The organism is Janibacter corallicola NBRC 107790 (assembly GCF_001570965.1).
Taxonomy (GTDB): domain Bacteria; phylum Actinomycetota; class Actinomycetes; order Actinomycetales; family Dermatophilaceae; genus Janibacter; species Janibacter corallicola.
Genome location: NZ_BCSR01000007.1, coordinates 56,009 through 112,002, shown reverse-complemented (window position 1 = coordinate 112,002; position 55,994 = coordinate 56,009). Strand labels below are relative to the sequence as shown.

53 protein-coding genes, 1 tRNA gene and 2 riboswitches (2 of these 56 running past the window's edge) are annotated in these 55,994 nt (G+C 73.3%); of the genes, 16 read left to right on the top strand and 38 right to left on the bottom strand.

The genetic code is table 11. The annotated features are described in order from the left end of the window. Together JCO01S_RS05060 and JCO01S_RS05055 are read right to left on the bottom strand one after the other, a co-directional pair. Positions 1–574 carry part of the coding region annotated (locus tag JCO01S_RS05060; protein ID WP_157074486.1) for a class I tRNA ligase family protein on the bottom strand (this coding region is incomplete at its 3' end). Its footprint begins 558 nt before the window's first position, so 574 of the 1,132 annotated nt are shown. A gap of 61 nt (positions 575–635) precedes the next feature. After that, positions 636–1,622, bottom strand: a complete 987-nt coding sequence (locus JCO01S_RS05055; RefSeq protein ID WP_068251648.1) for a glycosyltransferase family protein — start codon at positions 1,620–1,622, stop codon at positions 636–638. A gap of 121 nt (positions 1,623–1,743) precedes the next feature. Between JCO01S_RS05055 and JCO01S_RS05050 the strand changes: the two genes are divergently transcribed. Beyond that, positions 1,744–2,667, top strand: a complete 924-nt coding sequence (locus JCO01S_RS05050; protein WP_068251644.1) for an amidohydrolase family protein — start codon at positions 1,744–1,746, stop codon at positions 2,665–2,667. On the opposite strand, the gene JCO01S_RS05045 is transcribed toward JCO01S_RS05050, so the two are convergent. Further along, positions 2,649–3,116 (bottom strand): hypothetical protein, encoded by a 468-nt coding sequence (locus JCO01S_RS05045; RefSeq protein ID WP_068251639.1) that lies wholly within the window; start codon positions 3,114–3,116, stop codon positions 2,649–2,651. The two genes, JCO01S_RS05050 and JCO01S_RS05045, sit on opposite strands and share 19 nt — an antisense overlap. 1 nt (position 3,117) lies before the next feature. Then, positions 3,118–3,456, bottom strand: coding sequence for a cupin domain-containing protein (locus tag JCO01S_RS05040; RefSeq protein ID WP_068251636.1), 339 nt, complete (start codon positions 3,454–3,456; stop codon positions 3,118–3,120). Between the two features lie 102 nt (positions 3,457–3,558). On the opposite strand from JCO01S_RS05040, the gene JCO01S_RS05035 reads away from it, so the two are divergent. Then, positions 3,559–4,371 (top strand): class I SAM-dependent methyltransferase, encoded by an 813-nt coding sequence (locus tag JCO01S_RS05035; protein ID WP_068251633.1) that lies wholly within the window; start codon positions 3,559–3,561, stop codon positions 4,369–4,371. On the opposite strand, the gene JCO01S_RS05030 is transcribed toward JCO01S_RS05035, so the two are convergent. From JCO01S_RS05030 to JCO01S_RS04995, 8 genes are all read right to left on the bottom strand, one after another. Continuing rightward, positions 4,353–4,874, bottom strand: coding sequence for a DUF488 domain-containing protein (locus tag JCO01S_RS05030; protein ID WP_068251630.1), 522 nt, complete (start codon positions 4,872–4,874; stop codon positions 4,353–4,355). The two genes, JCO01S_RS05035 and JCO01S_RS05030, sit on opposite strands and share 19 nt — an antisense overlap. Before the next feature lie 16 nt (positions 4,875–4,890). Further along, entirely contained in the window at positions 4,891–5,484 is a 594-nt protein-coding gene (locus JCO01S_RS05025; protein ID WP_169796896.1) for an NADPH-dependent FMN reductase, read from the bottom strand. Between the two features lie 175 nt (positions 5,485–5,659). Then, positions 5,660–5,732 (bottom strand) — tRNA-Ala (locus JCO01S_RS05020). A gap of 34 nt (positions 5,733–5,766) precedes the next feature. After that, a complete protein-coding gene (locus tag JCO01S_RS05015; RefSeq protein ID WP_068251627.1) occupies positions 5,767–6,450 on the bottom strand; it encodes a histidine phosphatase family protein in 684 nt (227 codons plus the stop codon). Then, complete coding sequence (rsfS, locus tag JCO01S_RS05010; protein ID WP_068251710.1) at positions 6,447–6,830, bottom strand: ribosome silencing factor; 384 nt, start codon at positions 6,828–6,830, stop codon at positions 6,447–6,449. The genes JCO01S_RS05015 and rsfS overlap by 4 nt, the downstream gene beginning before the upstream one ends. 11 nt (positions 6,831–6,841) lie before the next feature. Further along, positions 6,842–7,417 (bottom strand): nicotinate-nucleotide adenylyltransferase, encoded by a 576-nt coding sequence (gene nadD, locus JCO01S_RS05005; protein WP_281189174.1) that lies wholly within the window; start codon positions 7,415–7,417, stop codon positions 6,842–6,844. Between the two features lie 14 nt (positions 7,418–7,431). After that, positions 7,432–7,635 carry a hypothetical protein gene (locus tag JCO01S_RS05000; protein ID WP_068251624.1) on the bottom strand — a complete coding sequence of 68 codons (204 nt, stop codon included), beginning with the start codon at positions 7,633–7,635 and terminating at the stop codon, positions 7,432–7,434. A 432-nt stretch (positions 7,636–8,067) separates the two neighbouring features. Then, the gene (locus tag JCO01S_RS04995) at positions 8,068–9,330 is read right to left on the bottom strand and encodes a glutamate-5-semialdehyde dehydrogenase (RefSeq protein ID WP_068251621.1); all 1,263 of its coding nucleotides are present in this window, start codon (positions 9,328–9,330) and stop codon (positions 8,068–8,070) included. A 77-nt stretch (positions 9,331–9,407) separates the two neighbouring features. Between JCO01S_RS04995 and pdxY the strand changes: the two genes are divergently transcribed. Beyond that, the gene (gene pdxY / locus JCO01S_RS04990; protein WP_068251618.1) at positions 9,408–10,262 is read left to right on the top strand and encodes a pyridoxal kinase PdxY; all 855 of its coding nucleotides are present in this window, start codon (positions 9,408–9,410) and stop codon (positions 10,260–10,262) included. Positions 10,263–10,278: 16 nt separating this feature from the next. On the opposite strand, the gene proB is transcribed toward pdxY, so the two are convergent. The 17 genes from proB to JCO01S_RS04910 form a co-directional block, all read right to left on the bottom strand. After that, on the bottom strand, positions 10,279–11,403 hold the full coding sequence (proB, locus tag JCO01S_RS04985; protein ID WP_218002223.1) for a glutamate 5-kinase: 1,125 nt from the start codon (positions 11,401–11,403) through the stop codon (positions 10,279–10,281). Beyond that, positions 11,400–12,908 carry a GTPase ObgE gene (gene obgE / locus JCO01S_RS04980; protein ID WP_068251615.1) on the bottom strand — a complete coding sequence of 503 codons (1,509 nt, stop codon included), beginning with the start codon at positions 12,906–12,908 and terminating at the stop codon, positions 11,400–11,402. Before obgE ends, proB begins: the two co-directional genes overlap by 4 nt. Positions 12,909–13,003: 95 nt before the next feature. Further along, entirely contained in the window at positions 13,004–13,267 is a 264-nt protein-coding gene (gene rpmA, locus JCO01S_RS04975) for a 50S ribosomal protein L27 (protein ID WP_068251611.1), read from the bottom strand. A gap of 33 nt (positions 13,268–13,300) precedes the next feature. Continuing rightward, the gene (rplU, locus tag JCO01S_RS04970; RefSeq protein WP_068251608.1) at positions 13,301–13,609 is read right to left on the bottom strand and encodes a 50S ribosomal protein L21; all 309 of its coding nucleotides are present in this window, start codon (positions 13,607–13,609) and stop codon (positions 13,301–13,303) included. 171 nt (positions 13,610–13,780) lie between these two features. Beyond that, on the bottom strand, positions 13,781–16,429 hold the full coding sequence (locus JCO01S_RS04965; RefSeq protein ID WP_084342635.1) for an Rne/Rng family ribonuclease: 2,649 nt from the start codon (positions 16,427–16,429) through the stop codon (positions 13,781–13,783). A gap of 294 nt (positions 16,430–16,723) precedes the next feature. Continuing rightward, complete coding sequence (locus tag JCO01S_RS04960) at positions 16,724–19,594, bottom strand: FAD-binding and (Fe-S)-binding domain-containing protein (protein ID WP_068251606.1); 2,871 nt, start codon at positions 19,592–19,594, stop codon at positions 16,724–16,726. A gap of 31 nt (positions 19,595–19,625) precedes the next feature. Beyond that, positions 19,626–19,793, bottom strand: coding sequence for a hypothetical protein (locus JCO01S_RS15635; protein ID WP_157074485.1), 168 nt, complete (start codon positions 19,791–19,793; stop codon positions 19,626–19,628). 2 nt (positions 19,794–19,795) lie between these two features. Continuing rightward, a complete protein-coding gene (locus JCO01S_RS04955) occupies positions 19,796–21,649 on the bottom strand; it encodes an AMP-dependent synthetase/ligase (RefSeq protein WP_068251700.1) in 1,854 nt (617 codons plus the stop codon). 66 nt (positions 21,650–21,715) lie between these two features. Continuing rightward, positions 21,716–22,675, bottom strand: coding sequence for a bifunctional riboflavin kinase/FAD synthetase (locus JCO01S_RS04950; protein WP_439645690.1), 960 nt, complete (start codon positions 22,673–22,675; stop codon positions 21,716–21,718). Positions 22,676–22,686: 11 nt separating this feature from the next. Beyond that, positions 22,687–23,601, bottom strand: coding sequence for a tRNA pseudouridine(55) synthase TruB (truB, locus tag JCO01S_RS04945; RefSeq protein ID WP_068251603.1), 915 nt, complete (start codon positions 23,599–23,601; stop codon positions 22,687–22,689). Further along, the gene (gene rbfA / locus JCO01S_RS04940; RefSeq protein WP_068251600.1) at positions 23,598–24,059 is read right to left on the bottom strand and encodes a 30S ribosome-binding factor RbfA; all 462 of its coding nucleotides are present in this window, start codon (positions 24,057–24,059) and stop codon (positions 23,598–23,600) included. The genes truB and rbfA overlap by 4 nt, the downstream gene beginning before the upstream one ends. Before the next feature lie 91 nt (positions 24,060–24,150). After that, positions 24,151–24,501 carry a DUF4190 domain-containing protein gene (locus JCO01S_RS04935; protein WP_068251597.1) on the bottom strand — a complete coding sequence of 117 codons (351 nt, stop codon included), beginning with the start codon at positions 24,499–24,501 and terminating at the stop codon, positions 24,151–24,153. 88 nt (positions 24,502–24,589) lie between these two features. Continuing rightward, complete coding sequence (locus JCO01S_RS15630; protein ID WP_157074484.1) at positions 24,590–25,027, bottom strand: hypothetical protein; 438 nt, start codon at positions 25,025–25,027, stop codon at positions 24,590–24,592. A 118-nt stretch (positions 25,028–25,145) separates the two neighbouring features. Next, a complete protein-coding gene (gene infB, locus JCO01S_RS04925; RefSeq protein ID WP_068251591.1) occupies positions 25,146–27,914 on the bottom strand; it encodes a translation initiation factor IF-2 in 2,769 nt (922 codons plus the stop codon). A 130-nt stretch (positions 27,915–28,044) separates the two neighbouring features. Then, entirely contained in the window at positions 28,045–28,257 is a 213-nt protein-coding gene (locus JCO01S_RS04920) for a YlxR family protein (RefSeq protein WP_369407278.1), read from the bottom strand. 125 nt (positions 28,258–28,382) lie between these two features. Further along, complete coding sequence (nusA, locus tag JCO01S_RS04915; RefSeq protein ID WP_068251587.1) at positions 28,383–29,486, bottom strand: transcription termination factor NusA; 1,104 nt, start codon at positions 29,484–29,486, stop codon at positions 28,383–28,385. 3 nt (positions 29,487–29,489) lie between these two features. Then, positions 29,490–30,014, bottom strand: a complete 525-nt coding sequence (locus JCO01S_RS04910; RefSeq protein ID WP_068251585.1) for an LSm family protein — start codon at positions 30,012–30,014, stop codon at positions 29,490–29,492. An 84-nt stretch (positions 30,015–30,098) separates the two neighbouring features. Here JCO01S_RS04910 and JCO01S_RS04905 point away from each other — a divergent pair, with 84 nt between their 5' ends. The 3 genes from JCO01S_RS04905 to JCO01S_RS04895 are packed head-to-tail and all read left to right on the top strand — an operon-like array spanning position 30,099 to position 33,854. Further along, positions 30,099–30,926 carry a DUF4439 domain-containing protein gene (locus JCO01S_RS04905; protein ID WP_068251582.1) on the top strand — a complete coding sequence of 276 codons (828 nt, stop codon included), beginning with the start codon at positions 30,099–30,101 and terminating at the stop codon, positions 30,924–30,926. Further along, positions 30,923–31,825: an aminoglycoside phosphotransferase family protein gene (locus JCO01S_RS04900; protein WP_068251579.1), complete on the top strand. Its 903-nt coding sequence runs from the start codon at positions 30,923–30,925 to the stop codon at positions 31,823–31,825. The genes JCO01S_RS04905 and JCO01S_RS04900 overlap by 4 nt, the downstream gene beginning before the upstream one ends. Before the next feature lie 28 nt (positions 31,826–31,853). Continuing rightward, positions 31,854–33,854, top strand: a complete 2,001-nt coding sequence (locus JCO01S_RS04895; protein WP_068251575.1) for a thioredoxin domain-containing protein — start codon at positions 31,854–31,856, stop codon at positions 33,852–33,854. On the opposite strand, the gene JCO01S_RS04890 is transcribed toward JCO01S_RS04895, so the two are convergent. Together JCO01S_RS04890 and JCO01S_RS04885 are read right to left on the bottom strand one after the other, a co-directional pair. After that, complete coding sequence (locus JCO01S_RS04890; RefSeq protein ID WP_068251573.1) at positions 33,838–34,503, bottom strand: response regulator; 666 nt, start codon at positions 34,501–34,503, stop codon at positions 33,838–33,840. The genes JCO01S_RS04895 and JCO01S_RS04890 overlap by 17 nt on opposite strands. Continuing rightward, on the bottom strand, positions 34,500–35,705 hold the full coding sequence (locus tag JCO01S_RS04885; RefSeq protein WP_157074483.1) for a sensor histidine kinase: 1,206 nt from the start codon (positions 35,703–35,705) through the stop codon (positions 34,500–34,502). The genes JCO01S_RS04890 and JCO01S_RS04885 overlap by 4 nt, the downstream gene beginning before the upstream one ends. Positions 35,706–35,870: 165 nt before the next feature. On the opposite strand from JCO01S_RS04885, the gene JCO01S_RS04880 reads away from it, so the two are divergent. Beyond that, positions 35,871–36,518, top strand: a complete 648-nt coding sequence (locus JCO01S_RS04880) for a hypothetical protein (RefSeq protein WP_068251567.1) — start codon at positions 35,871–35,873, stop codon at positions 36,516–36,518. After that, the gene (locus JCO01S_RS04875) at positions 36,515–37,738 is read left to right on the top strand and encodes an alpha/beta-hydrolase family protein (protein WP_068251565.1); all 1,224 of its coding nucleotides are present in this window, start codon (positions 36,515–36,517) and stop codon (positions 37,736–37,738) included. The genes JCO01S_RS04880 and JCO01S_RS04875 overlap by 4 nt, the downstream gene beginning before the upstream one ends. Before the next feature lies 1 nt (position 37,739). On the opposite strand, the gene JCO01S_RS04870 is transcribed toward JCO01S_RS04875, so the two are convergent. Further along, entirely contained in the window at positions 37,740–38,339 is a 600-nt protein-coding gene (locus JCO01S_RS04870; protein WP_068251562.1) for a histidine phosphatase family protein, read from the bottom strand. A gap of 39 nt (positions 38,340–38,378) precedes the next feature. Here JCO01S_RS04870 and JCO01S_RS04865 point away from each other — a divergent pair, with 39 nt between their 5' ends. Continuing rightward, positions 38,379–39,836 (top strand): cobyric acid synthase, encoded by a 1,458-nt coding sequence (locus tag JCO01S_RS04865; protein ID WP_068251559.1) that lies wholly within the window; start codon positions 38,379–38,381, stop codon positions 39,834–39,836. After that, positions 39,833–40,636, top strand: coding sequence for a precorrin-6A synthase (deacetylating) (gene cobF, locus JCO01S_RS04860; protein WP_068251556.1), 804 nt, complete (start codon positions 39,833–39,835; stop codon positions 40,634–40,636). Before JCO01S_RS04865 ends, cobF begins: the two co-directional genes overlap by 4 nt. A 20-nt stretch (positions 40,637–40,656) precedes the next feature. Here cobF and JCO01S_RS04855 read toward each other — a convergent pair whose 3' ends face one another. The 3 genes from JCO01S_RS04855 to cobN are packed head-to-tail and all read right to left on the bottom strand — an operon-like array spanning position 40,657 to position 46,596. Next, positions 40,657–41,166 carry an alpha/beta fold hydrolase gene (locus JCO01S_RS04855; RefSeq protein ID WP_068251551.1) on the bottom strand — a complete coding sequence of 170 codons (510 nt, stop codon included), beginning with the start codon at positions 41,164–41,166 and terminating at the stop codon, positions 40,657–40,659. Between the two features lie 19 nt (positions 41,167–41,185). Beyond that, positions 41,186–42,943: a 5,6-dimethylbenzimidazole synthase gene (gene bluB / locus JCO01S_RS04850; RefSeq protein WP_068251548.1), complete on the bottom strand. Its 1,758-nt coding sequence runs from the start codon at positions 42,941–42,943 to the stop codon at positions 41,186–41,188. Then, on the bottom strand, positions 42,940–46,596 hold the full coding sequence (gene cobN, locus JCO01S_RS04845) for a cobaltochelatase subunit CobN (RefSeq protein ID WP_068251545.1): 3,657 nt from the start codon (positions 46,594–46,596) through the stop codon (positions 42,940–42,942). Before cobN ends, bluB begins: the two co-directional genes overlap by 4 nt. Before the next feature lie 84 nt (positions 46,597–46,680). Next, positions 46,681–46,746: riboswitch (cobalamin riboswitch) on the bottom strand. Positions 46,747–46,794: 48 nt separating this feature from the next. On the opposite strand from cobN, the gene JCO01S_RS04840 reads away from it, so the two are divergent. From JCO01S_RS04840 to JCO01S_RS04830, 3 genes are read left to right on the top strand one after another with little or no spacing between them, the layout of a single operon-like run. Continuing rightward, positions 46,795–47,934 (top strand): ferredoxin-like domain-containing protein, encoded by a 1,140-nt coding sequence (locus JCO01S_RS04840; protein WP_068251542.1) that lies wholly within the window; start codon positions 46,795–46,797, stop codon positions 47,932–47,934. Further along, the gene (locus JCO01S_RS04835) at positions 47,931–48,599 is read left to right on the top strand and encodes a precorrin-8X methylmutase (RefSeq protein WP_068251539.1); all 669 of its coding nucleotides are present in this window, start codon (positions 47,931–47,933) and stop codon (positions 48,597–48,599) included. Before JCO01S_RS04840 ends, JCO01S_RS04835 begins: the two co-directional genes overlap by 4 nt. Beyond that, the gene (locus JCO01S_RS04830; RefSeq protein WP_068251536.1) at positions 48,596–50,155 is read left to right on the top strand and encodes a precorrin-2 C(20)-methyltransferase; all 1,560 of its coding nucleotides are present in this window, start codon (positions 48,596–48,598) and stop codon (positions 50,153–50,155) included. Before JCO01S_RS04835 ends, JCO01S_RS04830 begins: the two co-directional genes overlap by 4 nt. Before the next feature lie 21 nt (positions 50,156–50,176). On the opposite strand, the gene JCO01S_RS04825 is transcribed toward JCO01S_RS04830, so the two are convergent. Next, positions 50,177–50,734, bottom strand: a complete 558-nt coding sequence (locus JCO01S_RS04825) for a thioesterase family protein (protein ID WP_068251533.1) — start codon at positions 50,732–50,734, stop codon at positions 50,177–50,179. A gap of 89 nt (positions 50,735–50,823) precedes the next feature. Between JCO01S_RS04825 and JCO01S_RS04820 the strand changes: the two genes are divergently transcribed. Beyond that, positions 50,824–51,447: a dihydrofolate reductase family protein gene (locus tag JCO01S_RS04820; RefSeq protein WP_068251529.1), complete on the top strand. Its 624-nt coding sequence runs from the start codon at positions 50,824–50,826 to the stop codon at positions 51,445–51,447. Here the strand turns inward: JCO01S_RS04820 and cobM are convergent. Together cobM and cbiE are read right to left on the bottom strand one after the other, a co-directional pair. Then, on the bottom strand, positions 51,426–52,199 hold the full coding sequence (gene cobM, locus JCO01S_RS04815) for a precorrin-4 C(11)-methyltransferase (RefSeq protein WP_068251525.1): 774 nt from the start codon (positions 52,197–52,199) through the stop codon (positions 51,426–51,428). The genes JCO01S_RS04820 and cobM overlap by 22 nt on opposite strands. Then, positions 52,196–53,431 carry a precorrin-6y C5,15-methyltransferase (decarboxylating) subunit CbiE gene (gene cbiE, locus JCO01S_RS04810; protein ID WP_218002222.1) on the bottom strand — a complete coding sequence of 412 codons (1,236 nt, stop codon included), beginning with the start codon at positions 53,429–53,431 and terminating at the stop codon, positions 52,196–52,198. The genes cobM and cbiE overlap by 4 nt, the downstream gene beginning before the upstream one ends. Before the next feature lie 45 nt (positions 53,432–53,476). Continuing rightward, positions 53,477–53,565, top strand: a riboswitch (adenosylcobalamin (AdoCbl) riboswitch). A 64-nt stretch (positions 53,566–53,629) separates the two neighbouring features. Between cbiE and JCO01S_RS04805 the strand changes: the two genes are divergently transcribed. Together JCO01S_RS04805 and cobO are read left to right on the top strand one after the other, a co-directional pair. Further along, positions 53,630–55,747 (top strand): VWA domain-containing protein, encoded by a 2,118-nt coding sequence (locus JCO01S_RS04805; RefSeq protein ID WP_068251519.1) that lies wholly within the window; start codon positions 53,630–53,632, stop codon positions 55,745–55,747. Then, positions 55,747–55,994: the beginning of a cob(I)yrinic acid a,c-diamide adenosyltransferase gene (gene cobO, locus JCO01S_RS04800; protein WP_068251516.1), read on the top strand. Its footprint extends 367 nt past the window's final position; 248 of the gene's 615 nt are visible here — the first part of the coding sequence; its start codon is at positions 55,747–55,749; its stop codon lies beyond the right edge, outside the window. The genes JCO01S_RS04805 and cobO overlap by 1 nt, the downstream gene beginning before the upstream one ends.

Below are 55,994 nucleotides of genomic sequence, written 5' to 3'. Positions count from 1 at the left end.
CGAACTCCTCCACCAGCTCCCCGATCGGCCGCGCCCGACCGGTGCCGCCGTCGGGCCGGGTGGCCTCCGGGTCGTACCAGGCTTCGCGGATCTGGGTGAAGATCCACTGCGTCCACTTGTAGTAGTCGGGGTCGATCGTCGCGAAGGAGCGCCGGTCGTCGTGACCGAGGCCGAGGCGGCGCAGCTGGCGCCGCATGACGACCATGTTGTCCTCGGTCGTCTTGCGGGGGTGCTGCCCGGTCTGCACGGCGAACTGCTCCGCCGGCAGACCGAAGGCGTCGTAGCCCAGGCAGTGGAGCACGTTGCGGCCCTGCATCCGCTGGAAGCGGGCGTAGACGTCGGTGGCGATGTAACCGAGCGGGTGGCCGACGTGCAGCCCCGCGCCGGAGGGGTAGGGGAACATGTCGAGCACGAGCAGGTGACCGTCGTAGTCGGACTCCACGCGCTCCGGCTCGGCCCACGGGCCGGCGGGGTTCGGGGCGCGGAAGGTCCCCTCGGCCTCCCACCGGTCCTGCCAGTCGATCTCGATGCGACCGGCCATCTCGGCGGTGTAGCGGTACGGCGTCTCGCTCATCTGTGCTGGTTCTCCCGGGGGTCGGTGGTCCGACCTGAAGACTACTTCCCGCACCGGCCGGTCAGGAGACGGGATCGCTCTCGCGCTGCCGCGGGCGGAAGAAGTTCGGGTCGACCTCGAGGAGCTCGGGCAACTGCTCCTCCAGGCGCCGCAGCCGGCGCCGGGGGAAGGAGCGGGGCACGTAGTCATGGGTCGGGGCGTGCTCGAGCACGCCCAGGTCCAGCAGGGCGGGGACGTCGTCCTCGATCCGCCGCCGGTAGATCTCGGCCAAGCAGCGGCGCCGGCCCTCGTCGTCGAGGTGGTCGTTGGCCAGCACGCCGCGGACGGCGGCGCGGACGAGCTCCTTCTCCCCGCGGAACTTCGTCGCCGGACCGGCGCCGAGGTGCGCCTCCCACTTGCGCACGAACTCCTGGAGGGTGACCGACTCGTGGTGCACGATGTGCAACCACTCCGCACGGAAGTCCTCCATCGTCTCCTCCGCCCCGAAGCGGCGGGCGTGGTGGATGTGCAGGCCGAGGTCGCGCGAAGGGCGGATCCCCACCTTGCCGAGGACGTGACCGTGGAACCACCGGCGGTTGCTCGCGCTGTCCACGAGGTCGAGCACCTTCAGCAGCGCCAGCTCGTCCGGCTCGAGGAGGTGCTTGACGTAGTCCGCGTACTCGGGGTGGGAGGTGCTCACCGACTCCTTGGGGACCAGCCGGACCACCTCCACCTCCGGCCCGAGGGCCAGCAGGCGCTCCTTGTCGATGTCGAGCAACTCGTCCCCGTCGATGTGGAAGAGCCACTCCGCCTCGGGCACCTCGGCCAGCAGGTGGTTGATCCGGTTGGCGTTGATGGTCTGCCGGGTGTTCAGGCTCCTGGAAGGCTCGGGGTCGGTGTCCGCGTCGACGGCCGTGACGTGCGGGTGGCGGTCCAGGTGGGAGAGCACCTCGCGGTCGCCCCCTTCGACGAAGACGAAGAGGTGGTCCGCCCCGGCTGCGAGGTTGCCCTCGACAAAGTCCCGGACGTTGGCGAGCGAGTCCTTGACGGTACTGACGGTGCAAATCATGACGCTACGCCCCCTGTGGCCAAACCTGACTCGTGTCCGTGACAGGGACCGAACCTCCGTAGCATACCGCCACGTCGGCCCGAGGCAGGAGTCCTCGCCGACCGCGGCCTAGGGTGGCACCATGCACACCCCCATTCTGCCCCCGGACGAGGCCGCCCGGGTCCGGGAGCGCTGGGAGCGACTGGGCCTGCCCGGGATCATCGACGTGCACGTGCACTTCATGCCCCAGCGGGTGATGGACAAGGTGTGGGCCTACTTCGACGCCGCGGGCCCGAAGCTCGGACGCTCGTGGCCGATCGCCTACCGGATGAGCGAGCACGAACGGCTCAGCCGGCTCCGCGAGATGGGGGTCCTGTTCTTCCCGTCCCTGAACTACCCCCACAAGCCGGAGATGGCCGAGTGGCTCAACCAGTGGTCGGCGAAGTTCGCCGACGAGACACCGGAGGTCCTCCGCTCGGCGACCTTCCACCCCGAGCCGGGGGCCGGGGCCTACGTCCGCGCCGCGATCGAGGACGGGGCCAGGATCGTCAAGGCGCACGTCCAGGTGGGCGACTACGACCCGAACGACCCGCTGCTGGACGAGGTCTGGGCACAGCTCGCGGTGGCCGGGACGCCGGTGGTCCTGCACGCGGGCCACGGTCCGGCGCCGGGTACCCACACCGGCCCGGAGGGGGTGCGCCGCCTGCTGCAGCGATTCCCCGAGCTCACCCTGGTCATCGCCCACCTGGGGATGCCGGACTACGGGGCCTTCCTCGACCTGTGCGCCGAGTACCCGAATGTCCACCTCGACACGACGATGGCCTTCACGGGCTTCACCGAGGAGTCCTGGCCCTTCCCCGAGGAGCGAAGGGAGGACCTGCGCGCCCTGGGCGAGAAGATCCTCTTCGGGAGCGACTTCCCGAACATCCCCTACTCCTACCTCGAGGCCGTGGACGCGGTCCTCGACCTCGGGCTGGGGGCCGACTGGGAGCGGGGCGTGCTGCACGACAACGCCGCCCGGCTGTTCGGCGTTCGGGCGAACCCGACTCAGCCGCTCCTGAGGTGAGTGAGGAGCATCCCGACGGGGATGCTCACGAGCAGCACGAGCAGGAGCAGCCGGTAGCCGACCGTGACCGCCCGGGAGCCGGCGCCGAGGCGCAGGTCGGTGCGCAGCGCCAGGGCGAGCCCGAGCAGCAGCACCACCGAGCCGAGGTCGACGACCGGCGGTTGCCGCACGAGGACGCCGAGGAGGACGGCCAGGCTGCCCAGGTCCCAGGCGGCCAGCTGCAGCCAGCCGTCGCGATCCGGGGCCCGGGCACCGGCGCGGCGCCGGCCCATGACGTACTGGGCGGCGCCGGTGACGAGGACGAGGTAGGCGGCCGCCCAGCTGCCCTTCTCCCACCCGAAGGGTCCGGTCACGGCCGCGACGAGGCCGCCGAGGACGATGCTCGTGGCGCCGAGCGCCAGGTGGGCCGTGGCGGGAGCGGTCGGCGACGCTGAGCTGGTCGGGGCCACCTCAGCCGTTGCTGCCGGTGCCGACGGTGAGCAGGATGACCGAGTCCTCGAGGGCCTGCAGGTCGTGACGCTTCGGGGGGATGATCAGCAGCTCGCCGGCGCCGCCCTCCCAGGTCTCCTCCCCGGCGTTCATCCTCACCCGGCCCGAGATCACCTGCAGGGTGGCCTCCCCCGGGCTCTCGTGCGCGGCGAGCCCCTGCTCGCCCACCAGTGCCATGAGCGTCTGGCGCATCACGAAGTCGCGACCCCCGTGCACGGTCACCGCGCTGCGCCCGGCGGCCCCCTCGCGTGCCTTCGCCAGCTGCTCCTCGGCGAGCGTGGTCAATGACGTCGACTCCATGACAACTCCTTCACTCGGATCGTGGTGAGGCCACCCTATGCTTTCCGGTCTTTTTTTACTAAATTGTCTGTGTTAATTGTTCACGCCCCGGAGGAGCGCGCCATGACCACCCGCACCATCCCCTTCGCCGAGCGCGCCGACGATGCCGTCCACGGCCACTGGCTGCTGGCCCGCCTGGGCAAGCGGGTGCTGCGTCCCGGCGGCCTCGAGCTGAGCCGCACGCTCCTCGCGGCGGCCCGCATCGGTGGCACGGACGTGATCGAGCTGGCGCCGGGTCTGGGTCGTACCGCCGCGGAGATCCTCGAGCTCTGGCCGCGCTCCTACCGAGGGGTCGACTCCGACCCCGTCGCCGCCCGGGCCACCGAGGAGGTCGTCGCCCCGCTCGGCACGGTGACCACCGCCGACGCCTCGCAGACCGGACTGCCGGACGCGGACGCGGATGTCGTCATCGGGGAGGCGATGCTCACGATGCAGGGCGAGGGCGCCAAGGCGGCCATCGTCACCGAGGCGGTGCGGCTGCTCCGCCCGGGTGGTCGCTACGCGATCCACGAGCTGGCACTGGCCCCGGACTCGGTCCCCGACCGGGTCAAGACGGACATCCGCAAGGAGCTCGCCCGCTCGATCAGGGTCAACGCCCGCCCGCTGACGTCCGCGGAGTGGCAGGAGCTGCTCACCGCCCACGGGCTCGTCGTCGACCGCGTGGAGACCGCGCCGATGGCCCTGCTGGACCCGAGGCGGATCGTCGCCGACGAGGGGTGGCTCGGGGCGCTGCGCTTCGGCGGCAACCTGCTGCTCCACCGCGATGCCCGCGCCCGGGTCAAGCGGATGCGCGCCACCTTCACACGGCACCGGGAGCACCTGCGCGGCATCGCGATCGTGGCCCACAAGCCGCAGGATCAGCCCTCCGCCGGGTAGCTCACCTCCACGCCGTCGACCACGGCGAAGGAGGTCATCCGGTGCGGCTTCGTCGAGCCCTCACCGATGATGTCGAGGACCTCCACCCCGTGGGCGAGCAACGCGTCGCCGACGAGCGAGCGGTGGCAGCGCCACGGGACGGCCTCGGCGCACATGATCACCGGGGTCTCTCCCTTCGCGATGTCGAGGAGCCGATCCAGGCCGCGGTGGAACTCCTCGGTGCCCATGTGGTCCGCGTAGCCCTGGAAGGAGGCATTGCGCCAGGCGGTGTTGATCGAGTCCTTGCGGCGGGAGCGCCGGCCACCCAGCTCGGCGAGGTAGGTGTAGCCGAGCCCCGCGCCCGTGAGCGAGGACTCCAGCGCGTCGTGCCAGTACTGCGGGTTGTGCCGGGACTTCGGGATCGTGCGGATGTCCACCACCCGGGTGATGTCGTGCTCGCGCAGCAGGTCGATGAAGTCATCGACCGGGCGGGTCGAGTGACCGATGGTGTGGACGGTGGGCATCCGGATCACGCTCCCCTCAGGAGGCCACCCTCGCACGCGCGGCCTCGAGCTTCCCCTGGAGCTCCTCCAGGCCACGCACGAGCTCGGCACGGTGCCGGTCGACGACCTCGGACGGGGCGTGCAGCTGCCACCCCTCGTCCCGGTCCTCCCGGGCGATCGTGATGGCCACGGCCTCCTCGGTGACGTCGGCGCGCAGCACCCGGAAGACGGTGCGCAGCTGCTCCGCCGCCAGGCCCCCACCGTGCATGCCGTAGGTGACGAGCAGGACGGGCTTGCCGTTCCACTCCGCGTAGACCGTGTCGAGGGCGTTCTTCAGCGGAGCGGGGTAGCCGCCGTTGTACTGGCTGGAGACGATGACGACCGCGTCCAGCCCCGCCACGACCTCGGCCCATGCACGGGTGGCCTCGCGCTGGTAGTCACCGTCGGCCGGCGGACGTGGCTCGTCGAGCCACGGCAGGGCGACCTCCTTGAGGTCGAGGAGCCGGACGTCCGCCTGCGAGGCATCGTCGACGAGTGCGGCGACCCGGTCGGCGATGCCTCGCCCGACCCTCCCCGAGCGGGTGGTCCCGACGATGACGCCGATGGTCGGCACGGCCTGGTCCTCGATCACGTACACACCTCGGGATTCGTCCCCGACGACGTTCCGCCGCCGAACGGCCCCTCCGGCCGCGAGCAGCACAACGGGTCGACCGGTTCGGGTATTCCGGAACAGCTCCGGCGCTCTGGACAGGCCCCCTCGACAGCGAGAAGGCCGACCCGTGAGGGGTCGGCCTTCTCGTGTCCGGTGGAGCTGAGGGGACTCGAACCCCTGACCCCCTCCATGCCATGGAGGTGCGCTACCAACTGCGCCACAGCCCCGAGTTGTGCTTCCCCCGAAGGGGACTGGGAGAGTTTAACCCGACGTCCCCGTGGTTCTCCAAATCGGGCCCTCGCCCGCCTGCTGCGGCGGCGCGGAGGCATTCCACCGCTCGATGCGCCAACCCTCACGCCCCTCCTCCAGGAGCGCCCAGTGGCAGTTGCCGAAGCCGCCGAGCACCCGCCAGGCGAGCGACTGACCGAGCCCGACGAGCTCGGCGACGAGGCTTCGGCCGGTGACGCCGTGCGTGGCGATGACGACGCACTCCCCCGGCTCCATGGCGGCCGTGAGCTCCGCCAGTGCGCGCCGGGTGCGCTCCGCGACGTCGGCCAGGGACTCCCCGTGCCCGCCCCGGCGGAAGTCCTCGCCGGTGAGCAGCCGCTCGGCGTCCTCGGGGTACTGGGCGTGCACCTGCTCGGCCGTGAGGCCCTGCCAGCCGCCGGCGTGGATCTCCCGCCAGCGCGGGTCGGTGGCGACCTCGATCCCACCGGCCGCGGCGGCGACCTCCTCGGCGGTGTCACGCGCCCGGGCGAGGTCGGAGGAGACGATCCGCGAGGGTCGCAGGTCGGCGATGGCCGCAGCGGCGGCGCGTGCCTGCTCCCGGCCCAGCTCGGAGAGGTCGTGGTCCAGCTGGCCCTGCCAGATCCCCTTCGCGTTGGAGACGGTCTGGCCGTGCCGGAGGACGACGAGGCGGCGGGGTTCCCCCTTCGCCCCGGTCACCGGTCGGCGTCGGCGGTGCCGGTCACGCCGAGGTCGAGGTGGGGGCAGTCGCGCCAGAGCCGCTCGAGGTCGTAGAAGTCGCGCTCCTCGTCGTGCTGGGCGTGCAGCACGATGTCGCCGAAGTCGATGAGCACCCAGCGCCCGGGACCGTCGCCCTCCTTGCGCAGCGGCTTGATGCCCAGCTGCTCGAGCACGGCCTCCTGGACCGCGTCGACGATCGACTGGACCTGGCGTTCGTTGTCCGCCGAGACGATGAGGAAGACGTCGGTCAGCGGCATGTGGTCGGAAAGGTCCAGGCCGGTGATGGTGCTGGCCGACTTCTCCTCCGCCGCGCGGGCGGCGACCTTGGCCAGGTCGATGGCCTCTTGGGTGGCTACCACGATGTCTTGGTTCACTCTCCGTCGTCGGTGTAGAGGGCGTACTTGTTGATGTACTGCACGACCCCGTCGGGCACGAGGTACCAGACCGGCTCGCCCGCGGCGACCCGGGCCCGGCAGTCCGAGGAGGAGATCGCCATGGCGGGGACCTCCTGCAGCGTCACCTTGTCCCGCGGCAGCCCGGTCTCGCTGAGCGTGTAGCCGGGGCGGGTGACGCCGATGAAGTGGGCGAGCTCCCACAGCTCCTCGACGTCCTTCCAGGACAGGATCTGGGCGAGGGCGTCCGCGCCGGTGATGAAGAACAGCTCGTCCTCTGGTCGCAGCCCGCGCAGGTCACGCAGGGTGTCCGCGGTGTACGTGGGCCCCTCGCGGTCCACGTCGACCCGGCTGACGGTGAACCGGGGGTTGGAGGCGGTGGCGACCACCGTCATGAGGTACCGGTGCTCGGAGGCGCTGACGCGCTTGTGCGCCTTCTGCCAGGGCTGGCCGGTGGGCACGAAGACGACCTCGTCGAGACCGAAGCGCGACTGCGCCTCGCTCGCGGCCACGAGGTGCCCGTGGTGGATGGGGTCGAAGGTCCCACCCATCACGCCGACCCGCTTGCTCAGTGGTGGTCCCCGGTCTCGTCGTGGTCCTCGCCGTGGGCGACGGTGTTGTGCTTGCCCGGAACCTTGGTGGCGGCCTGGCGGAAGGAGAAGAGGGCGCACAGCATGACCGTGAAGATCAGCAGCGCGACGATCCCGTAGACGAAGGGCGGGACCGGCAGCTCGACGTGGTGCGTGGCCTCGGCGACAAAGGTGCTCAGCATGGGCCCATCGTACCGACACCGGCACGTGGCCGGGGCACCCCTGCCGAGTTGTCCACCGGCTGCTTCCACAGGCCTGTGGGCGGGAACGAGATCAGCGCTCTCGCGCTGTGGACGAGGCTGTGGGTTGTGTCCGCTCGCCGATCCTTACCCGTTCCGGTTGCCGTGGGGCGCCGACCCGGCGTAGAACAGTGCCCACACCGCGAGCCAAGGGGATAACGACGTCGATCGCCCCGACCGGGTATCACCCCCGGGAGGGGCACGGCGACCTGTGCGGCGTCGGCGCCTCGTGGCTCGTGTGTCACCGTCATGGCGCCTCCCCGCGCCATGCCGCTGCCGTCGCCGCAGGCCCGAAGGGCGTGGCACGTCGACACAACGGATGAGGGCCCCTCCCGTGAAGGAAGGGGCCCTCATCACGTCGGCCGACGAGTCCTGTCAGCGGATCTGGCCGTCGCCCTCCACGACCCACTTCGTGCTCGTCAGCTCCGGGAGGGCCATCGGGCCGCGGGCGTGCAGCTTCTGGGTGGAGATGCCGATTTCGGCGCCGAAGCCGAACTCGCCGCCGTCGGTGAAGCGGGTCGAGGCGTTGACGAGCACCGCGGCCGCGTCCACCTCCGCGGTCCAGCGGCGGGCGGCGGCGCGGTCCTCGGTGACGATGGCCTCGGTGTGCCCGGAGCCGTGCCGGCGCACGTGCTCGATCGCCGCGTCGAGGTCCGGGACGACGGCCACCGACATCTCCATGTCGAGGTACTCGGTGTCGTGGTCCTCCGGCGTCGCCGGCTCGACGGGCACGCCCTCCGGTGCGAGGCGCACGCTCTCCTCGTCCCCGTGCAGGGTGACGCCGGCCCCGGCCAGCTCGGAGAGCAGGCCGGGCAGCAGCTCCTCGGCGGCGCCGGCGTGCACGAGCAGCGACTCGGCGGCGTTGCAGACGCTCGGCCGGTGGGTCTTGGCGTTGAGGGTGATCGCGCGGGCCTTCGCCGGGTCGGCGGCGGAGTCGAGATAGACGTGGCAGTTGCCCACGCCGGTCTCGATGACCGGAACGGTGGACTCCGTGACGACCGCCCGGATCAGCCCCGCTCCCCCGCGCGGGATGAGCAGGTCGACCTGCCCGCGGGCCCCCATGAGGGCCTTGACGGCGTCGTGGTCGCCCTCGAGCAGCTGCACCGCGTCCTCGGGCAGCCCCTGCGCGGCCAGTCCGGTGCGCAGCGCCGCGACGAGGGCCCGGTTGCTCGAGGCCGCGGCCGAGCCGCCCCGCAGGATCATCGCGTTGCCGGACTTCAGGCCCAGCCCGGCCGCGTCGACGGTGACGTTGGGGCGGGCCTCGTAGATCATCCCGACGACGCCCATGGGGACCCGGACCTGCCGGATCTGCAGGCCGTTGGCCAGGGTCGAGCCGCGCACGACCTCACCGACCGGGTCGGGCAGCCCGGCGAGGTCCCGCAGTGCCTGCGCCACGGCGGCCACGCGGGCCGCGTCCAGGGTCAGCCGGTCCAGCAGGGCGGTGGCCATGCCCCCTTCGCGACCACGCTGCAGGTCCTCCTCGTTGGCGGCCAGGACGGACGGGCTCGCCGCATCCACCGCGTCCGCGAGCGCGAGGAGGGCGGCATCCTTCTCCCCCCGGGTGAGCAGCGCCAGCCGGTGGGACGCGGCCCGGGCGCGGGAGGCGAGATCGGCGACGAGTGCGATGCTGTCGGTCATGGCCCTCAGCCTACGAGCGCGCGGGGAGCGGCGTCCCGGGCGTCCGCGGGGCGGGCCGCGGATGGAATGATGGGCCGGTGACCACGATCCTCTCCATCCAGTCCCATGTCGCGTACGGGCACGTCGGCAACTCGGCCTCGGTCTTCCCGATGCAGCGTCTCGGCGTGGAGGTCTGGCCGGTGCACACCGTCAACTTCTCCAACCACACCGGGTACGGCGCCTGGCGCGGTCCGCTCATGGATCCCGCGCAGGTCGCCGACATCGTCACCGGCATCGGTGAGCGGGGCGGCTTCGGGCAGATCGACGCGGTCCTCTCCGGCTACCAGGGCGGCGAGGGCATCGGCGCGACCATCCTCGAGGCCGTCGCGAAGGTCAAGGAGGCCCACCCGGAGGCGATCTACGCCTGCGACCCGGTCATGGGCAGCGAGGCCACCGGGTGCTTCGTGCACGAGTCGATCCCGGTGCTGCTGCGCGAGCAGGTCGCCCCGCGGGCGGACCTGATCACGCCGAACCAGTTCGAGCTGGGCTACCTCACCGGCACCGAGCCGCACAGCCTCGAGGAGACCCTGGCCTCGGTCGACCGCGCCCGCGAGATCGGTCCGAGCACCATCCTGGTGACCTCGGTGCTGCGCCCGGACCGTCCCGAGGGCACGAGCGAGATGCTCGCCTGCCACGAGGACGAGGCCTGGATCGTGCGCACCCCGCACCTGCCGCTCAAGGCGAACGGCTCCGGCGACGTCACCGCCGCGCTCTTCACGAGCCACTGGGTGCGCACCCGCTCGCTGCCCGAGTCCCTCGGGCGCACCGTCTCCTCGGTCTTCGACCTGCTGCAGACCACGCTGGACTCCGGCGAGCGGGAGCTGCAGCTGGTGCAGGCCCAGGAGGTCTACGCGAACCCGCGGATGCAGTTCGAGGTCTCGCGGGTGCGCTGAGCCGCGCCCCGCTGGGTCAGAGCAGCGCCAAGTGGTCCCGGTGGATGACCTCGCGCTCGTACTGCGGGCCGATCGCGCTCGCCAGCTCCTTCGTGGAGCGACCCATCAGGTGCGGCAGCTCGCCCGAGGTGTAGTTGACCAGGCCGCGGGCGATGACGCCCCCGTCGGGTCCGACGACGTCGACCGGGTCGCCGTCGACGAAGTGCCCACTCACCCCGGTGATCCCGGCCGGCAGCAACGAGCGTCCCCGGTCGCGCAGGGCGGTCACGGCACCGGCGTCGATCTGCACCGAGCCCTTCGGTGTCGTGGCGTGCGCCAGCCACAGTCCCCGCGAGCCGCGGGCGGGCTGCCCGGCGCAGAACCACGTGCCCACGTCATCACCGACGAGCGCGGCCGCCGCGTTGCCGGCGGAGGTGAGCATCGCGGGGATGCCGGCGGCCCCGGCGATCTGGGCGGCCTCGACCTTCGTGGTCATGCCACCGCTGCCGACGGCGGAGCCGGTCGACCCGATGGCGATCGCGGCCAGGTCGGACTCCTCCCGCACGACCGGCACCCGGCGGGCACCCGGCGAGCTCGGCGCCGCGGTGTAGAGGGCGTCGACGTCGGTGAGCAGCACGAGCGCGTCGGCCCGCACGAGGTGGGCGACGAGCGCGGCCAGCCGGTCGTTGTCGCCGAAGCGGATCTCCTGGGTGGCCACGGTGTCGTTCTCGTTGATGATCGGCACCACGCCCATCGAGAGCAGGGCCTCCAGGGTGCGCCGGGCATTGGTGTAGTGGCCGCGCCGGGTGACGTCGTCGACGGTGAGCAGCACCTGCCCGACGGTCAGCTCGTGCCCGGCGAAGGCGTGCCGGTAGGCGGCGAGGAGCACCCCCTGCCCGACGCTCGCCGCGGCCTGCTGGCGGGCGAGGTCACGGGGACGGGTGGGCATCTCGAGCGGCCCGATCCCGGCGGCGATCGCACCGGAGGAGACGAGGACGACCTCGACGCCGGACCGGCGACGCTCGGCCAGGGCATTGACGAGCGCGGTCAACCGCGCCCGGTCCAGCTCCCCGCCGATGGCGCTGGTCAGCGAGGACGAGCCGACCTTGACCACGACCCGGTGGGCGGTGGCGAGGGTGGCGGCGCCCCCTTCGCCGGTCACTGCTCGCCGGTCCAGTGGCCGGCCTCGCGCTCGGCCCGCAGGTCCTCCCGGGCGGCGGTCTGGGCGTCCTTGCGGGCGTGGAACTCCTCGCGCCGCTCCTGGGTGGTGCGGCGGGTGTTCTCCTCGAGGCGGGCGTCGGTGCCGCGGCCACCGAGCATCTCGGCGCCGCCCACCAGCGTCGGCTCCCAGTCGAAGACGACCGCGTCCTCCTCGGGACCGATGAGCACGGTGGATCCGGCGACGGCACCAGCCTTCATCAGCTCCTCCTCGACGCCGGCGCGGGCCAGCCGGTCCGAGAGGTAGCCGACGGCCTCGTTGTTCGCGAAGTCGGTCTGGCGCACCCACCGGGTGACCTTGGGGCCCAGGACGCGGAAGAACTCGCCGTCCGAGCCCCCCTCGCGCCGCACCACGAAGCCGGAGTCGTCGACCGCCTTGGGCCGCAGCACGACCGGCCGGGGGGCGCTGTCCTCCTCGACCTCGGCCCGGGCGGCGAGGACGTGGCGGGCGAGGGCGAAGCCGAGCTCCTTGAGGCCGGTGTGGGCGATCGCGGAGACGATGTGGACCTCCAGGCCCCGTTCCTCCAGGTCCCCCCGGACCATCTCGGCCAGCTCGACGGCGTCCGGCACGTCGGCCTTGTTGAGCACGACGACGCGGGTGCGCTCCGAGAGCGGCAGCCCGCCGAGGCTCTGGTGCCCGACGTAGGCGGCCAGCTCCTCCTCGATGGCGTCCAGGTCGCTCATCGGGTCGCGGTTCGGCTCGAGGGTCGCGCAGTCGATGACGTGCACGAGGACCGAGCAGCGCTCCACGTGCCGGAGGAACTCCAGGCCCAGGCCCTTGCCCTCGCTCGCGCCGGGGATGAGCCCCGGGACGTCGGCGATCGTGTAGCGGGTCTCGCCCGCGGTGACGACGCCGAGGTTGGGCACGAGCGTCGTGAAGGGGTAGTCGGCGATCTTCGGGCGGGCGGCCGAGAGCACCGAGACGAGCGAGGACTTGCCGGCGCTCGGGAAGCCGACGAGGGCGACGTCCGCGAGCGACTTCAGCTCCAGCTCGACGTCGAGGAGCTCGCCGGGCTCGCCGAGCAGCGCGAAGCCGGGCGCCTTGCGCCGCCGGCTGGCCAGGGCCTTGTTGCCGAGGCCGCCGCGGCCCCCCTTCGCCAGGACCATGGTGGTGCCGGCGCCGACGAGGTCGGCGAGCACCTGCCCGGAGCGGTCGGTGACGACCGTGCCGTCCGGGACGGGGAGGACCAGGTCCTCGCCGCGGGCGCCGTCGCGCTCGTCGCCGGCGCCCGGCGCCCCGTTGCTCGCCCGCCGGTGCGGGCTGCGGTGGTACTCGAGGAGGGTCGTCACCTGCGGGTCGACGACGAGGACGACGTCACCGCCGTGGCCGCCGTTGCCGCCGTCCGGGCCGCCGAGCGGCTTGAACTTCTCCCGGCGCACGGACGCGACGCCATGACCGCCCTTGCCGCCCTCCACGTGGAGAACGACCCGGTCCACGAAGGTCGCCACGACCTCACCTCTTCCTTACCGATCCGTATGGGACGGCGAAGGGGGCGGGCCACCGTGGGCCCGCCCCCTTCGCAACAACGCTCTGCCTCGGAGCGTCAGCCGGCGGTGCCCGCCGGCAGGACGCTCACGGTCTTGCGGCCGCGCTTGGCGCCGTACTGCACCTCGCCCTCGGCGAGGGCGAACAGCGTGTCGTCGCCGCCCCGGCCGACGTTGTCGCCCGGGTGGAAGTGCGTGCCGCGCTGGCGCACGAGGATCTGGCCGGTACCGACGATCTCGCCGCTGAAACGCTTCACGCCGAGGCGCTGGGCGTTGGAGTCGCGACCGTTCTTGCTCGAGGAGACACCCTTCTTGGAGGACATGTCAGTGGTTCCTAACTCTTCTAGCGGAAGGCCTCAGGCCTTGATGTCGGTGATCTTCAGCTCGGTCAGCGCCTGGCGGTGGCCCTGGCGCTTCCGGTAGCCGGTCTTGTTCTTGTACTTGACGATGTTCACCTTCGGGCCCTTGGCGGCCCCGACGACCTCGGCGGTGACGCTGGCGCCGGCCAGCTTGTCCGTGCCGGAGGTGACGGTGGCACCGTCGACGAGGAGGACCGGCTCGAGGGAGACGGTCTGGCCCGCCTGCTCGGCGATCTTGTTGATGAGGATGGTGTCGCCGACGGAGACCTTCTCCTGGCGGCCACCTGCGCGAACGATCGCGTACATCAGTGGGAACTCACTTTCGCTGTGCTCCGGTGCACTCTCTCGGTCTGACCGGCAGGCAATCCTCGTGACCGGGTCACGAAGCGCTCGCTCGGTGGGCGCACCGAGGACCTAGGATACCGGGCCGCCCCCTTCGGCTGCAAAAGCCCAGCGCGAAGGGGGTGGGCCGGCACCTCAGGACTGGGGCGGACCGGCCTCGGAGGTGACCCGCTTGCGCTTGCGACGGGTGGGAGCCGGCGGCTCCGGGTCGGCGACCGGCGACGTCGGCGCCTCGCCGCTCTCCCCCGCGACCTGGGTCAGCGGGGCGGTCTCGCTCGCGGCGGTCGCGGTGAGGTCCACCGGCTCCAGGGAGACCGGCGCGCCGGCGCTCGAGGCGGCCCGGCGGCCACCACGACGACGTGAAGCCGTCGGCGCCTCCGGCTCGGGGGCCGGCTCCGGCTCGGCCGCGGCCTGCTCCGGCTCGGCCGCGGCCTGCTCGGGCTCGGGCGTGGGCTCCGGCTCGGGCGTGGGCTCCGGCTCGGCAGGGGCGGCCCCGCCGGAGAGGTCCACCGGGTCCAGGGAGACCGGCGCGCCCGCGCTCGAGGCGGCCCGGCGACCACCACGACGACGCGGAGCCGTCGGCGCCTCGGGCTCCGGGGCCGGCTCCGGCTCGGGAGTCCCGCCGTCGTCCTCGCTCGGCTCACCGGCGATGGTCTTGACCGCCGCGGCGTGGGCGGCCGCAGCGATCTGCGCGGCGGTGTTGCCGTTCTTGTCCTTCTCCTCCGGCTGGGGCTCGGTCTGCTTGTTCTTGCCGCCGCCCTTGGAGCGACCCTTGCGGGACCTGCCGCCGCCGTCGCCGCCCCCGGAGTGGTCGTGGGCGACCGGCTCGGAGTGGACGATCAGGCCGCGGCCGCCGCAGTGCTCGCAGGTCTCGGAGAAGACGTCGATGAGGCCGGAGCCGACTCGCTTGCGGGTCATCTGGACCAGGCCGAGGGAGGTGACCTCGGCGACCTGGTGCTTCGTGCGGTCCCGGCCCAGGCACTCCAGGAGCCGGCGCACGACGAGGTCGCGGTTGGACTCCAGGACCATGTCGATGAAGTCGACGACGATGATCCCGCCGATGTCGCGCAGCCGCATCTGGCGCACGATCTCCTCGGCGGCCTCGAGGTTGTTCTTGGTGACCGTCTCCTCGAGGTTGCCGCCGGAGCCGGTGAACTTGCCGGTGTTGACGTCGATGACCGTCATCGCCTCGGTGCGGTCGATGATCAGCGAGCCACCGGAGGGCAACCAGACCTTCCGGTCCATCGCCTTGGCGATCGCCTCGTCGATGCGGTGCCCGGCGAAGACGTCGCCCTCCCCGGTCCACTTCTCCAGCCGGTCGGCCAGGTCGGGGGCGACGGCGTCGATGTAGTCCTTGATCTGGCTCCACGCCTGCTCGCCCGAGACGACCATCTTCGAGAAGTCCTCGTTGAAGATGTCGCGGATGACCCGCACGGTCATCTCCGGCTCGGCGTGCAGGAGGGTCGGCGCGCCGCCGGCGGAGGCCTTCTTGCCCTTCTTCGCCTCGGCCTTCTCGCTGATCTTCTCCCAGGTCTTGGTCTGGCGCCGCACGTCGGCAGTCAGCTCGGCCTCCGAGGCGCCCTCGGCCGCGGTGCGCACGATGACGCCGGAGTGGTCGGGCACGACCTGCTTGAGGATGCTCTTCAGGCGCGAGCGCTCGGTGTCCGGCAGCTTGCGGGAGATCCCGGTCATCGTGCCCTCGGGCACGTAGACGAGGTAGCGGCCCGGCAGCGAGATCTGCTGGGTCAGGCGCGCACCCTTGTGGCCGATCGGGTCCTTGGTGACCTGGACGAGCACCGAGTCCCCGGAGGAGAGGGCGCTCTCGATCTTGCGCGCCTGGCCGTTGCCGACGCCCTGGGCCTCCCAGTTGACCTCGCCGGCGTAGAGGACGGCATTGCGACCGCGGCCGATGTCGACGAAGGCGGCCTCCATGCTCGGCAGCACGTTCTGCACCCGGCCGAGGTAGACGTTGCCGACCATCGTCTGGGTGGTCTCGCGGGAGACGTAGTGCTCGACGCAGACCTCGTCCTCGAGGACGCCGATCTGGGTGCGCTCCTCCTGCTGGCGCACGACCATGACCCGCTCGACGCTCTCGCGGCGGGCGAGGAACTCGGCCTCGGTGATGATCGTGCGACGGCGCCCGGCCTCGCGGCCCTCGCGGCGGCGCTGCTTCTTCGCCTCCAGGCGGGTGCTGCCCTTGATCGCCTGCGGTTCGTTGCGGCGGGACTGGCGGACCTTCGTCACGGTCCCGGGCGGGTCCTCCTGACCGTTGTTGCCGTTCCCGCCGTTGCCGCCGCCACCGCCGCGGCGGCGTCGACGCCGCCGCCGGGAGCTGCCGCCGCCCTGCTGGCCGTCCGCTGAGTCATCGCCCGAGTCGCCCGAGTCATCCCCGGAGTCATCGGCGTTCTTGTCGCCCTTGCCGTTCTTGCCGTTCTTGTCGCCCGAGGAGTCCTTCGAGTCCTCGGAATCCTCGGAGCTCGACTCCTGATCGGAGGAGCTCCTCTCGTCCTGGCCCCCGTGCTCGTCCCCGGAGCGGTTGTTGCGGCCCCGGCCGCCGCGACGCCGGCGACGCCTGCCCCCTTCGTCCTGGTCCGAGGACTGCTCCGGGGACTCGTGCGACCCGTGGTCCTCGTCCTGCCCGTCCTCGGGCTCCCGCCGCGCGGGCGGCTCCGGCGCGCTGACGGTCTCGGGCTGCTGGAAGAGGAGTCCGAAGCTCGGGACGCTCGCCACTGGCGGGGTCGATTCAGCGCCGGAATTGTCGGAGTTCTCGTTGTCGGTGGCCATGTGGCACCTCCTGCGCCGGAGACCGGCCCCAACACCGACACCCTCCTTCGGGTGCAACCGGCCGCTGGCGCGGCGTGCGTGGGCGTCTTCGCAGCCCACGGAAGCAGAGTCCGTGTTGCCTCGCGGCGGCTCGCGCCCAGCGCGGCACCCCCACGGGGCCGACGACTGCCCAGCCAGTGGCCTGATCGACCACGCGCTCGCTCCGCTGTCCTCGCGGCGATCGCGCTGAGTACATCGTCGGGGCGCACGACAGGTGTGGTGTGCCGCACGACCACCGTCAGTATCGCACAGCCGTCATCCTTCGCGGGTGAGCAGTTCGGCGAGGTGGACCCCGCGTCGCTCTGAGAGGTCGGCGATCTGGGTCTGGCAGGAGAAGCCGTCGGCGAGGACGACGGCCTCGGGTGAGGCCTCGCGGATGGCGGGCAGGAGCTGGAGCTCGGCGACGGCGACGGAGACGTCGTGGTGGCCGAGCTCGACGCCGAAGTTGCCGGCGAGCCCGCAGCAACCGCCCAGGCGTGTCACGGTCGCGCCGGTGGCGGCCAGGAGGCGTTCGTCGGCGCTCCAGGACATGACCGCGTGGTGGTGGCAGTGGGGCTGGGCGACGACCTCCGTGCCGGTCAGGTCCGGCGGGCTCCAGCGGCCCTCGTCCTTGGCGATCGTGAGCAGCTCGGCGAGGGTGCTCACGCCGCCGGCGACGGCGCGGGCGTCGGTGGAGTCCACGAGCCGGGGCAGGTCCTCGCGCAGTGCGGCGGTGCAGCTGGGCTCGAGGCCGACGACGGGGATGCCGGCGGCGGTGACCGGGGCCAGCGCGCGGGCGGCGTCCTGCAGGGTGTCGTGGGCGGCGTCCAGCTGCCCGGTGGAGATCAGCGTCAGGCCGCAGCAGGCGCTCTCGCGCGGGACGAAGGGGGTCATCCCCGCCTGCCGCAGCAGGGTGACGGCCTGTCGGCCCACGGCCGGTGAGAAGTGGTCGGTGAAGGAGTCGACGAAGATCGCGACCGGGTGCTCGGTCGTGGCCGCCTGCGCGATCGTGGTCACCATGCCCTCCCGGCGGGCCCAGGCCCGGAAGGTCTCCCGGGCGAAGGTCGGCACGCTGCGGCGGGGGTCCACGCCCGCGGCGGGCAGGGTGAGCTTCTTCAGGCCGGGCAGCGAGGTCATCGCGTTGGCCAGCCGTGGGGCCTTCGCGGCGATCCGTGCCAGCTGCGGCAGCCGGCCGAGGGAGTAGTGGCTGCGGGGCCGCAGCCGGCCCTTGTAGGTCTGGTGCAGCGCCTCGGCCTTGTAGGTGGCCATGTCCACCCCGGTCGGGCAGTCGCTGGCGCAGCCCTTGCAGGACAGGCACAGGTCGAGGGCCTCGTGGACCTCCGGGGAGGCCCACCCCTGCGTGGCGGTGGAGCCGTTGAGCATCTCCTGCAGCGCCCGGGCCCGCCCGCGGGTGGAGTCCTTCTCCTCCCCCGTGGCCTGGTAGCTCGGGCACATCACCGTGCTCGAGGTCCCCGCCGCGCGGCACTTGCCGACCCCGGTGCACCGGTGGACCGCTTGGCTGAAGTCGCCGCCGTCCTCGGCGTAGAGGAAGGCCAGCGGGCTCTCGGCGCGGGTGATCCGCCGCGCGGCCGGGATCCGGATGTCGGCCGCGACCGGGGCCGGGTCGACCAGCACGCCGGGCCCGAGCAGGTCGTGCGGGTCGAAGGCGTGCTTGACCGCCCCGAAGAGCTCGATCGCCTCCGGCGAGTACATCCGCGGCAGCAGCGCCGAGCGGGCTCGCCCGTCACCGTGCTCCCCCGAGAGGGACCCGCCGTGGGCGGCCACGAGGTCGGCGGCTGCCTCGACGAAGGCCCGGTAGCGCTCGGTCGCGCCGGGGGTGTCCATCGAGTGGTCGATGCGGATGTGCAGGCAGCCGTCCCCGAAGTGCCCGTACGGCAGCCCCTGCAGGTCGTGCTCCTCGAGCAGCTGGTCGAAGACCCGCAGGTAGTCCCCGAGCCGCTCCGGCGGCACCGCGGCGTCCTCCCACCCCGCGTGCGCGGGCCGGTCCCGCTGCGAGCGCGCGGACAGGCCCGCACCGTCCTCACGGATCTTCCACAGGGAGCGGGCCTCACCCGGGTCGCGGACCACCCGGGCATCGAGGGCACCAATCTCCCGGCAGATCCCCTCCGCGGCCGCCTGCGCCGCGGGCCCGTCCTCGCCGGGCACCTCCACCAGCAGCCAGGCGCCCCCCTTCGGCAGGTCGGGCACCGCCCACTCCCCGCGACGTACCCGCACCACGTCCACGATCCGCGAGTCGATGCCCTCCGCGGCCACCGCACCCAGACCCTTGAGCCGGTGGGCCACGTCCCCCGCCGCGTAGATGTCGCTGAAGCCCAACACCGCCAACGCGGTCGCCGGCGGATCGGTCACCAGCCGCACCCGCGCCCGCGTCACCACCGCCAGGGTGCCCTCCGAACCGACGATCATCCGGCCCAGGTCGCGCCCGTTCTCCGGCAACGTGTGCTCCAGGGCGTACCCCGAGACCTGCCGCCCAAAGGTCCCGAACTCCGTGCGCATCGTCGCCAGGTGCGCATCCGTCAGCCCGTGCAGCTGCGCCGTGAGCTCCTCGTCCCCTGTCAGCGAAGGGGGCTCCCCGGCCACCGACGTGACCGCACCCAGGTGCCGCCCCCCGGCGGTCAGCAGCTCCATCCCCACGACGTTGTCACTCGTGCGCCCGTACCCCAGCGCCCGGTTGCCGCACGCGTTGTTGCCGATCATCCCCCCGACCGTGCACCGGGAGTGGCTGCTCGGATCCGGCCCGAACCGCAACCCCACCTCGCGGGCCCGGCCCTGCAAGGTCGCGTGGATGGTCCCGGGCTCCACGAGCGCGGTCCGCGACTCCGCGTCGACCTCCAGCACCCGGTTCAGGTGCCGCGAGGTGTCGATCACGATCCCCGGCCCGATCGCGTTCCCGGCGCACGAGGTGCCCGCGCCCCGCGCGGTGATCGGCACCCCCGACTCCCGCGAGAACGCCACCGCCGCCTCGATCTCCTCCACGTGCCGCGGGAAGACCACCACCTGCGGTTCCACCCGGTAGATCGAGGCATCCGTGGAGAACATCCCCCGCGTCAGCGAGTCCTCCCGCACATCGGAGATGCCGGACCGCCGCAGGGCACCGGCGAGGTCGGAGGTGGTCGTCGCGCTCATGGCACGATTCTCCACTCTTCCCCGCGGGCGTCTACCAGGGGACCGCGAAGACCAGGATCACGAGCACGGCGATGAGCAGCGCGCCCCCGAGGGTGTAGGCGCGGCGGGCCCCCGGGCTCCACTCGCCGACCGGGAAGAGGGCGAAGCCCACCCCGTAGACGACGGCGACGATGACGACGGCGGCAGTGGCGAAACCCATGCTCAGGCTCCCGGGTAGAGGCGATCGATGTCCGACTGGAACTTCGTGGCAACGACCTTGCGGCGCAGCTTCAGGCTCGGGGTGAGCTCCCCGTCCTCGACGGTGAGGTCGCGCCCGAGGATGTGGAACTTCTTGATCTGCTCGTGGGGGTTCAGGCCCTCGTTGAGCTCGTCGATGTAGGACTGGACCATCTCCTGGGCCTGCAGCGAGGAGACGACCTCGGTGTAGCCGGCGCCCCGCAGGCCGTTGGCCTCCGCCCACGGCCGGAGGGCCTCCTCGTCGAGGGTGACGAGGGCGGTGACGTACTGGCGACCCTCGCCGTGCACGAGCAGCTGGCCGACGTAGGGGCAGATCCCCTTGAACTTCGCCTCGATGAGCGAGGGGGCGACGTACTTGCCGTTGCTCGTCTTGAACAGGTCCTTCTTGCGGTCGGTGATCGAGAGGTTGCCGCGCTCGTCGAACTCGCCGATGTCGCCGGTGTGGAACCACCCGTCCTCGGTGAGCACCTCGGCGGTCGCCTCCGGGTTGCCGTGATAGCCCCGCATGGTGTGGGGGCCGCGCAGCAGCACCTCGCCGTCCTCGGCGATCTGCACCTCGGTCCGGGGCATCGGCTGCCCGACGGTGCCCACCCGGTGGGCATCGGGGCGGGCGACGGTGGCCGCCGCAGCGTTCTCGGTGAGGCCGTAGCCCTCGAGGATCGGCAGGCCGGCACCGTTGAACCAGTGGGCCACGTCGGTGTTCAGGGCCGCGGACCCGGAGATGAAGAAGCGCACCCGGCCACCGAAGCGCTCCCTGATCTTGGCGAAGACCAGCCGGTCGGCGACGGCGTGCTGCAGCTTCAGCAGCGCCCCGACCGGACGCTCCTCGGAGCGGGCGCGGGAGTACTGCCGGCCCACGCCGGAGGCCCACGAGAAGATCTTGGCCTTGGCTCCCCCTTCGGCAGCCATGCCGAGGGAGACGCTGCCGTACACCTTCTCGAAGATCCGGGGCGCGGCCGCCATGAACGTGGGGCGCACGACGGCGAGGTTGTCCACGATCTTCTCGACCCGGCCGTCGATCGCGGTGTGCAGACCGATGTCCAGGGAGACGATGAGCAACACCTTGGCGAAGACGTGCGCCAGCGGCAGCCAGAGATACTGGACGTCGTCCTCGTCGAGCAGTCCCATGGCGCGGATGGCCGCCCCCTGGTAGGTCCACGTGGAGTGGACGAGGCGCACCCCCTTCGGGCGGCCGGTGGTCCCGGAGGTGTAGATGATGCAGGCCAGGTCCTCCGGGCCGGTGGCGTCGATGCGCTCGTCGACGACGCCGGGCTCCTCGGCGAGCCGCGCGGCCCCGCGCTCCTCGACGTCGGCGAGGCTGATCACCCAGTCGCCGGTCTCGACGCCCTCGGGGTCGATGACCACGACGTGCTCGACGCCGGGGATGATCTCGCGGACCTCACGCAGCTTGGCCACCTGGCCGGCGTCCTCGGCGATGACGACGCGGCAGCCGGAGTCGTCGACGATGTAGCCCACGTCGTCGCTGATCGAGGTCGGGTAGATCGTCGTCGTCGCGGCGCCGGAGGCGAGCACCGCGTAGTCGGCCAGGGCCCACTCGATCCGGGTGCTGGAGGCGAGCGCGACGCGGTCCTCGTGCCGGACGCCCAGGTCGATGAGGCCGGCGGCCAGCGCCCACACCCGCTCGCCCAGCTGGGCCCAGGTCAGCTCGTCCCAGGCGATGCCCGAGGGGAAGGAGTAGGCGATCCGGGCCGGGCTCTGCGCGATGCGGCTCCGCAGCAGGTGACCGACGGTGGGCTGGCGCTCGTCGATCACGCTCTCGGCGGAGGGCTGCTCGGCCGAGACGGGGGCGGTGGACATGGACACGGCGAGCGCTCCTTCGGGGCGAGGGTGGTGACCGCATCATCCATCACGGGGGGCGCCTTGTCAGCCCTCCGGCACTCCCAGGATCTCGCGGGTGCGCCGCACGTCCTCGGCCATCGCCTCGAGGAGCTCCTCGACCGAGTCGAAGCGCAGCGTCGGGCGGACCCTCCCGACGAAGTCCACCGCGACCTGCTCGTCGTAGAGGTCCAGGTCGGTCCGGTCCAGGACGTAGCCCTCGACGACGCGGACCTGCCCCTCGAAGGTGGGGTTGGTCCCGACCGAGACCGCCGCCGGGAGCCGGCGGTCCGGGGCGTCCTCGGGCCGATCGAGGCGGGTGAGCCACCCGGCGTAGACCCCGTCCGCGGGGACCAGCCCGAGGCTGTCGTCGGCGAGGTTGGCCGTCGGGTAGCCCAGGTCGCGGCCGCGGTGGTGCCCGTGGACGACCTCCCCGACGACCCGGTGCGGCCGCCCGAGGATCTCCCCGGCCGCCGTCACGTCGCCCTCGGCGAGGTGGGCGCGCACCGCGGAGGAGGACCAGCGCTGCCCGTCGCCCTGGTCGTCGATGACGACGAGGGCGAAGTCGTGCTCCTCGGCGAGCTCCCGCAGCAGCGAGACGTCCCCGGTGTAGTCGGCGCCGAAGCCCTTGGTGTCGGCGCCGACGACGAGCACCTGTGCGTCCAGCCCCTCGACGAAGGTCCCGACGACGTAGTCCACCGCGCTCGTGCGCGCGAACTCCAGGGTGTAGGGCAGCACGAGGACGCCGTCGACGCCGGCCTCCTCGAGCAGCTCGTCGCGGAGGCGCCCGGGGGCGATGATCTCGGGGGCGTGCTCGGGGTGCATGACCGCAGCGGGGTGGGGGTCGAAGGTGACGGCCACGACCGGCAGCCCCCGATCCCGGCCCTGCCGGACCAGCTCGTCGAGGATCGCCCGGTGCCCGCGGTGCACCCCGTCGAAGTTGCCGAAGGTCGCCACGCAGGGCGTGAGCTCGCTGGGGGTGGCGTCGGGGTCTGACCAGTGCAGCACGAGATCACACTCTACGAAGTGGCCGGGGCGAAGACGACATGGGCACGGGCCGTGGGCCGCGTCTCGTCGAGCACGGCGACGAGCGTGCCGTCGGGGCCGTGGGCGGCGACCGGCTCGCTGCGGCCCGGCACCTCGCTCGGGATCCGCTGGCCGAAGCCGAGGGCCCGGGCCTGCTCGGCGTCGATCTCCCGGGTGGTGAGGGCGGCGCGGGCGGCCGTGGCGAGCGGGGTCATCGGCATCGGCTCCCGCCGCTCGTGCAACCCACCCAGCTCCGCCAGGGTCTGCGCCCCGGTCAGGTCCAGGCCCCCGACACGGGTGCGGCGCAGCGCCGTCAGGTGGCCCGCGCTGCCCAGGGCCGCCCCGAGGTCCCGGGCCAGGGCACGCACGTAGGTACCGGAGGAGACGTCCACCTCGACGTCGACGTCGAGCACCGGCGTGCCGTCCTCGGCGCACGTCTGCGTGAGGGCGAGCACGTCGAAGCGGGAGACGGTCACCGGTCGCGGGGGCAGCTCGACGTCCTCGCCGGCGCGCACCCGCGCGTAGGAGCGCTCCCCCTTGACCTTGATCGCGCTGACTGCGCTCGGGACCTGCTCGATGTCACCGCTCAGGCCGGCGGCCGCGGCCTCGACCGCGGCCCGCCCCAGCCCGGCGACGGGCCCGGTGGCGGTCACGTCGCCCTCGGCGTCGTCGGTGATCGTGCCCTGTCCGAGCCGGATGGTGGCGGTGTAGGCCTTGTCGGCGCCGACGAGGAAGGTCAGCAGCTTCGTGCCCCGGCCGACGCCGAGCACGAGCACCCCGGTGGCCATCGGGTCGAGGGTGCCGGCGTGGCCGACCTTGCGGGTGCCGTACAGCCGGCGGCAGCGCGCGACGACGTCGTGGCTGGACCAGCCGGCGGGCTTGTCCAGCACGACCAGTCCGTCGCTCACTGCCGGGACGAAGGGGACCGGCCCTCGCCCTCCGCGTCACTCCCCTTCGCGCGGTAGGGGTCGGCCTCCCCGGCCGGGCGGGCGTCGCTGCGGGACCGGGCCAGGTCCTCGTCCCGCTCGCGGGCGGAGCGGAGGAGCTCCTCGATGTGGGAGGCGTTCTCCGGCAGGGCGTCGGGGATGATCTCCAGCGTCGGGGTGAGCCGGATGCCGAGGCGCTGACCGACGAAGGCGCGCAGCTTCTTGACGTTGGCCTGGAGCACCTCGTCGCTGCGCTGGCGCTGGGCGTCCTCGCCGAAGACGGTGTAGAAGACGGACGCGTGCTGCAGGTCGCCGGTCACCCGCACGTCGGTGATCGTGACGAACCCCAGGTCCGGGTCCTTGACGACCTGGTCGAGGTTGGCCGCAATCAGTTCCTTGATGCGGTCGGCGATCTTGCGGGCGCGGGCCGGGTCGGCCATGGCACACCTCCGTGAGGGGCTGGGTGGGACTCCCCCACGGTATGCGAGACGCCCCCGGTCCGGTGGATCGAGGGCGTCGCACGACCGCGGGTCACATGGTGGAGAAGTCCGAGAAGAGGATGGAGCCCACGGACCACACGAGCGAGCCGATCATCGCGAGGAACCCGATCCCGCCCAGGACGATCCCGGCGACGAGGAAGGCCTTGGCGTCCGACCCCGGGTGGTCCCGCAGCTGGACGTAGCCGAGCACACCCGTGACGACGGCCACGAGCGCGGGGATCCAGCCGAGGAACCAGCAGCAGCAGGACGCCGGGATCGAGATGATGCCGGCGACGAGCGAGACGACCCCCAGGACCTTCGGGGTGTCGCTCTGGCCCCCGGGGGCGCCGCCGTGCTGTCCGTACGGCGGGGGCGGTGGTGCGGGTGGTGGGACGGAGCTCAAGCGGGAGGCCTTTCGGTGGTGTCGTACCGCACACACACGCACGCCCCCCGTCCGGCGGATCGGGGGGCGCGCGTGCCGTGTGGTCGGATCAGGTGGTCGAGAACTCGTACATGCTGTCGAGGTCGATGACACCGGTGGCCACCAGGATCCAGTAGATGATCCCGATGATGATCCCGATGACACCGGCGACCATGCCGATGATGGACAGCAGCCGGCCGGTGGAGTCGCCCACCTTCTCGGACTCACGCTTGCCGAAGAAGCCGAGCACGATCGCGCCGATCGAGAAGATGAACCAGGTGCAGCAGCACAGGCCGAGCACACCCACGACGGTGGAGATGATGCCCATGATCTTGCCGTTGTTGTTGCTGCCCGTCCCCTGAGGAGCCCCGCCGTACGGCGGCTGGGGCGGCGGCGCGGAGCCGTAGGGCGGCTGGGCCGGCGGCTGGCCGCCGCCGGGCGGGGGCGGAGCGGGCGGCGGGTTCTGGCCTCCGTCGCCGGGGGGCGGAGGAGGAGGTGCGCTGGTCATGGATTTCCCCTGACTGTGTGGCGAATCGTGTCGGGGAAGACCCTATGCGAAGGGGGCCGCCGGAGTCCTCCCGGTCGGCCCCCTTCGGCGCGTCGTGGTCAGGACGACCACGTCGTGCTCAGTCGCGCGGCTTCTCGCGCATCTCGTAGGTGGTGATGAGGTCACCCTCCCGGACGTCGTTGAAGCTGCCGAGGTTGATACCGCACTCGAAGCCCTCGCGGACCTCGGTGACGTCGTCCTTGAACCGACGCAGCCCGGTCAGCTCCAGCCCCTCGGTGAGCACGACTCCCTCGCGGGTGATGCGTGCCTTGGCGCCGCGCTTGATCAGGCCGCTGCGGACGATCGAACCGGCGATGTTGCCGAACTTGCTGGACCGGAAGACCTCGCGGATCTCCGCGGAACCGAGCTCGACCTCCTCGTACTCCGGCTTGAGCATGCCCTTCAGCGCGCTCTCGATCTCCTCGATGGCCTTGTAGATCACGCCGTAGTAGCGGATCTCGACGCCCTCGCGCTCGGCGATGTCCGCGTTCGGGCCCTCGGCCCGGACGTTGTAGCCGATGATGATCGCGTCCGAGGCCATCGCCAGGTTGATGTTGTTCAGCGTGATGGCACCGACGCCGCGGTCGATGATCCGCAGGTCGACCTCGTCACCGACGTCGATCTGCAGGAGGGCGTCCTCCAGGGCCTCGACCGAACCGGACACGTCACCCTTGATGATGAGGTTGAGGGTGTCGATCTTGCCCTCGGCGATGACCTTGTCCAGGTCCTCCAGGCTGATCCGCTTGCGGGCCTTGGCCAGGCTCGCCTGTCGGTCCGCCGCCTCACGCTTCTCGGCGATCTGGCGGGCGGTGCGGTCATCGGGGGCGACGACGAAGGTGTCGCCGGCCCGCGGGACCGTGGACAGGCCGAGGACCTGCACCGGGCGGGAGGGTCCGGCCTCCTGCACCTGTCCGCCGTTCTCGTCGAGCATCGCGCGGACGCGGCCGAAGGAGGACCCGGTGACGATCGCGTCACCGACGCGCAGCATGCCCGACTGGACGAGGACGGTCGCGGTCGCACCGCGACCCTTGTCCAGGTTGGCCTCGATCGCGACGCCGCGGGCGTCCCGGTCAGGGTTGGCCCGCATGTCCAGGGCAGCGTCGGCGGTGAGCAGGACGGCGTCGAGCAGCTCGTCGATGTGCTGGCCCTGCTTGGCCGAGACGTCGACGAACATCGTCTCGCCGCCGTACTCCTCCGCGACGAGGTCGTACTCGGTCAGCTGACCGCGCACCTTCGCCGGGTCGGCGCCCTCGACGTCCACCTTGTTGACCGCGACGACGATCGGCACGTCGGCGGCCTGGGCGTGGTTGAGCGCCTCGATGGTCTGCGGCATGACGCCGTCGTCGGCGGCCACGACGAGGATCGCGATGTCGGTGACCTTGGCACCACGGGCACGCATGGCGGTGAACGCCTCGTGACCCGGGGTGTCGATGAAGGTCAGGGCCCGGTCCTCGCCCTCGTGCTCGGTGCGGATCTGGTAGGCACCGATGTGCTGGGTGATGCCACCGGCCTCGTTCTCCCCGACGTCCGCGTTGCGGACCGCGTCCAGGAGGCGGGTCTTCCCGTGGTCGACGTGACCCATGACGGTCACGACCGGCGGACGCGGCTGCAGGTCCTCGTCGTCCTCGTCCTCGACCCCGATGTCGAGGTTGATGTCGAAGGACTCGAAGAGCTGGCGCTCCTCCTCCTCCGGGGAGACCATCTGGATGTCGTAGCCGAGCTCGGCGCCGAGCAGCTTGAAGGTGTCCTCGTCCAGCGACGCGGTGGCCGTGGCCATCTCGCCGAGGTTGAAGAGCACCGTCACCAGCGAGGCAGGGTTGGCATCGATCTTGTCGCCGAAGTCGCTGAGCGATGCGCCCTGGCGGATCCGCACGACCGTGGAGCCGTCGCCGCGGGGGACGACCACGCCACCGACCGAGGGTGCCTGCATCTGCTCGAACTCGCGACGCTTCGCCCGCTTGCTCTTGCGCTGCTTGCGACGCCCGCCACCGCGACCGAAGGCGCCCTGGGTGCCGCCACGACCGCCGGGACCGCCGCGGTAGCCACCGCGACCGCCCGGACGGCCACCGCCCGGCCCGCCACGGCCACCGCCGGCTCCGCCCCGGCCACCGGGCCGCTGGCCCGGACGCGGGACGGCCGAGCTCGCCGGCATCATCCCGGGCGAGGGGCGTGGCCCGCCGGATCCGGAGCGCTGCTGGCCACCACCCGGGCGGGGGCCGGGACGCTGGCCGTCACGACGCTGCCCCGGGCGGGGCATCCCCTGGCTGGAGGCGAAGGGGTTGTTGCCGGGGCGCGGACCACCCGCGCCGCCCTCGTCGCGACCGCCGCGACGGGTGCCCATCCCCTGGTTGGAGGAGTAGGGGTTGTTCCCCGGGCGGGGGCCCGGGCGAGGAGCCGGCTTCGGACCGGGCTTGGGGGCTGGTGCGCCCGGCTTCGGGGCCGCCGCGCCCGGCTTGGGTGCCTCGGCCTCGGGCTTCGGGGCCTCGGCCTTCGGCGCCTCGGGCGCGGGGGTCTCGGCGGCCGGGCCGGGCTTGGGAGCGGCCGGACCCGGCTTCGGGGCCGCCGGTCCGGGCTTGGGAGCCGAGGCACCCGGCTTGGGTGCCTCGGTCTTCGGCGACTCGTCCTTCGCCGGCGCGGCCGACTTCGGGGTCGCCTTGGCGGCCGGCTTGGCCGCCTTCTTCTTCGGGTCGGGTGCGGGCGGGTTGTCCTTGACCCGCCGCACGACCGGAGCCTCGATCGTCGAGCTCGCGGACTTCACGAACTCGCCCATCTCACCCAGGTGGGCGAGAAGGGACTTGCTGGAAACCCCGAGCTCCTTCGCGAGCTCGTGGACACGGACCTTGGCCACGTTTCTCCTTCTCTGGTCCGTTCCTCGAGAAGGCGCGGACCGTCGTCAGTTCAGCTGAATGCTCATTGCTGAGTACTCATCGGGTGCTCATCAGCGTCAAACCCGCTCTCGGCTGTGGTGCGGACGGTGGTCACTGCGTCATCGACTCGATCTGGTCACGCACGGCGTCCGAGCCCTCGACACGGCGTCGGAACGCCCGGGAGAAGGCCCGCCGCCGGACGGCCAGGTCCAGGCAGGCGGTGTCGGGATGGAGCCATGCCCCACGTCCCGGCACACGTCGCCGCGGATCCGGGTGGACGGTGGTGGTGCCACCGGCATCCGTGACCGCGACGATGCGCAGCAAAGTCGATCGGCTATCCCGCCCTCGGCACCCGATGCAGGTCCGGACGGGACCCCCAACGGGCACGTCGGACTGGAGTCCAGTCCGATCGGTGCCACCCAGTCTAACGCCTGCCGGCTCCGGCGTGCTCACCCCACCGTCCCGCCCGGCTGGCCCGGGACGGCGACGCCGCCACTGGTCTCGGGGGCGGTGTCCGGCCGGATGTCGATGCGCCACCCGGTCAGCTTGGCGGCCAGGCGGGCGTTCTGCCCCTCCTTGCCGATCGCGAGCGAGAGCTGGTAGTCCGGCACGACGACCCGCGCGGAGCGCAGCTTGGGGTCCACGACGGTGACCGACTGCACCTTCGCCGGGGAGAGCGCCGCGGCGATGAACTGCTCCGGGTCCTCGGCGTGGTCGACGATGTCGATCTTCTCGCCCTGCAGGTGGGACATCACGGCACGGACCCGGGCCCCCATGGCGCCGATGCACGCCCCCTTCGCGTTGAGGCCGGGGACCTTGGAGCGCACCGCGATCTTCGTGCGGTGCCCCGCCTCCCGGGCCAGGGCCACGATCTCCACGGTGCCGTCGGCGATCTCCGGGACCTCCATCGCGAAGAGCTTGCGCACGAGGTTGGGGTGGGTGCGGGAGAGGCCGATCTCCGGCCCGCGCGGGCCGCGACGGACCGCCACCACGTAGACGCGGATCCGTTCGCCGTGCTCGTAGACCTCCCCCGGGACCTGCTCCGCGGTCGGGAGGATGCCCTCGACCGAGCCGAAGTCGACGGTGACGTGGCGGGGGTTGGGGCTCTGGTGGATGACGCCGGCGACGATGTCGCCCTCGCGGCCGCGGAAGTCGCCGAGGACGGCTTCGTCCTCCAGGTCCCGCATCCGCTGGGTGATGACCTGCCGGGCGGTGGCCGCGGCGACCCGGCCGAAGTTCTCCGGGGTGTCCTCGAACTCGGGGCCCAGCTCGTGGCGGGTGCGCACCCGCATCAGTGGGTTGCCCAGCTCATCGAGTGCGGGCTCGCCGTCCTCGCCCTCGACGGGGACCTCCTCCTCCACCGGGTGGGACTCGCGCGCCCACACGATGACGTGGCCGTGCTTGCGGTCCAGCTCCACCCGGGCGTTCTTGTAGGCACCCTCGGTGCGGTGGTACGCGCCGAGCAGCGCCGCCTCGATCGCCTCGACGAGGACGTCGAAGGGGATCTCGCGCTCGTGTTCGAGCGCCTTGAGGGCGTGGATGTCGATGTCCATGTGTCAGGCCTCCGTGTCGTCTGTGGACGGCGTGGGTCGTCGGGTGAACTCCACCTGCACGACGCCCTTGGTGATGTCGGCGAAGGGGACGTGACGGGTGTGGGGCGGCTTCTTCTTCGTCCCCTTGACGTGCAGGTCGAGGCCGTCGGGGGTCGTGGCGAGCACCCGGCCGGTGACCTCTCCCTCCGTGGTCGTCAGGGCGACGAGACGGTCGACGGCGCGCCGGAAGTGCATCGGCTCCTGCAGTCGCCGGTCCGTGCCGGGGGTGGAAACCTCGAGGGTGTACGGCTGCTCACCCATGGTGTCGCCGGAGTCGAGGGTGTCGCTGACCACGCGGGTGGCGTCGGCGATCTCGTCGAGCGTGAGTGGCTCGACCGGGGTGTCCCCGACCGCCGAGTCGACGAGGCGCTCGACCGTGACCCGGACGACGCGGCGCCTGCCCGCGGGGGTCACGCCCACCTCGTCGATGACGAGATCCGCGCCCAGCGCAGCGGACACCTGCTCGCGGATGTCCTGCTCGAGAGCCATGCGATGCCTTCCGTGTGGAGTTGACCTGCCGTGGGCCGACACTCTAGCGAGGAAGATCGAGCGCGTCGTGCGAGGATCGTCCCCGTGCCGATCCAGCCCAGCCGCCGAACCCTGCTCCTGGGGTCGCTCGCCGGCGTGCTCTCCCTGGGCGGTTGCGGGGTCCGTCTGGAGGACGACGCGCCGGACATCCCCTTCGTCCCGGAGCGCAAGCCGCTGGCCGGCGAGGCCGCCATGCTGACGGTCCTCGGCCACCTGCGCTCCCAGGGGGGCGAGGAGTGGACCGAGCAGGCCGAGGCCCTCCGCAGCGCGCTCGCGGACGCAGGGGTCCCGAAGGCGGAGCTGCGCGACGCCTCCGACCCGGAGACCATGTCCGAGGCGGTCACCGCCTACGAGGCCGCCGTGCGGGACTGCGGCCTCGGGATGCTGCCGCTCATGGGTCGGCTCACCGCCGCCCAGATCCGGCGGACACCGCACCTCTTCGACCCGGCCCCCTCCCGGGGCTGGCGGGCGGGTGCCGTCGCCGCCGACGACCTCAAGGCGACGAGGGCGGCGACCTACGCGCTCGGCGTCATCGCGGCCCGCAGCAGCAAGAAGATCAGCCGGCGGGCGAAGGACGCCCGCAAGGAGCTGCAGGAGCTGTCCGTGCGTCAGACCACCGCCGCCGGCAAGGAGGCGGGCCAGCTGACGCTCGGTTACGACCTCGACCGGCAGGTCTCCGGCGAGCAGGCGGCCCGCCGGCTCGCCCGGCAGAGCCTGGAGCGGCTCGTCGGGGCCTACACCGCCGGGCTGTACCGGCTGGACGACGACCGGGCCGCCGCCCTGGAGACCGCGAGCTGGATGGCGACCGCCCAGGGGCTGGCCGAGGACTGGGGCTCCGAGCCCGTGGCGCTGATCGGCACCGACGGGACATGAGGGTCGAGGACGCGGCCGCGCTGGTGCCCGCGCCCTTCGCCGCACGCATCGGCGGGCTCGCCCCCGAGGGCGGCCCCTCCGGCCGGGAGTGGCTCGACTCCCTCCCCCACCTGGTCGCCGACATCGTCACGCAGTGGTCGCTCGTGCCCGACGGCCCGCCCGCCGTCGGGCGGTGCGCCCTCGTCCTGCCCGTCCGTGGCCCGGACGGGCCCGCCGCGCTCAAGCTCGGATGGCCGCACGAGGACTCCGCTCACGAGCACCTCGCGCTGCGGGCCTGGGACGGTCGCGCGGCGGTGGAGCTGCTCGCGGCCGACCCGCGCCGGTCCGTGCTGCTGCTCGAGCGGCTGACCACCGAGGACCTCTCCGAGCCGTGGGACGAGGAGGCCGTCGCCGCCGTCGCGGGGCTCTACGCGGACCTGCATCTCCCGCCGCTGCCGCAGGTGCGCTCACTCGGTCCGTGGGCCGGGGAGGTCCTCGCCCGCCCGGCGGCGCGGTCCCTGCCGCGGCGTTTCGTCGAGCAGGCGAGGTCCACCCTCCGCTCGCTGGACACCGAGGAGGCCGATGCGCGACTGCTCCACGGGGACCTGCACTACGGCAACGTCCTCTCCGACGGCACCGACTGGGTGGCGATCGACCCCAAGCCGCTCACCGGTCACCCCGCGTGGGAGGTCGCGCCGCTGCTGCACAACCGGACCCCGGAGATGGGCACCGGTGCCGCGCTGCGGTGGTCGGTGCACCGGCGGGTCGAGGTGGCCTGCGAGGTCGCGGGGCTCGACGAGGACGTCGTGCGGCCGGTCTGCGCGCTGCGGGAGATGGTCCACGCCGTCTGGGCGGTCGAGGACGGGGACGAGGCCCGGGTCTCGCTCGCGGTGGCGCTGGTCAAGGCGGTCGGTGACTGAGGTCCCGGGCGAGTGAGACGGTGGAGGCATGGTCAACCGTCTTGCCGAGAGCCTCTCGCCCTACCTGCGCCAGCACGCGGACAACCCCGTCGACTGGCACGAGTGGGGTGAGGAGGCCTTCGCCGAGGCGCGGCGCCGGGACGTGCCGGTCTTCCTCTCCGTCGGGTACGCCGCGTGCCACTGGTGCCACGTCATGGCCCACGAGAGCTTCGAGGACGCCGAGGTCGCGGCGGCGCTGGACCACGGCTGGGTGAGCATCAAGGTCGACCGCGAGGAGCGACCGGACATCGACGCGGTGTACATGCTGGCCACCCAGGCCCTCACCGGGCAGGGCGGCTGGCCGATGACCGTGCTCGTCACGCCCGACGGCGAACCTTTCTTCGCCGGGACCTACCTGCCCAGGCCCCAGCTGCTGCAGCTGCTCGACGCCGCCGGGACCGCGTGGCAGGAGGACCGGGCGAAGCTGACCGAGTCGGCCAGCCACATCGCCACGCGGCTGCGCGAGATCTCCGACCCGGGCCCCGGGTCCCCCGTCGACGAGGAGACCGTGGCGGCGTCGGTGCGGACGCTGCGAGGAAGCTTCGACGATGCCCGCGGCGGCTTCGGCGGCGCCCCGAAGTTCCCGCCGTCGATGACCCTGGAGCACCTGCTGCGCCACCACGCGCGCACCGGGGACGCCGACGCGCTCGCGATGGCCGGGCACACCCTCGAGGCGATGGCCCGCGGCGGCATCCACGACCAGCTCGCGGGCGGCTTCGCGCGCTACAGCGTCGACGCCGACTGGGTCGTGCCGCACTTCGAGAAGATGCTCTACGACAACGCGCTCCTGCTGCGGGCCTACACCCACTGGTACCGCGACACCGGGTCCCCGCTGGCCGGCCGGGTGGCAGGGAGCACCGCGGACTTCCTGCTGCGGGACCTGCGGACGAGCGGAGCGTTCGCCTCCGCCCTCGACGCCGACACCGTGGTCGACGGGGTCGGCGTCGAAGGGGCGACCTATGTCTGGACACCGGCGCAGCTGACGCAGGTCCTCGGCGAGGAGGACGGCACCCGCGCGGCGGAGCTGCTCGGGGTGACCGCAGCGGGAACCTTCGAGGGCGGCGCCTCGACGCTGCAGCTGCGCGAGGACCCGGCCGACCCGCAGTGGTGGGAGCAGGTGCGCGCCCGGCTGCTCGCCGCCCGTCAGGAGCGCCCCCAGCCGGCGCGGGACGACAAGGTCGTCACGAGCTGGAACGGCCTGGCGATCGCCGCCCTCGCCGACGCCGGCGTGACGCTGGCCCGCCCCGAGCTGATCGACGCGGCCACCGACGCGGCACGGCTCGTGCTCGAGCAGCACCTGGTCGACGGGCGGCTCCGGCGCACCTCGCTGGCCGGCCGAGTCGCCGCCGCGCCGGGCGCCCTCGACGACCACGGCAACCTCGCCGAGGGACTGCTCGCCCTCCACCGGGCCACCGGCGCCGCCGAGTGGCTCGAGCACGCCACGGGGATCCTCGCCCTGGCGATCGGGCTCTTCCACGACGCCGACGGCTGGCACGACACCCCGATCGACGGGGAGTCCCTCATCACCCGTCCGCGCGGCATCACCGACAACGCCGAGCCCGCGGGGGTCTCCGCGGTGGCGGCCGCGCTGCTGACCCACTCCGCCCTCACCGGCGACCTCGAGCACCGCCGCCTCGCCGAGGAGGCCGTCGCGGCGCAGGGCCGGATCATCGGGCAGGACCCCCGCTTCGCCGGATGGGCCCTCGCGACGGCGGAGGCGATGCTCGCCGGCCCGCTGCAGGTGGCGATCGTCGGCGAAGGGGGCGACGGCCCCCTTCGCCGGGTCGCCGAGGCGGCCTCCTCCCCCGGTCTCGTCATCGTCTCCGGCCGCCCCGATGCACCGGGCGAGCCGCTGCTGGCCGACCGGCCGCTCGTCGACGGCGCCCCGGCCGCCTACGTGTGCCGGGGCTTCGTGTGTGACCGTCCGGTCACGGATGCCGAGGCGCTGGCCGGGCAGCTGCGGGACCGGACCGTCACGACGCCGGAGTGACCACTCCGTGCTCGTAGGCGAAGACGACCGCCTGGGCACGGTCGCGCAGCGTCAGCTTCGTCAGCACCCGGGAGACGTGGGTCTTGACGGTCTGCTCGGCGAGGAAGAGCCGGCCGGCGATCTCGGCATTGGACAACCCCTGGGCGACGAGCTCGAGGACCTCCCGCTCCCTGCCGGTGAGCCGCTCGAGCAGGTGGGAGTGGCGCGGTGGCCGACCGTGCCTGGCGACCGCCTCGGAGATGAGCCGGCGGGTGATGCTCGGGGCGAGCAGCTGGTCCCCGCCCGCCACGACCCGCACCGCCCGGGCGAGCTCCTCGGCCGAGGCGTCCTTGAGGAGGAAGCCGCTGGCCCCGATGCGCAGCGCCTCGTAGACGTAGTCGTCGATGTCGAAGGTGGTGAGCATGAGCACCTTCGGCCGGGTGGGGCTCGGACCCCCGAGGATCGTCGCGGCGGCCTCCAGGCCGTTCACCTCCGGCATCCGGACGTCCATCAGCACGACCTCGGGCTCCAGCCGGGCGACCTCGGCGACCGCCTCCACACCGTCCGCCGCCTCCCCGATGACGGAGATGTCCGGCTGGGCGGCCAGGAGCGCGCCGAAGCCCGCCCGCACCATGGCCTGGTCGTCGACGATCAGCACGGTGGTGCTCATCGGTCCTCCCCTGCGCCCGGTCGACCGGTCAGCGGGAGGCGGGCGCGAACCTCGAAGCCGCCGCCGGGGATCGCCCCGGTGATGACGTGGCCGCCCACGGCCTGCGCGCGGGCGTGCATCCCCTCGATGCCGTGACCTCCCCCGGCGACCGGTGACGGGGAGGAGCCGGGAGAGTTGCGGACGCTGAGCTCGGCCTGGCCGGCGTGCTCCCGCAGCTCGACGACCACGCTCGCCCCGGGTGCGTGGCGGGCCGCATTCGCCAGCGCCTCCCCGAGCACCCGGTGCAGCACGAGGGCGGTGCCGGGCGGGCAGCCCTCGAGGTCGAGGCTCCACCGCAGCTCCATGCCGGCTGCGCGGGAGGCCTCCAGCAGCGAGGGCAGGTCCGCCAGCGAGGGCTGCGGCGCGGTCTCCGGGTCGGCGCGGTCCTCCCGCAGCAGCCCGAGGACGCCACGGACCTCGGTCAGCGCCTGCCGCGCCGCGCTCTCGATGCCGGCGAACTCCTCCTTCGCCTCCGGGGAGACGGCCTCGACCCGGTAGGGCGCGCTCTGTGCCTGCACGACGACCATCGACATGTGGTGCGCGACGACGTCGTGCAGCTCGCGGGCGATGCGGGAGCGCTCCTCGAGCACGGCGCGACGGTCCCGTTCGGTCTCGGCCTCCTCCTCGCGACTGGCCAGCTGGCGGCGGGCGGTCCGCAGCCAGCGGGCGAGGAGCGCGAAGGCGACGATGACGAGCACACCCAGGGCCCAGGGCTTGAGCGCCCACGGCATGACGAGCAGGAACCAGCCCGCGGTCACAGCGGTGGTCAGGGCCACCTGCCGGACGGGCGCCAGCAGCGCGACGACGACCACCGTCAGCAGCAGCACGAGGAAGTGCATGACCGGCCAGGGCATCGGCCAGTCCCCGACGCGGGGCACGAAGAACCAGATGAGGCTGCCCACCGTGCTCACCACCCAGGCGATGAGCGGCTCCCGACGCAGCAGCACCAGCGGCGCGACCGACATCAGCGCGAACACCGGCTGCAGGCTGCTCGGCACCCGATGGGTGAAGTGGATCGTCGGCCACGCGATGGCCAGGGCGATGCCCGCGAGGAGTGCGAGGGCGACGTCCGGGTGGCGGGCGACCCCCTTCGCCGCCCAGACCGTGCCGCGACCGAGCGCAGCGACCACCCGCCGGGCACGGGACGGGGGTGAGCTGGGCATGGCCCCAAGGTTAGGTGGCGCGGGAGGCCGGCGTCGTCGTACCGAAGGGGGATCCCGGGTCACCCCGTGGTACTGCCGGGCGGTCCCCGCACCACCGGTGAGGTACCGGGGAAGACCTCCCGCAGGCGATGTCCGCCCCGGTGGGCGATTCCTAGTTTCCGGGGCATGCAGCCGCTCCGACGCTCCGCCACCGTCCTGCTCCTCTCCCTGACGACCACGACGGCGATCGCCGTCCTCGACGCCCCCGAGGCACCCGCTCCGGACCCTGCCGCCCGGACGGCCGTCGCCGCCCTCCTCACCGGATCGGCCACCGCAGCGCAGGCGGCGGTGCCGGAGGACTTCGCGGACACGCTCGGCTACGAGCCGGTGCTCGACGGGGACTCGATCACCAACCCGAGCGGGTCCTGCTCCTCCCCCGTCACGCTGCCGAGGTCCTTCGGGACCGTGTGCCGGCAGCACGACTACGGCTACGACCTGCTCCGGTACGCCGAGGCCGTCGGGGGCAGGCTCCCGGCGGGTGCCCGGGAGGCGCTGGACGACCAGTTCGAGCAGGAGGCGCTGCGCTCCTGCGGGGGCGGGGCCGCCCGCGAGCACTGCCTCCGGTGGGCGCACGTCGCGGCCGCCTTCGTGCGGGCCAACTCGTGGCGCCAGCACGAGTCGGTGCCCGAGCCCGAGGACGCCTGGTCGGTGGCGACGGCCGGTGCGGCGCTGCTCACGCTCGGCTCGGCCGCCTCCCTCCTGGCCCGTGGCCTCGGCGCCCTCACGGCGGGTCGCCGTCGAGTCGCCGGCACCCGCGAGGCGGTGGCGGCATGACGGCTGTCAGCGCGCCCGACCACGACCTGCTGCCGAGGGTGTCCAGCTCGCTCGCGGCGGTGATCGGTCTCTACCTGTCGATCTCCCCCACCGCACTGCCCCACGGGGCCGTGCTGCAGGGGGTGGTCTCGGCGTGCTTCGTGACGATGTGCGTCCAGGCCTCCCTGGTGATCCGCCGCAACAGCCCGCCCTCCCGGGGGGCGGCCCGCGTCGTGGGCCTGGTCGGGGTGGCCCTGCTGGCCACGGCCGTCGGCCTGTGGGGTGACCAGGTCCTCGACGCTGCCCGGGCCGGGGCCGGGATGGCGCCGCTGGGATGGCGCTACTGGGCCGCGGTGCTCGGTGTCGTCGCGGCCGCCCTGCTGCTGCGGCACGCCGCCGAGCGCGCGTGGCGGGGGCCGGCCCGCTCCCGCAGGGTCTGGCGACCGGTCCTCGTGGCGGTGGTATGCATCGGGCTCGTGCTCGCCGGCGGGCCGGCGCACGGCATCGAGCCCGACGGGCGGATGTGGGTCATGCAGCACCCCTCCCCCGTCGGCGCGGTGCGGGCCTATGCCCGGATGGTGCCCGGTGAGTCGGCCGGGGCCCGGGCCGAGCGTGCCACCCGACACCTCGTGGACGAAGGGGGGCTGCAGCGTTCCCGGGTCGTCGTCGTCCTGCCCACCGGCAGCGGCTGGGTGGACCCGCAGTTCCTCTCCGGGATCGAGCACCGGTTCGGCCGCGACGTGGCGACGGTCTCGATGCAGTACGACGCCTCCCCCAGCTGGTGGTCCTGGCTCGTGCACCGGGAGCGCTCGGCCGAGTCCGCGCGGCTCCTCTTCGATGCGGTGGCGAAGAGGGTCCGGGCGCTGCCCCCGCGGGAACGCCCCGACCTGCACGTCTACGGCGAGAGCCTCGGCGCGGAGGCCGGGCAGGCGATCCTGACCGGCGCGGACCGGGCACGGGCACGGGCCGAGGTGTGCTCCGTGCTGTGGGTGGGCCCACCGGGCGGGCACCGGGTCGGGCTGCGCCGTGAGACGGTCGTCGCCAACCCAGACGACCCGGTGGTCCACGCCAGCTGGCGGGACGCCCTTCGTCCCCCACCGGACGCGACCCGGTGGCTGCCGCTGGTCGGTGGCGTGCACGACCTCGTGGACTTCGCCGGCTCCCTGCGGGTCCCGGAGGGCACCGGCCACCGGTACGGCACGGACCAGGTGGCGCGGCTGCGCACCTGCCCGGGCGGGTGACTCAGCCCAGCTCGCAGGTCGTGACAGACCCGCGGGCGATGGGCTCGTCCCAGTCGATGTCGCGCCAGGAGTGCTGGCGCAACCAGGCGAGCGCTGCCCGGATGGTGTGCTCGTGACTGATGACGAAGAGGTGCCGCGGCTGGTCGACCAGCGCCGGGGCGAACCAGTCACCGACACGCATGTAGACCTCCTGCATGGATTCCCCTCCGCCCCACCGGACCTGGCTGATGTGGGCACCCTCCGGGGGCGCCTCGGCACGCAGCGAATCTGCCGGCTGTCCCTCGAGGGCACCGAGGTGCTGCTCGCGCAGCCCCGACTCCGCACGCACGGAGGCGACCCATCCGACGGGGCGCAGGGTCACCGAGATGATCTCCGCGGTCTGCAGGGCACGGGACAGGTCGCTGCTCCACAGGTAGATGTTCGGCGCGGTCGAGGGCGAGCCGAGCAGGGACTGGACGGACCGGCCCGCCCGGACGGCCTCGGCGCGCCCGGACTCGGTGAGCACCGGCTCGCCGGTGCCCCGGTAGGCACCCTGGACCCGCCCGTCACGGTTCCACGTCGACTCCCCGTGACGGACCAGGTGGACCTGGGTCTTGATCACGAGATCACCGTAGCCATCTCTTACGTAGAGTGGGCGCTCGTGAGCGGGCTACTGGTGACGGGGACCTCCTCCGACGCAGGCAAGTCCCTCGTCGTGACGGGTCTGTGCCGTGCGTTCTCCCGCCGTGGCCTCGCGGTCGCGCCCTTCAAGGCCCAGAACATGTCGAACAACTCCATGGTCTGCCGCGACGGCTCCGAGATCGGGCGGGCGCAGTACCTCCAGGCGCAGGCCGCCCGGGTCGAGGCCACCTCGGCGATGAACCCGGTGCTGCTCAAGCCCGGCAGCGACCGTCGCTCCCACGTCGTCGTCCGCGGCCGACCCGCCGGCGAGCTCCTGGCGGGTGAGTACGCGACCGGCCGGAGGCACCTGGCCGAGGCCGCCTTCGCCGCCCACGAGGAGCTCGCGGCCGCCCACGACGTCATCGTCTGCGAGGGTGCCGGGTCCCCCGCCGAGATCAACCTGCGCGCCGGCGACTACGTCAATCTCGGCCTGGCGAGGCGCTTCTCGCTCGCCACGCTGCTCGTCGGCGACATCGACCGTGGTGGACTGCTCGCCGCGCTCTACGGCACCTGGGCGCTCGTGGACGACGCCGACCGGTCGCTGCTCGCGGGGTATCTCGTCAACAAGTTCCGCGGGGACGTCGAGGTGCTCCGACCGGGGCTGGCGGAGATCACCGCCCGCACCGGGATGCCCTCGCTCGGGGTGCTGCCGTGGCTGGACGGGGTGTGGCTGGACTCCGAGGACGCCCTCTCGGTCGGCGCTTCCCCGACCGCGGACGAGGTACCGGAGGAATGCCGGCTGACCGTCGCGGTCATCGCGCTGCCGCGCACCTCCAACGCGACCGACGTGGACGCCCTCGCCGCTGAACCCGGCGTCGACGTGCGGGTCACCCGGCGGCCGGACGTCGCGCGGGAGGCGGACCTGCTCGTGCTCCCGGGGTCGCGGGCGACCCTCTCGGACCTGGCCTGGCTGCGCAGCAGCGGCCTCGCCGACGTCGTGCTCGAGCGGGCCCGTCGCGACGCGCCGGTGCTCGGCATCTGCGGGGGCTACCAGATGCTCGTCCAGGAGATTGTCGACGAGGTCGAAAGGGACGGGGACGGCGCCACCGTCACCGGCCTGGGGCTGCTGCCCGGACGGGTGGTCTTCGATCGGGAGAAGGTGCTCGCCCGCCCGAGCGGGTCGTGGCGGGGGAACCCCGTCGAGGGCTACGAGATCCACCACGGGATCGTCTCGCCCGACGGCGGCGAGGGTTTCCCGGGCGGTCACGCCCTCGGCCCCGTCCGGGGCTCGATCTGGCACGGGACGCTCGAGTGCGACGACTTCCGCCGGGCGCTGCTGGCCGACGTGGCGGCCACGACGGGGTCGGCGTGGGCCCCGCAGGTGGGGGCCGCCCCCTTCGCCACCCGCCGGGAGGCCATGATCGACACCCTCGCGGACGCCCTCGAGACCCACGCCGACCTCGATGCCGTCCTCGAGCTGACCCGGGAGACCCGTTGAGCCAGAACGCGACCCGCCGCATCCACGTCATCGGCATCGGGGCCGGCTCCCCGGCGCACGTCACGGCCGAGGCCGCGGAGGCGCTGGCCGAGGTGGACGTCTTCCTCGTCGCGGACAAGGGGGCCGTCACGGACGAGCTGGTCGCCGTCCGGCAGGCGATCTGCGAGCGCTTCATTGCCGAGGACCACCCCTACGAGTTCGTCACGGTGCCCGACCCGCGGCGGGGCCCCGACGCGGAGCGGGACGCTGCGCAGTACTCCCAGGGGGTGCGCGACTGGCACGCCGCCCGGACCCGTGCCTACGTGGAGGTCATCGAGCAGCTGCCCGACGGAGCGGTCGTGGGCTTCCTCGTGTGGGGCGATCCGGCCTTCTACGACAGCACGATCCGCATCGTCGACGCGATCCGCGAGCACCTGGCGACGAGCGTGCGGGTGGTACCGGGGATCTCGGCCTTCCAGGCCCTCGCCGCCGCGCACGGCATCGTGCTGCACCGGATCGGCGAGCCGGTGCACGTCACGACCGGCCGCCGGCTGGTGCAGGAGTGGACCCGGACGCAGGAAGCCGGGATCGACCTCGGGACGGTCGTCGTCATGCTCGACGGGCAGCTGCACTGCCGCGAGCTGGCGGCCACGCATCCGGACACGGTGATCCACTGGGGCGCCTACGTCGGCATGCCCCAGCAGGCGCTGCGCTCCGGGCGGCTGGCGGACGTCATCGACGAGATCGTCGACCTGCGGGGCCGGCTGCGCGAGGAGCACGGCTGGGTCATGGACGTCTACGCGCTCACGCCGCGAGGGTAGGTCCGTGGACGGCTGACGCCCTACAGGCGCCGGACGACGGCATCGATGGCCGGCGAGGCGAACTGGTGGCCACCCTGCTCGTGCCGGACCACCCGGGCCCGGGGCAGCCGGGCACCGAGCTGCTGCACGTGCTCGAACGGCACGACCTCGTCGTCGAGGCAGTGGTGCAGCTCGATCCCGAGCGTCCCGGGAAGCCTCGCGTCCGCGTCGTCGGGCAGCGAGAACTCGGGGACCTCCCAGCCGTCCGGCCCCCAGTCGGGGGCGGCGAGGAGGACGAGCCGACGGATCCCGGGATCGCGCTCGGTGAGCAGCCGCAGGACGGTCGAGCCGCCGAAGGAGTGGCCGACCACCACGTCGACGTCCGCGCGCAGGTGCTCGACGACCCGTCGCGACCAGGCCTCGTGGGTGGTCGCGATCCCCTCGTCGAGGTTCGGCACCAGGACCTCGTCGTCGAGCCCCGCGCGCAGGGCCCCGACCATCGTCCGGTCCTCGACGAACCCGCCGGCTCCGTGCAGGAAGAGGACTGCCATCCGCCGAGCGTAGCGGCCGTCAGCGGGTGCGCGCAGTGGTGCGACGGACCGCGAGCCCCTGCAGGACGAGCGAGGCGGCCAGGCAGGCGCCGACCCCCTCACCGGCACGCATCCGCAGCGAGAGCAGCGGCTCGAGGCCGAGCTCGCGGAGCACGAGCGAGTGTGCGCGCTCGCGGCTGACGTGACCGGCGAGCAGGTGCCCCTGGACCCCGGGCTCGAGTCGCGCGGCGACGAGCCCGGGCAGGGAAGCGGCCAACCCGTCGAGCACGACCGGCGCACCGGCCCCGGCCGCACCGAGCGTGACCCCGGTGAGCAGGGCGATCTCCGGGCCGCCGACCGCAGCGAGGAGGCGAAGGGGGTCCGTCTCCCCCTTCGTCCGGGCCAGCGCGGCGGCGACGACGTCGCGCTTGCGCGCGACCATGTCGGCGTCCGAGCCGGCCCCGAGCCCGACCGCGTCCTGGGGTTCGAGGTCGAGCAGGGCGCAGGCCAGTGCGGCGGCGACGGTCGTGTTGCCGACCCCGACCTCGCCGAGGCAGACCAGCCCGGCGCTCCCCGAGCCTCGAAGGGCCGCCTCGTCCCCGATCTCCCGCCCGGCCTCGAGGAGGGTCCCGACATCGGCCGCGGTCATCGCGTCGCTGCTCGCCACGTCGCCCCGCTCCCCCGCCGGTCGTGCGTCCCGCGCGCCCGGGACCGGCTGTGCCACACCGGCGTCCACGCCGACGGCGGAGAGGCCGGCCCCCTTCGCCGTGGCCGCTCCCAGCGAGGTGCCGGCGACCGTCGCCGCGAGCACGTCGGCGGTCGTCGAGCCCGGGAAGGCGCTCACCCCGAGACCGGTCACCGGGTGGTCGGCCCCGGCCAGCACGAGCGTGCCGCCGGCGAGGTCCTCGCCGCCGAGGGCGAGCACCCGGTTCAGGGCGCGGTCGAGCACGCCGAGGGACTCCGGCGGTGAGAGCAGCTCGTCGGCGGAGTCGGTCGCCCCGACGAGCCGGGAGGCCTCGGGACCGCGCAGGTGCGAGACCGGCTGCTGCGGCGCGGACTCATCTGCCGGCCAGCGCTCGCGGATGACGACGTCGGACAGCGGCGCCTTCCGCGACCACGCGGCGCGCTCCAGGCCCGGCGACGGCGGCCGCTCGTCGGGCCAGCCGAGGCACATCCAGCCCAGCGTGACCACGCCCTCGGGCAGCCCGAGCAGGTCGGCCAGCTCGTCGGGGTCGAAGAGCGTCACCCAGCCCATCCCGAGGCCGTGGGCGCGGGCGGTGAGCCACATGTTCTCGATCGCGGTCGCGCAGGACCACGTGTCGGCGTCGGGGAAGGTCGCCCGCCCGAGGACCCCCGTGGCGGGAGTGCGGCGGTCGCAGGCGACGACGACGCCGACGGGTGCCTCACGCAGCCCCTCGAGCTTGAGGTCGAGCATCCGGGCCGCTCGTTCGGAGGCCAGGTGCGCCGCCTGGTCCAGCCGTGCCCGGTCGGCCATCGCCGCGGCCCTGTCCCGGGTGCCCGGGTCGGTGACGACGATGAAACGCCAGGGCTGGGAGTGCCCGACGCTCGGCGCCCGGTGGCCCGCCTCGAGCACCGCCCCGAGCAGCTCCTCGGGCACCGGGTCCGGTCGGTAGCGACGGATGTCCCGTCGCCCGGCGACGACTCGCGCGAGCGTCTCCGTGACCGCCTCGCCCATCGCCCAGCCGGCGGGGTCCTCGCGTCGCTGGGAGGCACTGCTCGTGTCCCCGATCGTGGGGACCGGACGGGCGTAGCGGCTCCCGCTGTCCTGCGGGGTCACTGGTCCTCCTCGAGGTCTCCCTCGATGTCGAGGTAGACCTGCTGCATCTGCTGGACCACCTCGGGATCGGGCTCCTCCCACAGGCCCCGGTCGGCGGCCTCGGTGAGCCGTTCGACGATGCCGCGCAACGCCCAGGGGTTCGCGCGCGTCATGAAGGCCCGGTTGTCCTCGTCGAGGACGTAGTCGCGCGCGACCCGGTCGTACATCCAGTCGTGGACGACGCCGGCGGTCGCGTCGAAGCCGAAGAGGTAGTCCACGGTCGCGGCCAGCTCGAAGGCCCCCTTGTAGCCGTGGCGCTGCATCGCGCTGATCCAGCGGGGGTTGACCACGCGGGAGCGGAAGACGCGGTTGGTCTCCTCCTGCAGGGTGCGGGTGCGCACCGCGTCCGGCGAGGTCGAGTCCCCGACGTAGGCCCGGGGCTCGGAGCCGGTGAGCGCACGCACCGTCGCGACCATGCCGCCGTGGTACTGGAAGTAGTCGTCCGAGTCGAGGATGTCGGACTCGCGGTTGTCGACGTTCTTCGCCGCGACCTGGATGCGGCGGTAGGTGCGCTCCATGTCCTCCGCGGCCGGCTTTCCGTCGAGGTCGCGGCCGTAGGCGTAACCACCCCACTGGGTGTAGACCTGCGCGAGGTCCTCGTCGCTGCGCCAGCTGCCGGACTCGACGACCTGGAGGATGCCCGCACCGTAGGAGCCGGGCTTGGACCCGAAGATCCTCGTGCGGGAGCGCCGCTCGTCACCGTGCTCCGCAAGGTCGGCGGCGGCGTGGGCGCGCACGTGGTTCTCCTCCTCCGACTCCTCGAGGTCCGCGACGAGCGCGACGGCGTCGTCGATGAGCGCGATGACGTGCGGGAAGGCATCGCGGAAGAACCCGGAGATGCGCACGGTGACGTCGACGCGGGGCCGGCCGAGCTCGACGAGCGGGATGGGCTCCAGTCCGGTGACCCGCCGCGACTGCTCGTCCCACACCGGCGTGACACCGAGCAGCGCGAGCACCTCGCCGATGTCGTCGCCGGAGGTGCGCATCGCGGAGGTGCCCCACATCGAGAGGCCGACCGAGCGCGGCAGCTCCCCGGTCTCCTCGCGGTAGCGCGCGAGCAGCGACTCGGCCATCGCCGTACCGGTCTGGTAGGCGAGGCGGGAGGGGATGGCCTTGGGGTCCACCGAGTAGAAGTTGCGTCCGGTGGGCAGCACGTTGACCAGCCCGCGAAGGGGGGACCCGCTCGGCCCCGCGGGCACGTACCCGCCGTCGAGGGCGTGCAGGACCACGTCCAGCTCGCGGTCGGTCGCCGCGAGGCGCGGCACGACCTCGGTCGCGGCGAACTCGAGCACCGCGGTGACCTCGGTGGCCGCGGCCGCGTCGAGCTCGGGCTCCAGGCTGGCGACCAGTTCCGTTGCGGCAGAAGCGGACCAGTCCCTCTCGGCGAGGCCCTCGATCAGGCGACGGGCTCTCCCTTCGACCTCGTCGGTCTCGGCGGAGGTGGCCTCCTCCCCCAGGCCGAGCGCGGCGCGCAGGCCCGGCACGGACCCGACGCTGCCGGAGAAGACCTGCGCCGCCCGCAGGATCGCGAGCACGAGGTCGACGAGCTCCGGCCCCCGGGGCGCCTGGCCCAGGACGTGCAGGCCGTCGCGGATCTGGACGTCCTTGATCTCGCAGAGCCAGCCGTCGACGTGCATGACGAGGTCGTCGAAGCCCTCGGCGTCGTCGAGGTCGACGTCATCCAGCCCGAGGTCGACGTGCATCTGGGCGGCGTGGATCAGCTGCCAGATCTCCCCCCGCAGCGCCGGCGCCTTGGCCGGGTCCATGACCTGGACGTTGCCGTACTCGTCGAGCAGCTGCTCCAGCCGGGCGATGTCGCCGTACGACTCGGCGCGGGCCATCGGCGGGATGAGGTGGTCCACGATCGTCGCGTGGGCGCGGCGCTTGGCCTGGGTGCCCTCCCCCGGGTCGTTGACGAGGAAGGGGTAGACGAGCGGCAGGTTGCCCAGTGCCGCGTCGGTGCCGCAGGAGGCGGACATGGCGAGGTTCTTGCCGGCGAGCCACTCGAGGTTGCCGTGCTTGCCGACGTGGACGATCGCGTGGGCGCCGAACTCCTCCTCGATCCACCGGTAGGTCGCCAGGTAGTGGTGCGTCGGCGGCAGGTCGGGGTCGTGGTAGATCGCGATCGGGTTCTCCCCGAAGCCGCGTGGCGGCTGGATGAGCAGCGCGACGTTGCCCCGCACGAGGGCGGCGGTGACGATCTCGCCCTGCGCGTCGTGGGTGGTGTCGACGAAGACCTCACCGGGTGCCGGGCCCCAGTGCTCGGTCATCGCCTCGCGCAGGTCGGCCGGGAGACGGTCGAACCACTCCCGGTAGCGCGCGGCGGGGATGCGCACCTGGGCGCCCTCCACCTGCTCCTGGGTGAGCCACTCCTCGTCCTGCCCGCCGGCGGCGATGAGCTCGTGGACCAGGGCGTTGCCGCAGGTCGTGTCGGGATCCTCGCCCTCGACCTGCGGCAGCGGGTCCATCCCGACGAAGCCCTCGCCGAGGTCGTAGCCAGCCTGCCGCAGGGCCCGCAGCAGCCGGACCGTCGAGACCGGGGTGTCGAGCCCGACGGCGTTGCCGAGGCGGGAGTGCTTCGTCGGGTAGGCGGAGAGGACGACCGCGATGCGCCGCTGCTCCGGCGGCGTGGAGCGCAGTCGGGCGTGGTTCACGGCGAGGCCGGCCACGCGTGCGGCCCGCTCCGGGTCGGCGACGTAGTGCGGGAGGCCGTCGTCGTCGAACTCCTTGAAGGAGAAGGCGACCGTGATCAGGCGACCGTCGAACTCGGGCACGGCGACCTGGCTCGCGACGTCGAGCGGGCTCATCCCGTCGTCGCTCGCCTGCCAGTCGGCGCGGCCCCACGTGAGGCACAGCCCCTGGAGGATCGGGATGTCGAGGGCGGCGAGGCGCTCGACGTCCCAGGCCTCGTCGTCCTCGCCGGCACCGGCGGTGGCCGGCTTCGTGCCGCCGGCGGCGAGCACGGTGGTCACGAGCGCGTCGAGGGTGCCCAGGTGCTCGATGAGGTCGTCGGGGGCGTCACGCAGCGAGGCGGCGTGGATGATCTCCCCGTGTCCGCCGGCGGCGTCGACGGCATCGGCGAGGGCGTGGGCGTAGGCGGTGTTGCCGGCGGCGTACTGCGCCCGGTAGATGAGCACGCCGACCTTCGGACGAACGCCGTCGGCGAGCGGGGCCGGGGCCTCGCGCTCGAGGACGCCCCACGTCGGCAGTGCCTGCGGGGCCTCGAAGCCGACGCCGGTCAGCAGCAGCGTGTCGGCGAGGAAGGCGTGCAGCTGGGTGAGGTTCTCCGGGCCGCCCTCGGCCAGGTAGCGGTGGGCCTCGGCAGCGGCGCCGGGCGGGACCGTGGAGAGCTCCATGAGGGCGGCGTCGGGCTCCTGGGTCCCGCCGAGGACGACGAGCGGTGCCGCGGTGGCGGTCCGCAGGTCCGCGAAGCCCTCCCACAGCCCCTGGGGCGAGCCGAGGTAGCGCACGACCACGACGTCGGCGCCGGCGACGCGCTCGGCGATCTCCTCCCGGGTGAGGCGGGCGGGGTTGCCGACGACGTAGTCCGCGTCGGCGCCGCGTGCGCTCAGCAGGTCGGTGTCGGAGGTGGACAGCAGGGTGATGGTCGGCACGTCGCGCGCTCCTCGAGCGGGGTTCCTCGCCCGCTCCTCGAAGGGGGGACCCGGGCCGTTGTGGTCCGGGCCGGCCGGCAGTGCGTGTCTGACTCGCGAAGGGGGCTTCGCTCACAGTGGCGGGACCGTCCCGGACTTGCACCGGGTTCCGTCCTGCGCGACCACGTGCAGCCTAGCGCCCACGTATGCTGCGGCCGCGTGAGCACCCCACCACAGCGCCGCAGCGGTGCCGATCGCTGCCCGGGACTGCTGGCCCCCTTCGTCTCTGCGGACGGGGCGATGGTGCGCCTGCGTCTCCCCGGGGGGCGGGTGGAGCCGCGGGTGCTGACCGAGATCTCCTCCCTCGCAGCGCGTTCCGGTAATCCAGACGTCACGCTGACCTCCCGCGGGAGCCTGCAGCTGCGTGGCCTGCCCGACCCGCTGCCCCGCGAGCTCGTCGCCGCGATCGACCGCCTGGGGCTCGTCCCCTCCGGTGAGCACGACAAGGCCCGCAACATCGTCGCCGATCCGCGGCCCGGGCTCGATCACCTCGTGCGCGAGCTCGACCGGGCCCTGCTCGCCGACCCCGGGCTCGCCGGGCTGCCGGGGCGCTTCCTGCTCGCCGTCGCCGCCCCCGGCGGGCCGGTGCTCGCGGAGCCGTGGGACGTGGCGATCGTCGCCGATCCGCTGCCCGAGGGGCAAAATTCGAGCCTCGACGGCACCGCCCGCATCCTCGTCGACGGCCGCGCCGCCACCGTCGCCCGCGAGGAGGCACCCGAGGCGGCGCTGGACGTCGCCCGGCGCTTCCTCGCCGCCCGCACCGACGAGCGGACCTGGAACGTGCGCGACCTGCCCGAGACCGGCCGGTCGGGACTGCTGCCCGGGGGCGCCCCCTTCGCGGTGGGCGCCCCCGGCCCGCCCGTCCCGGGTCCGGTCGGCGAGGACCTCGTCGCCCTCGTCCCGCTCGGTCTGCTGACGCCGACGATGGCGGCCGCCCTCGGTGCGGTCCACGTCAACGCCCCTCTCCGGATCACACCGTGGCGGTCGGTCGTCGTGGGTGGGGGTGCCGACCGGGCCGAGGAGCTGGCGGACGCCGGGCTCGTCACGACCCCCGATGCGCCGTGGACCGTGCTGACCGCGTGCGCCGGGGCGCCCTCGTGCGGACGCACCGCCACCCCCACGCGGGAACTCGCGCGGGCCGCGGCCCCCTTCGTCGACCCGGCCGGACCGCCGGTCCACGTCATCGGCTGCGACCGCTCCTGCGGCCACCCCGCCCGCTCGCACGCCACCGCGCTCAACCCGACCTCCGTCGCGGACATCGTCGCCGCGCAACGCTCCCCACTCGAAGAGGACGCATGACCGAACTGCGCCAGCCGCCCCGACGGTATGACTACGTCACCGACGGGCAGGAGATCTACCGCCGCTCCTTCGCCACGATCCGTGACGAGGCGGACCTCTCCGGCCTGCCTGCCGACCTGCGCGGTGCCGCGGTGCGGATCATCCACGCCGCCGGAGACGTCGCGATCACGAGCGAGATCGCCGGGCACCCCGACGTGGCCCGGGCGGCCCACGCCGCACTGGTCGCGGGAGCACCGATCCTCACCGACAGCAACATGCTCGCGAAGGGGGTCACCCGGCGGCGGCTGCCGGCCGACAACGAGGTGGTCTGCACGCTGCGCGAGACTTCCGTGCCGGACCTGGCCCGTGAGTGGGGCACGACCCGCGCCGCGGCCGCGGCGTCCCTGTGGACCGACCGGCTCGAGGGCGCGGTCGTCGCGATCGGCAATGCCCCGACGGCGCTCTTCCACCTGCTCGAGATGCTCCACGACGGCGCGCCACGGCCCGCGGCCATCATCGGCATGCCCGTCGGCTTCGTCGGGTCGGCGGAGTCCAAGATCGCCCTCGCCGAGCACGACCTGCCCGGGGGCCCGGTGCCGTGGGTGCTCGTCCACGGCCGCCGGGGCGGGTCCGCGATGGCCGCCGCGACGATCAACGCCCTCGCCAACCGGGACGAGCTGGCATGAGCGACAACGCGATCGGGCGCTTCTACGGTGTGGGCGTCGGACCCGGGGACCCGGAGCTCGTCACGCTCAAGGCCGCCCGGATCATCGGCGAGGCCGACGTCGTCGCCTACCACGCGGGCACCGGCAAACAGTCGATGGCGCGCTCGGTCGCCGCCGACCTCATCCCCGACGGGGTCCTCGAGGAGGAGCTGCGCTACCCCGTGACGACCGGCTTCACCGACCACCCGCGCGGGTACTACGGGGCGCTGGCCGACTTCTACGACGAGTGCTCGCAGCGGCTGGAGGCCCACCTCGCCGCTGGCCGGACCGTCGTCGTGCTCGCCGTCGGCGACCCGCTCTTCTTCGGGTCCTTCATGTACGTCCACGACCGGCTCAGCCCCCGCTACCCCACCGAGGTCGTGCCCGGCATCACCTCGCTGTCGGCGGCCACCGCGGCCGTCGCGACCGGGCTGTGCCGGCACGAGGACACGCTCACCGTGCTGCCGGGCACGCTGGCCGCCCCCGAGCTCGCCCGGCGCCTCGCCGACACCGACGCGGCGATCATCATGAAGCTCGGCCGCACCTTCGCCGGCGTGCGCGAGGCACTCCGGCAGGCCGGCATGTTGGAGCGTGCCGTGTACGTCGAACGCGCCTCCGGCACATCACAGCTCGTCTTGCCAGCGGCCGAGGTCGACGAGGGCCGCGTGCCGTACATGTCGCTCGTCGTCGTGCCCGGGCTCGGGCTGCGCGACGACGCCGCGGGGCGGGCGGCGGACTTCGCCCGGCTCACGGCGACCACCGACGAAGGGGAGGTCCCGCCCCCTTCGTCGGTCGGCACGGTCCACGTCGTCGGGCTGGGCCCGGGGCCGGAGCGCTGGCTCACGGCCGAGGCCCGCGAGGTCCTCGGCCGGGTCGGACACGTCGTCGGCTACGCGCCCTACGTCGCGCGGGTGCCGCAGCGCGAGGGCCTGACCCGCCACTCCTCCGGCAACACCGTCGAGCTGGACCGGGGGCGCCTCGCGCTCGACCTGGCGCGCGGCGGTGAGGACGTCGCACTCGTCTCGGGCGGCGACGCGGGGGTCTTCGGGATGGCGACGGCGCTCTTCGAGTCCCGGAAGGCCGCGCTCGTCGACGACCCCGGCTACGCGGAGGTACCCGTGCGGGTGCTGCCCGGGGTGACCGCCGCTCACGCCGCCAGCGCCCTCGTCGGCGCGGTGCTCGGCGGCGACCACGCCCTGGTCAACCTCTCCGACAACCTCAAGCCCTGGGAGGTCCTCGCCGACCGGCTCACCGCCCTGGTCACCCGCGACGTCGTCGTCGCGCTCTACAACCCGCGCTCCCGCTCGCGCCCCGAGACCCTCGGCCGGGCGCGTGACCTCCTCGTCGACGCGGTCGGACCTGACCGGCTCGTCGTCGTCGCCCGGCACGTCGGCCGGGCAGAGGAGTCCGTCGTCGTCACCACGCTCGGCGAGCTGGACGTGGAGTCGGTCGACATGGGCTGCCTCGTCGTCATCGGCGCCTCGAGCACCCGGGTCACCGACGACGGCTGGGTCTGGACGCCGCGGTCGGTCGGCTGAGTCCGTCCGAGCTCCCGCGGCTCAGCGCCAGAAGGGAGCCGGGTCCGCAGGTGCGTCCGCGCGGGGCGAAGGCAGCCGCGTCCCCTCTCCCCACCCCTTCGCCCACTCGGGCACGCTGCTCGGGGGTGGGTCGATACGCAGCATCTCCCACAGCCGCTCGGTGTCGACTCCCCTGCCGCGCTGCAGGAAGCGCGTGCGCACCATGGCCTGGGCGCAGACCTGGCCATCGACGACGAACCGCTGCTCGTAGAAGATGCTGATCCGGTCCCACCCGACGAGGTGGGTGTGCAGCTCATAGGCCTGCAACGGCTGGAGCGAGGTGCGGAAGGTGATCGTCTCCTGCATGACGACGGGTGCGACGCGGTGGCGCACCTGCCGCGGGACCCACCCGGAGCGGAAGGCCAGGTCGATACGTCCCAGGTCGGCCATCGTGAGGTAGACGCCGTTGTTCATGTGCCCGGCGAAGTCGATGTCGTTGGGCAGCACCCGCAGCGGGAGCACGGCCACGTCACCGGTGCCGACGCGGCCGCGGCGGCGTGCGGTCAGGGCGGTCCAGACGACGCGCGCGGAACGGTTCATGAGGCGGTCCTTCGACAGGTGACGAAACGTGCTACCGAAGGGTAACCCGACGCGTGACCGCTGTCGGCACCCGCTGGCACGCTGGGCCCATGGCGACGATCTACTGCACCGCGACGAGCCTCGACGGCTACATCGCCGACGACGGGGAGAGCCTCTCCTGGCTCTTCGCGACGCCCGGCCACGACACGGACCCGCAGGGCCGGTACGGCGACGGGGAGAGCCTGGACTTCGACCAGTTCCTCCCGACCGTCGGGGCCCTCGTGTGCGGGGCCAGCACCTACGCGTGGGTCCACCGCGAGCTGACGGCCGACGGGCAGGACTTCGTCTGGCCCTACGAGCAGCCGTCGTGGGTCGTCACCCACCGCGACCTCGACCTGCCGGACGGGGTGCGGGCCTTCGCCGGAGACGTGCGCGACCTGCACGCGGTGATGACCGAGGCGGCCGCGGGCAAGGATCTCTGGGTCGTCGGTGGCGGTGACCTCGCCGGGCAGTTCGCCGACGTCGGCCTGCTCGACAAAGTCTGGGTCCACCTCAACCCCGTGACCCTCGGCGCGGGCAAGCCGCTCCTCCCCCGCCGGCTGCGGCTGCACCGTGAGCGGATCGAGCGCGACGGTCAGTTCACCGCGATGCTCTTCGACGTGGTCGGGCCGGAGCCGCGGCGCGACGGGGACGTGGACGGCGCGGCCGAGGTCTACGCCGAGGGTGGTCCCTGAGTGGCATCGAGCGCTGCGACCCGGCGGCACGAGTAGAGGTGGGACTCGACGAAATCCTCCGCCCGGAGCGCCCAGCCGACGACGATGATCGCGGCCTGCCGCAGGTCGTGGGCCTCGACCTGCTCGGCGATGTCGGCGAGCGTGCCGCGCAGGAGGATCTCCTCGGGCTGCTCGACGCGGTAGGCGACGGCGACGGGGCAGTCGGCGCCGTAGTGCTCCGCCAGGCGCTCGGCGAGCTCGCGGGTGCGGCGGATCGCCAGGTGCAGCACGAGCGTGGCGCCGGTCGCGGCGAAATTCTCCAGCGACTCCCCCGACGGCATCGCCGTCGAGTCCCGCTGGGCGCGGGTGAGCACGACGGACTGGGCGACCTCGGGCACGGTCAGCTCGCGCCCGAGCCGTGCGGCGGTCGCCGCGTAGGCCGCCACCCCCGGTGTGACGTCCCACGGCACACCCGCCGCATCGAGCCGGCGGGCCTGCTCGGCGATCGCGGAGTAGACGCTCGGGTCGCCGGAGCACAGCCGGGCGACGTCCTCGCCGCGCTCGTGGGCAGCGACGCACTCGGCGGTGATGGCGGCCAGGTCGAGGCCCTGGGTGTCGACCAGTCGCACACCCTCGGGGCAGTGCTCGAGGACGTCGGCGTCCAGGTAGGTGCCGGCGTAGAGGCAGACCGGGCTGGCGGCGAGCAGCCGCGTGGCGCGCACGGTGAGCAGGTCGGCGGCGCCGGGGCCGGCGCCGATGAAGTGGACGGTCATGCTGCTCCCGGTTCGGTGGGTCGGATGGCGGCGAGCTGGACGACTGCGCGGGCGGGGGTCCAGGAGAGATACCTCCCGAGGGGCACGGCCCGCTCGACGGCGAGCCGGGTCAGCTCCCCCCCGGTGCTGCCGCGGGCGGCTGCGAGCGCGGCCTCCCCCTCCAGTGTCACCGCGTGCGCCACGAGGCGACCACCGGGGCGGAGGGAGGACCAGGTCGCCTCGAGCACGTCGCCGGTCAGACCACCTCCGACGAAGACCGCGTCAGGAGTGGCCAGGCGGCGCAGGTCGGTGCCGGTCGTGTCGCCCTCGAGCACCTCGACGCGGGCTGCGAGGCCGAGGGCGGCCGCGTTCTCGCGGATGCGCCACGCCCTCGTGCCGTCCCGCTCGACGCAGGTGGCGGTGGCCCGCTCGGCCGCGAGACACCACTCGAGCGCGACGGACCCGTTGCCGGCGCCGAGGTCCCACAGGTGGGCGCCGGGGGTGGGCCGCAGCCGGGCGAGGGCGGAGGCGCGCAGGTCCCGCTTGGTCAGCTGGCCGTCGTGGTCGATGAAGTCCTCGGGACGTCCCGGGGTCGGGCCGGCCGTCGTGGCGACCGCGGCCGGGTGGTCGGCGTTGACCTCGAGGCAGCACACCACGAGGTCCGGCGTCTCGTCGGTGAAGTGGTCCGCCCGGTCGGCGCGCGCTCCCTCCTCGGGACCGCCGAGGTGCCATCGTGCGGTGAGCAGCGTTGCGCCCCAGCCGCTCTCGGTGAGGATGGTCGCGAGCTCATGGGGGCCGTGACCGTCGGAGCAGAGCACGACGAGGCGGGCACCGGGCGCCAGGTGGGGACGGATCGACCGCAGGTCGCGCCCGACCGCGGTGACGACCGTGGTCTCCTCGGCCGACCACCCCTGACGGGCGCGGGCGAGGGTGTCCGCGGCCACCGCCGGGTGGACCCGGACGGCGTCCGGGCCGAGCAGGTCGACCAGCGTCGTCGCGACCCCGGAGCGAAGGGGGTCGCCGCTCGCGAGGACGACGACGCCCTCGTCCCCGGCCTGCTCCAACAGCGCCGGGAGCCCCTCGCGCAGCGGGCTCGGCCACGGGAGGAGGCGCACGTCCTCGCCGACGTGCCCGGCCGCCATCGTCAGGTGCCGCCGGCCCCCGATGAGGGTGCGCGCCGCGCCGACGAAGCCGCGCCTCCCTTCGTCCAGGCCGGCCCAGCCGTCGTCCCCGATACCCACGACGTCGATCACGGACGCCAAGACTAGGCCCACGGGCGGTGTGGCATGCTGACCCTCGACACGGGCTGAGGAATTCCGGTGCGAATCCGGAGCGGTCCCGCCACTGTGAGCGACGAGTCGTCGCGAGCCAGGACATCGGCCGTGTCCGTCGGTGCGAACCCGCACCGATGTCACCGACGGCGAGCGCGGACACTCGCCAGGAGGCACGAGATGAGCGTCCCCACCGCCGCAACGGCGGCCACCACCACTCCTGCCCTGCCCTTCACGGCCCTCGTCGGCGCCGATGACCTGACGAGCGCGCTGCTGCTGAGCGCCATCTCCCCCGGCATCGGCGGCGTGCTCGTCCGCGGCGAGAAGGGCACCGCGAAGTCCACCGCCGTGCGCGCGCTGGCCGCGGTGCTGCCCGACCAGCGGGTGAGCCCCGGGTGCCGCTTCGGCTGCGACCCCGACCGTGCCGAGGGCTGCCCCGACGCACCCCACACCGGTTCGCCCGCGACGCGTCCGGCCCGGCTCGTCGAGCTGCCGGTCGGCGCCACGGAGGACCGGGTCGTCGGCTCGCTCGACCTGCGCAAGGCGCTCGGCGACGGCGAGACCGCCTACCAGCCGGGGCTGCTGGCGGAGGCCCACCGGGGCATCCTCTACGTCGACGAGGTCAACCTCCTGCAGGACCACCTCGTCGACGTGCTCCTCGACGCGGCGGCCATGGGCCGCAACAGCGTCGAGCGGGACGGCCTCTCGATCTCCCACCCGGCGCGGATCACCCTCGTCGGGACGATGAACCCCGAGGAGGGCGAGCTGCGTCCGCAGCTGCTCGACCGCTTCGGCCTGACCGTGCACGTGGCCGCCAGCCGGGACCCCCACGAGCGGGCCGAGGTGGTGCGACGGCGCCTCGAGGCCGACGCCGACCCGGTCGGGTTGGCGCAGCGATTCGCCGACCAGGAGGCCGTGCTCACCGCACGCATCGCCGCCGCCCGCGAGCTGCTGCCGCAGGTGGAGCTGGACGACCGGGCGCTGCGCACGATCACCCGGGTGTGCGCCGGTTTCGACGTCGACGGCATGAGGGCCGACATCGTCACCGCCCGGACGGCCGTGGCCCACGCCGCCTGGCGGGGCGGGGCGGAGGTGCTGCGGGAGGACATCCGGGCAGCGGCGCTGCTGGCGCTGCCGCACCGGCGGCGGCGCAACCCCTTCGATGCGCCGGGCCTCGACGAGGACCTGCTCGACGCGTTGCTCGACGAGGAGGACCCGGACGACGACCCGCCCGGCGGCGGCTCCGACGACGACGGCGGCTCCGACGAGGACGGCTCCGACGAGGACGGCTCCGAGGACCAGGGTGGGGACTCCTCCGGTCCTGACCCGTCAGGTGGATCACCCGAGGACGGCTCCGCCGAGCCACCTCCGCAGGGTCCGTCGGACCAGGCAGACCGGGACCCCGCCGACCCACCAGCACCCGAAGAGGACCCGACGCCAGCGACCGGCGCCGGAGCGGCGCCCGAGGCCACGGCCAGCGCCACCACGCCGTACCGCACCCGCCGCCTCGAGCTGGCCGGGGTGGGCGCCGGGCCGAGCGGTCGGCGCTCGCCCGCGCTCAGCCCCCGCGGACGCACCATCGGCATCCACCCGGCCGGCCGCGAGCCGGGCGGTGCCCCGATCCACGTGACCGGCACCCTTCGTGCCGGCGCTGCCCGACGGGCCTCCGGTCTGGACCCCGACCGACGGATCGCCCCCGCCGACCTGCGGCACTCGGTCACCCGCGGGCGGGAGTCCAACCTCGTGCTGCTCGCCGTCGACGCCTCGGGGTCGATGGCCGCCCGCAAGCGCATGGGGGAGGTCAAGACGGCCGTCCTGTCGCTGCTGCTCGATGCCTACCAGCGCCGTGACCGGGTCGGTCTGGTCACCTTCCGCGGTCAGGGGGCCGAGATCGCGCTCCCACCGACCTCATCCGTCGACGCCGCCGCCGCGCGGCTGGCGGAGCTGCCCCACGGTGGCCGCACCCCACTGGCCGAGGGGCTGACCGAGGTCGCCAGGGTCGTTGCGAGAGAACGCATCCGCGACCGCAACCAGCGCGCCCTCGTCGTCCTCGTCACGGACGGCCGGGCGACCGCGGGACCGGACGCCCTCGCCCGCGCGCAGGCCATCGCCGATGCCTGGGGCCACACCGCGGAGACCGTCCTCGTCGACTGCGAGTCCGGCCGCTTCCGCATGGGGCTGGCCGCCGACCTCGCTGCGCGCATGGGCGCCGAGCACATCCCCCTCGAGCAGGTCGCCGCGAGCGGCCTCGTCGAGATCGTCACCGACCGCACCAGCCCCCGAAGGAGCGCCGCCTGATGGCCCAGGGAAAGACGCCCGTCACCCCGGACGACGGACTGACCACGCGCCAGCGCCGCCACTCCCCCCTCGTCGTGGTCCACGGCGGCACCGGGAAGGGCAAGTCCACCGCCGCCTTCGGGCTGGCCCTCCGGGGGTGGAACCAGGGCTGGCCGATCGGCATCTTCCAGTTCGTGAAGTCCGCGAAGTGGAAGATCGGCGAGGAGCAGGTCTTCACCACCCTCGGACGGCTGCACGAGGAGACCGG

Excerpts from the sequence above, each read along its gene's own strand:
- JCO01S_RS05055 (WP_068251648.1), bottom strand. The coding sequence starts at position 1,622 with ATGATTTGCACCGTCAGTACCGTCAAGGACTCGCTCGCCAACGTCCGG.
- JCO01S_RS05050 (WP_068251644.1), top strand. The coding sequence starts at position 1,744 with ATGCACACCCCCATTCTGCCCCCGGACGAGGCCGCCCGGGTCCGGGAG.
- JCO01S_RS05040 (WP_068251636.1), bottom strand. The coding sequence starts at position 3,456 with ATGGAGTCGACGTCATTGACCACGCTCGCCGAGGAGCAGCTGGCGAAG.
- JCO01S_RS05035 (WP_068251633.1), top strand. The coding sequence starts at position 3,559 with ATGACCACCCGCACCATCCCCTTCGCCGAGCGCGCCGACGATGCCGTC.
- JCO01S_RS05030 (WP_068251630.1), bottom strand. The coding sequence starts at position 4,874 with ATGCCCACCGTCCACACCATCGGTCACTCGACCCGCCCGGTCGATGAC.
- JCO01S_RS05000 (WP_068251624.1), bottom strand. The coding sequence starts at position 7,635 with ATGCTGAGCACCTTTGTCGCCGAGGCCACGCACCACGTCGAGCTGCCG.
- JCO01S_RS04995 (WP_068251621.1), bottom strand. The coding sequence starts at position 9,330 with ATGACCGACAGCATCGCACTCGTCGCCGATCTCGCCTCCCGCGCCCGG.
- rpmA (WP_068251611.1), bottom strand. The coding sequence starts at position 13,267 with ATGTCCTCCAAGAAGGGTGTCTCCTCGAGCAAGAACGGTCGCGACTCC.
- rplU (WP_068251608.1), bottom strand. The coding sequence starts at position 13,609 with ATGTACGCGATCGTTCGCGCAGGTGGCCGCCAGGAGAAGGTCTCCGTC.
- JCO01S_RS04965 (WP_084342635.1), bottom strand. The coding sequence starts at position 16,429 with ATGGCCACCGACAACGAGAACTCCGACAATTCCGGCGCTGAATCGACC.
- JCO01S_RS04960 (WP_068251606.1), bottom strand. The coding sequence starts at position 19,594 with ATGAGCGCGACGACCACCTCCGACCTCGCCGGTGCCCTGCGGCGGTCC.
- JCO01S_RS15635 (WP_157074485.1), bottom strand. The coding sequence starts at position 19,793 with ATGGGTTTCGCCACTGCCGCCGTCGTCATCGTCGCCGTCGTCTACGGG.
- JCO01S_RS04955 (WP_068251700.1), bottom strand. The coding sequence starts at position 21,649 with ATGTCCACCGCCCCCGTCTCGGCCGAGCAGCCCTCCGCCGAGAGCGTG.
- rbfA (WP_068251600.1), bottom strand. The coding sequence starts at position 24,059 with ATGGCCGACCCGGCCCGCGCCCGCAAGATCGCCGACCGCATCAAGGAA.
- JCO01S_RS15630 (WP_157074484.1), bottom strand. The coding sequence starts at position 25,027 with ATGACCAGCGCACCTCCTCCTCCGCCCCCCGGCGACGGAGGCCAGAAC.
- nusA (WP_068251587.1), bottom strand. The coding sequence starts at position 29,486 with ATGGACATCGACATCCACGCCCTCAAGGCGCTCGAACACGAGCGCGAG.
- JCO01S_RS04910 (WP_068251585.1), bottom strand. The coding sequence starts at position 30,014 with ATGGCTCTCGAGCAGGACATCCGCGAGCAGGTGTCCGCTGCGCTGGGC.
- JCO01S_RS04900 (WP_068251579.1), top strand. The coding sequence starts at position 30,923 with ATGAGGGTCGAGGACGCGGCCGCGCTGGTGCCCGCGCCCTTCGCCGCA.
- JCO01S_RS04895 (WP_068251575.1), top strand. The coding sequence starts at position 31,854 with ATGGTCAACCGTCTTGCCGAGAGCCTCTCGCCCTACCTGCGCCAGCAC.
- JCO01S_RS04890 (WP_068251573.1), bottom strand. The coding sequence starts at position 34,503 with ATGAGCACCACCGTGCTGATCGTCGACGACCAGGCCATGGTGCGGGCG.
- JCO01S_RS04885 (WP_157074483.1), bottom strand. The coding sequence starts at position 35,705 with ATGCCCAGCTCACCCCCGTCCCGTGCCCGGCGGGTGGTCGCTGCGCTC.
- JCO01S_RS04880 (WP_068251567.1), top strand. The coding sequence starts at position 35,871 with ATGCAGCCGCTCCGACGCTCCGCCACCGTCCTGCTCCTCTCCCTGACG.
- JCO01S_RS04875 (WP_068251565.1), top strand. The coding sequence starts at position 36,515 with ATGACGGCTGTCAGCGCGCCCGACCACGACCTGCTGCCGAGGGTGTCC.
- JCO01S_RS04855 (WP_068251551.1), bottom strand. The coding sequence starts at position 41,166 with ATGGCAGTCCTCTTCCTGCACGGAGCCGGCGGGTTCGTCGAGGACCGG.
- JCO01S_RS04835 (WP_068251539.1), top strand. The coding sequence starts at position 47,931 with ATGACCGAACTGCGCCAGCCGCCCCGACGGTATGACTACGTCACCGAC.
- JCO01S_RS04830 (WP_068251536.1), top strand. The coding sequence starts at position 48,596 with ATGAGCGACAACGCGATCGGGCGCTTCTACGGTGTGGGCGTCGGACCC.
- JCO01S_RS04825 (WP_068251533.1), bottom strand. The coding sequence starts at position 50,734 with ATGAACCGTTCCGCGCGCGTCGTCTGGACCGCCCTGACCGCACGCCGC.
- JCO01S_RS04820 (WP_068251529.1), top strand. The coding sequence starts at position 50,824 with ATGGCGACGATCTACTGCACCGCGACGAGCCTCGACGGCTACATCGCC.
- cobM (WP_068251525.1), bottom strand. The coding sequence starts at position 52,199 with ATGACCGTCCACTTCATCGGCGCCGGCCCCGGCGCCGCCGACCTGCTC.
- JCO01S_RS04805 (WP_068251519.1), top strand. The coding sequence starts at position 53,630 with ATGAGCGTCCCCACCGCCGCAACGGCGGCCACCACCACTCCTGCCCTG.